The sequence below is a fragment of the Adhaeribacter rhizoryzae genome (assembly GCF_008629685.1).
GTDB classification, from domain to species: Bacteria; Bacteroidota; Bacteroidia; order Cytophagales; family Hymenobacteraceae; genus Adhaeribacter; species Adhaeribacter rhizoryzae.
This window is the reverse complement of record NZ_VWSF01000032.1, coordinates 1-57,671: the sequence shown is the minus strand read 5'-3', so window position 1 is coordinate 57,671 and position 57,671 is coordinate 1. Positions and strand designations below refer to the sequence as shown.

53 protein-coding genes and 1 pseudogene (1 of these 54 running past the window's edge) are annotated in these 57,671 nt (G+C 44.0%); 38 read left to right on the top strand and 16 right to left on the bottom strand.

The features are described 5' to 3' along the window. Together F0145_RS24460 and F0145_RS24455 are read right to left on the bottom strand one after the other, a co-directional pair. A protein-coding gene (locus F0145_RS24460) for a M56 family metallopeptidase (RefSeq protein WP_150093010.1) crosses the window boundary here: on the bottom strand, positions 1–229 show its 5' end (the start). 1,760 nt of this gene lie to the left of the window's left edge; 229 of the gene's 1,989 nt are visible here — the first part of the coding sequence; it begins with the start codon at positions 227–229; its stop codon lies off the left edge, out of view. After that, complete coding sequence (locus F0145_RS24455; protein WP_150093008.1) at positions 226–615, bottom strand: BlaI/MecI/CopY family transcriptional regulator; 390 nt, start codon at positions 613–615, stop codon at positions 226–228. Before F0145_RS24455 ends, F0145_RS24460 begins: the two co-directional genes overlap by 4 nt. Before the next feature lie 909 nt (positions 616–1,524). Here F0145_RS24455 and F0145_RS24450 point away from each other — a divergent pair. Continuing rightward, positions 1,525–2,151 carry a DUF2939 domain-containing protein gene (locus F0145_RS24450; protein ID WP_150093006.1) on the top strand — a complete coding sequence of 209 codons (627 nt, stop codon included), beginning with the start codon at positions 1,525–1,527 and terminating at the stop codon, positions 2,149–2,151. A 51-nt stretch (positions 2,152–2,202) separates the two neighbouring features. Here F0145_RS24450 and F0145_RS24445 read toward each other — a convergent pair whose 3' ends face one another. Further along, a complete protein-coding gene (locus F0145_RS24445) occupies positions 2,203–2,703 on the bottom strand; it encodes a DUF4112 domain-containing protein (RefSeq protein WP_150093004.1) in 501 nt (166 codons plus the stop codon). Between the two features lie 113 nt (positions 2,704–2,816). Between F0145_RS24445 and F0145_RS24440 the strand changes: the two genes are divergently transcribed. Further along, positions 2,817–3,776: a lipid A deacylase LpxR family protein gene (locus tag F0145_RS24440; protein WP_190277634.1), complete on the top strand. Its 960-nt coding sequence runs from the start codon at positions 2,817–2,819 to the stop codon at positions 3,774–3,776. A 201-nt stretch (positions 3,777–3,977) separates the two neighbouring features. Next, positions 3,978–4,916 (top strand): non-homologous end-joining DNA ligase, encoded by a 939-nt coding sequence (ligD, locus tag F0145_RS24435; RefSeq protein WP_150093000.1) that lies wholly within the window; start codon positions 3,978–3,980, stop codon positions 4,914–4,916. Positions 4,917–5,103: 187 nt separating this feature from the next. On the opposite strand, the gene galU is transcribed toward ligD, so the two are convergent. Continuing rightward, positions 5,104–5,988 carry a UTP--glucose-1-phosphate uridylyltransferase GalU gene (galU, locus tag F0145_RS24430; RefSeq protein ID WP_150092998.1) on the bottom strand — a complete coding sequence of 295 codons (885 nt, stop codon included), beginning with the start codon at positions 5,986–5,988 and terminating at the stop codon, positions 5,104–5,106. Positions 5,989–6,080: 92 nt separating this feature from the next. After that, complete coding sequence (locus tag F0145_RS24425) at positions 6,081–7,076, bottom strand: mevalonate kinase family protein (protein WP_150092996.1); 996 nt, start codon at positions 7,074–7,076, stop codon at positions 6,081–6,083. A gap of 1,233 nt (positions 7,077–8,309) precedes the next feature. On the opposite strand from F0145_RS24425, the gene F0145_RS24420 reads away from it, so the two are divergent. After that, entirely contained in the window at positions 8,310–10,967 is a 2,658-nt protein-coding gene (locus F0145_RS24420; protein ID WP_150092994.1) for a T9SS type A sorting domain-containing protein, read from the top strand. A 259-nt stretch (positions 10,968–11,226) separates the two neighbouring features. On the opposite strand, the gene F0145_RS24415 is transcribed toward F0145_RS24420, so the two are convergent. Then, positions 11,227–12,066 carry a DUF2490 domain-containing protein gene (locus tag F0145_RS24415; protein ID WP_150092992.1) on the bottom strand — a complete coding sequence of 280 codons (840 nt, stop codon included), beginning with the start codon at positions 12,064–12,066 and terminating at the stop codon, positions 11,227–11,229. 257 nt (positions 12,067–12,323) lie between these two features. On the opposite strand from F0145_RS24415, the gene F0145_RS24410 reads away from it, so the two are divergent. The 18 genes from F0145_RS24410 (at position 12,324) to F0145_RS24325 (ending at position 28,843) form a co-directional block, all read left to right on the top strand. Then, on the top strand, positions 12,324–13,643 hold the full coding sequence (locus F0145_RS24410) for a porin (protein WP_150092990.1): 1,320 nt from the start codon (positions 12,324–12,326) through the stop codon (positions 13,641–13,643). 38 nt (positions 13,644–13,681) lie between these two features. Next, on the top strand, positions 13,682–14,572 hold the full coding sequence (locus F0145_RS24405; protein WP_150092988.1) for a phosphate ABC transporter substrate-binding protein: 891 nt from the start codon (positions 13,682–13,684) through the stop codon (positions 14,570–14,572). Positions 14,573–14,608: 36 nt separating this feature from the next. Next, a complete protein-coding gene (gene pstC / locus F0145_RS24400; RefSeq protein WP_150092986.1) occupies positions 14,609–15,814 on the top strand; it encodes a phosphate ABC transporter permease subunit PstC in 1,206 nt (401 codons plus the stop codon). Positions 15,815–15,819: 5 nt separating this feature from the next. Next, positions 15,820–16,704, top strand: coding sequence for a phosphate ABC transporter permease PstA (pstA, locus tag F0145_RS24395; RefSeq protein ID WP_150092984.1), 885 nt, complete (start codon positions 15,820–15,822; stop codon positions 16,702–16,704). A 53-nt stretch (positions 16,705–16,757) separates the two neighbouring features. Continuing rightward, a complete protein-coding gene (gene pstB, locus F0145_RS24390) occupies positions 16,758–17,537 on the top strand; it encodes a phosphate ABC transporter ATP-binding protein PstB (protein WP_150092982.1) in 780 nt (259 codons plus the stop codon). Positions 17,538–17,748: 211 nt separating this feature from the next. Beyond that, entirely contained in the window at positions 17,749–18,432 is a 684-nt protein-coding gene (phoU, locus tag F0145_RS24385) for a phosphate signaling complex protein PhoU (RefSeq protein WP_150092980.1), read from the top strand. A 342-nt stretch (positions 18,433–18,774) separates the two neighbouring features. Next, positions 18,775–19,416 carry a heme exporter protein CcmB gene (locus F0145_RS24380; protein WP_150092978.1) on the top strand — a complete coding sequence of 214 codons (642 nt, stop codon included), beginning with the start codon at positions 18,775–18,777 and terminating at the stop codon, positions 19,414–19,416. A 173-nt stretch (positions 19,417–19,589) separates the two neighbouring features. Then, on the top strand, positions 19,590–20,261 hold the full coding sequence (gene ccsA / locus F0145_RS24375) for a cytochrome c biogenesis protein CcsA (protein WP_150092976.1): 672 nt from the start codon (positions 19,590–19,592) through the stop codon (positions 20,259–20,261). After that, positions 20,248–20,526: a CcmD family protein gene (locus F0145_RS24370; protein ID WP_150092974.1), complete on the top strand. Its 279-nt coding sequence runs from the start codon at positions 20,248–20,250 to the stop codon at positions 20,524–20,526. The genes ccsA (F0145_RS24375) and F0145_RS24370 overlap by 14 nt, the downstream gene beginning before the upstream one ends. Before the next feature lie 102 nt (positions 20,527–20,628). After that, positions 20,629–21,054 (top strand): cytochrome c maturation protein CcmE domain-containing protein, encoded by a 426-nt coding sequence (locus tag F0145_RS24365; protein WP_150092972.1) that lies wholly within the window; start codon positions 20,629–20,631, stop codon positions 21,052–21,054. Positions 21,055–21,263: 209 nt separating this feature from the next. Next, on the top strand, positions 21,264–23,870 hold the full coding sequence (gene ccsA / locus F0145_RS24360; protein ID WP_150092970.1) for a cytochrome c biogenesis protein CcsA: 2,607 nt from the start codon (positions 21,264–21,266) through the stop codon (positions 23,868–23,870). A 97-nt stretch (positions 23,871–23,967) separates the two neighbouring features. Continuing rightward, positions 23,968–24,771: a Rossmann-like and DUF2520 domain-containing protein gene (locus F0145_RS24355; RefSeq protein ID WP_150092968.1), complete on the top strand. Its 804-nt coding sequence runs from the start codon at positions 23,968–23,970 to the stop codon at positions 24,769–24,771. A gap of 132 nt (positions 24,772–24,903) precedes the next feature. Further along, positions 24,904–25,233, top strand: a complete 330-nt coding sequence (locus tag F0145_RS24350; protein WP_150092966.1) for a 2Fe-2S iron-sulfur cluster-binding protein — start codon at positions 24,904–24,906, stop codon at positions 25,231–25,233. A 115-nt stretch (positions 25,234–25,348) separates the two neighbouring features. Beyond that, positions 25,349–25,588: a Fe-S cluster assembly protein IscX gene (gene iscX, locus F0145_RS24345; RefSeq protein WP_150092964.1), complete on the top strand. Its 240-nt coding sequence runs from the start codon at positions 25,349–25,351 to the stop codon at positions 25,586–25,588. 148 nt (positions 25,589–25,736) lie between these two features. After that, positions 25,737–26,237: a KdsC family phosphatase gene (locus tag F0145_RS24340; RefSeq protein ID WP_150092962.1), complete on the top strand. Its 501-nt coding sequence runs from the start codon at positions 25,737–25,739 to the stop codon at positions 26,235–26,237. 115 nt (positions 26,238–26,352) lie between these two features. Then, positions 26,353–26,547: a cold-shock protein gene (locus tag F0145_RS24335; RefSeq protein ID WP_146899093.1), complete on the top strand. Its 195-nt coding sequence runs from the start codon at positions 26,353–26,355 to the stop codon at positions 26,545–26,547. A 138-nt stretch (positions 26,548–26,685) separates the two neighbouring features. Next, positions 26,686–27,534 carry a geranylgeranylglycerol-phosphate geranylgeranyltransferase gene (locus tag F0145_RS24330; protein ID WP_150092960.1) on the top strand — a complete coding sequence of 283 codons (849 nt, stop codon included), beginning with the start codon at positions 26,686–26,688 and terminating at the stop codon, positions 27,532–27,534. A gap of 193 nt (positions 27,535–27,727) precedes the next feature. Continuing rightward, positions 27,728–28,843, top strand: a complete 1,116-nt coding sequence (locus F0145_RS24325; protein WP_150092958.1) for a BamA/TamA family outer membrane protein — start codon at positions 27,728–27,730, stop codon at positions 28,841–28,843. 389 nt (positions 28,844–29,232) lie between these two features. Here F0145_RS24325 and F0145_RS24320 read toward each other — a convergent pair whose 3' ends face one another. After that, positions 29,233–30,483, bottom strand: coding sequence for a DUF2264 domain-containing protein (locus F0145_RS24320; protein WP_150092956.1), 1,251 nt, complete (start codon positions 30,481–30,483; stop codon positions 29,233–29,235). A 351-nt stretch (positions 30,484–30,834) separates the two neighbouring features. On the opposite strand from F0145_RS24320, the gene F0145_RS24315 reads away from it, so the two are divergent. The 8 genes from F0145_RS24315 to rodA all read left to right on the top strand — a co-directional run bounded on the left by F0145_RS24315 (position 30,835) and on the right by rodA (position 40,908). Beyond that, positions 30,835–32,373 (top strand): CehA/McbA family metallohydrolase, encoded by a 1,539-nt coding sequence (locus tag F0145_RS24315; protein ID WP_150092954.1) that lies wholly within the window; start codon positions 30,835–30,837, stop codon positions 32,371–32,373. A gap of 208 nt (positions 32,374–32,581) precedes the next feature. After that, on the top strand, positions 32,582–33,160 hold the full coding sequence (gene purN / locus F0145_RS24310; RefSeq protein WP_150092952.1) for a phosphoribosylglycinamide formyltransferase: 579 nt from the start codon (positions 32,582–32,584) through the stop codon (positions 33,158–33,160). A 123-nt stretch (positions 33,161–33,283) separates the two neighbouring features. After that, the gene (purH, locus tag F0145_RS24305) at positions 33,284–34,801 is read left to right on the top strand and encodes a bifunctional phosphoribosylaminoimidazolecarboxamide formyltransferase/IMP cyclohydrolase (protein WP_150092950.1); all 1,518 of its coding nucleotides are present in this window, start codon (positions 33,284–33,286) and stop codon (positions 34,799–34,801) included. A gap of 390 nt (positions 34,802–35,191) precedes the next feature. Then, positions 35,192–36,217, top strand: a complete 1,026-nt coding sequence (locus F0145_RS24300; RefSeq protein ID WP_150092948.1) for a rod shape-determining protein — start codon at positions 35,192–35,194, stop codon at positions 36,215–36,217. Positions 36,218–36,226: 9 nt separating this feature from the next. Then, entirely contained in the window at positions 36,227–37,126 is a 900-nt protein-coding gene (gene mreC, locus F0145_RS24295) for a rod shape-determining protein MreC (RefSeq protein WP_150092945.1), read from the top strand. Continuing rightward, complete coding sequence (locus F0145_RS24290) at positions 37,119–37,640, top strand: hypothetical protein (protein WP_150092943.1); 522 nt, start codon at positions 37,119–37,121, stop codon at positions 37,638–37,640. The genes mreC and F0145_RS24290 overlap by 8 nt, the downstream gene beginning before the upstream one ends. Before the next feature lie 151 nt (positions 37,641–37,791). Further along, complete coding sequence (gene mrdA, locus F0145_RS24285; protein ID WP_150092941.1) at positions 37,792–39,630, top strand: penicillin-binding protein 2; 1,839 nt, start codon at positions 37,792–37,794, stop codon at positions 39,628–39,630. Between the two features lie 6 nt (positions 39,631–39,636). Beyond that, entirely contained in the window at positions 39,637–40,908 is a 1,272-nt protein-coding gene (rodA, locus tag F0145_RS24280; protein WP_150092938.1) for a rod shape-determining protein RodA, read from the top strand. A 598-nt stretch (positions 40,909–41,506) separates the two neighbouring features. Here the strand turns inward: rodA and F0145_RS24275 are convergent. Next, positions 41,507–42,589: a hypothetical protein gene (locus F0145_RS24275; protein WP_150092936.1), complete on the bottom strand. Its 1,083-nt coding sequence runs from the start codon at positions 42,587–42,589 to the stop codon at positions 41,507–41,509. A 33-nt stretch (positions 42,590–42,622) separates the two neighbouring features. Between F0145_RS24275 and F0145_RS24270 the strand changes: the two genes are divergently transcribed. The 4 genes from F0145_RS24270 to recO all read left to right on the top strand — a co-directional run bounded on the left by F0145_RS24270 (position 42,623) and on the right by recO (position 45,415). Continuing rightward, complete coding sequence (locus F0145_RS24270; protein WP_150092934.1) at positions 42,623–42,943, top strand: 2Fe-2S iron-sulfur cluster-binding protein; 321 nt, start codon at positions 42,623–42,625, stop codon at positions 42,941–42,943. A gap of 113 nt (positions 42,944–43,056) precedes the next feature. Next, positions 43,057–43,650 carry a thymidine kinase gene (locus F0145_RS24265; protein WP_150092932.1) on the top strand — a complete coding sequence of 198 codons (594 nt, stop codon included), beginning with the start codon at positions 43,057–43,059 and terminating at the stop codon, positions 43,648–43,650. A 228-nt stretch (positions 43,651–43,878) separates the two neighbouring features. Continuing rightward, positions 43,879–44,619 (top strand): type IX secretion system anionic LPS delivery protein PorZ, encoded by a 741-nt coding sequence (gene porZ, locus F0145_RS24260; RefSeq protein ID WP_150092930.1) that lies wholly within the window; start codon positions 43,879–43,881, stop codon positions 44,617–44,619. Between the two features lie 82 nt (positions 44,620–44,701). Next, on the top strand, positions 44,702–45,415 hold the full coding sequence (gene recO / locus F0145_RS24255; protein ID WP_150092928.1) for a DNA repair protein RecO: 714 nt from the start codon (positions 44,702–44,704) through the stop codon (positions 45,413–45,415). 46 nt (positions 45,416–45,461) lie between these two features. Here recO and F0145_RS24250 read toward each other — a convergent pair whose 3' ends face one another. The 5 genes from F0145_RS24250 to F0145_RS24230 are packed head-to-tail and all read right to left on the bottom strand — an operon-like array spanning position 45,462 to position 48,967. Next, positions 45,462–45,890, bottom strand: coding sequence for an FKBP-type peptidyl-prolyl cis-trans isomerase (locus tag F0145_RS24250; protein ID WP_150092926.1), 429 nt, complete (start codon positions 45,888–45,890; stop codon positions 45,462–45,464). A 6-nt stretch (positions 45,891–45,896) separates the two neighbouring features. Continuing rightward, a complete protein-coding gene (locus F0145_RS24245; protein ID WP_150092924.1) occupies positions 45,897–46,382 on the bottom strand; it encodes an FKBP-type peptidyl-prolyl cis-trans isomerase in 486 nt (161 codons plus the stop codon). A gap of 10 nt (positions 46,383–46,392) precedes the next feature. After that, a complete protein-coding gene (locus F0145_RS24240) occupies positions 46,393–46,947 on the bottom strand; it encodes an FKBP-type peptidyl-prolyl cis-trans isomerase (RefSeq protein WP_150092922.1) in 555 nt (184 codons plus the stop codon). A gap of 18 nt (positions 46,948–46,965) precedes the next feature. After that, the gene (locus tag F0145_RS24235; RefSeq protein ID WP_150092920.1) at positions 46,966–47,934 is read right to left on the bottom strand and encodes an FKBP-type peptidyl-prolyl cis-trans isomerase; all 969 of its coding nucleotides are present in this window, start codon (positions 47,932–47,934) and stop codon (positions 46,966–46,968) included. Positions 47,935–47,953: 19 nt separating this feature from the next. Beyond that, positions 47,954–48,967, bottom strand: coding sequence for a DHH family phosphoesterase (locus tag F0145_RS24230; protein WP_150092918.1), 1,014 nt, complete (start codon positions 48,965–48,967; stop codon positions 47,954–47,956). A 319-nt stretch (positions 48,968–49,286) separates the two neighbouring features. Between F0145_RS24230 and F0145_RS24225 the strand changes: the two genes are divergently transcribed. Both F0145_RS24225 and F0145_RS24220 read left to right on the top strand, forming a co-directional pair. Then, positions 49,287–49,706, top strand: coding sequence for a nucleoside-diphosphate kinase (locus tag F0145_RS24225; protein WP_150092916.1), 420 nt, complete (start codon positions 49,287–49,289; stop codon positions 49,704–49,706). 105 nt (positions 49,707–49,811) lie between these two features. Next, positions 49,812–51,665 (top strand): DUF885 domain-containing protein, encoded by a 1,854-nt coding sequence (locus tag F0145_RS24220; RefSeq protein WP_190277633.1) that lies wholly within the window; start codon positions 49,812–49,814, stop codon positions 51,663–51,665. A 376-nt stretch (positions 51,666–52,041) separates the two neighbouring features. On the opposite strand, the gene F0145_RS24215 is transcribed toward F0145_RS24220, so the two are convergent. Further along, positions 52,042–53,124: a lysylphosphatidylglycerol synthase transmembrane domain-containing protein gene (locus F0145_RS24215; RefSeq protein WP_150092914.1), complete on the bottom strand. Its 1,083-nt coding sequence runs from the start codon at positions 53,122–53,124 to the stop codon at positions 52,042–52,044. Beyond that, entirely contained in the window at positions 53,125–53,874 is a 750-nt protein-coding gene (locus F0145_RS24210; RefSeq protein WP_150092912.1) for a segregation and condensation protein A, read from the bottom strand. Positions 53,875–54,287: 413 nt separating this feature from the next. Between F0145_RS24210 and dxs the strand changes: the two genes are divergently transcribed. Together dxs and F0145_RS24200 are read left to right on the top strand one after the other, a co-directional pair. Next, positions 54,288–56,204: a 1-deoxy-D-xylulose-5-phosphate synthase gene (gene dxs / locus F0145_RS24205; protein ID WP_150092910.1), complete on the top strand. Its 1,917-nt coding sequence runs from the start codon at positions 54,288–54,290 to the stop codon at positions 56,202–56,204. A gap of 88 nt (positions 56,205–56,292) precedes the next feature. Then, positions 56,293–57,078: an alpha/beta fold hydrolase gene (locus F0145_RS24200; RefSeq protein WP_150092908.1), complete on the top strand. Its 786-nt coding sequence runs from the start codon at positions 56,293–56,295 to the stop codon at positions 57,076–57,078. A 254-nt stretch (positions 57,079–57,332) separates the two neighbouring features. Here F0145_RS24200 and F0145_RS26375 read toward each other — a convergent pair. Further along, positions 57,333–57,671 (bottom strand): annotated as a pseudogene (locus F0145_RS26375) (IS4-like element ISSysp3 family transposase); the annotation flags it as partial.

Here is a 57,671-nt window from a genome sequence, read left to right as displayed (position 1 = left end):
CCGGATTGCTCTGATAATAATAACTAAAAGTAATGAAGGCTGCGGCCAGGTTCAGGAATAAAGCCCCAATGGCTACCCGGTAACGCAAACGCGAACTTTGCCGGTGCAGCAAGAGCATGGCTACGCTTAACAGTACTGCAATTAAGATACTTTGCCACATAGAGTGCAAAATTGTCCAGCCCAGGGCTTTGGTGAGAGCCGGAGCCAGGAATTCGGGTAGGTAATTCATTTGGTGCCTCCTTCCAGTTTATTTAAAAGATCACGTATTTGGTTTAGTTCTTCGGGAGTGGTTTGGTGGTTGCCCAGGGCTTGCATCACCAGCCGGGAAGCGGAGCCCCGGAAAGCCGAATCTAAAAACTTATCCAGCAAGTGCTTTTGCGTAGCTTCTTCTTTTAACAAGGGTTCGTACACGTGCGAGCGGTTACTTTCATCGCGCCGAACCATATTCTTTTCCGTCATGAGCTGCATAATTTTAAGGGTGGTGGTGTAGCCCACTTCTTTGGTTTTATTTAGTTCGTCGTTTACAAACCGTACGGTAGAAGGGCCATTTTGCCAGAGCACCTGGAGTACTTCCAGTTCGGCATCGGTGGGTTTTAAAGGTTGTGCATCAGCCATATAAAAAGATATTTACCAGTTTAAGATAAATATATACGAAATATTTCGTAGTTGCAAATTTAATTACGAATATTTTCGTAGTTAGTTTTTTAAATGCTGGCTAAAGTGGCAAATATGGTTGAGGTGGCAATATTTTGGCGGGCCGACAGGAAAATAAAAAGGTATTAAAGGTTAAGGAAAGCGGCGCCCAAAACCATTAATACCAGCAAAAGCAATAAACTAAAAAAGAATATTATAAAGTATTTATTCTGCTGTTTGGAAATAGTTGAACCTAAAGGTTTTAAACCGACGAAAAAAGAAGTAACAGCAGCCAAATAAGGCTAATTCCAGCAGGGTTCCTAACAGAATGGTAATTACAACAGCTAACATAATGTATTTAAATTTTTATTAGAGTTAATTTTAGAACTAAGCTTGTGATTTAAGTTGAGGTAAACGGTTAGTGGCAGCGGCAAATATTTAAAGGGCAAGCGCGCTTGTAACCGTTCGTGGGTGCAGGATAAAATTGGGTGCTTTTATTAGGTTCGGGAGGCTGGCGGGTAATAGCTGCTTTAAAGCTGGCATTGGGTAAGTATTTAAATCGGGCATTTTCATAGTTTAATATTTTATGCGGGTTAACCTAGGTATTCTTTTTAATTCAATTGCTGTGCCATAAAGCTAAATAGCTAAATTGCAGCATTTTATGTGTTAAACATGGCCTGTTTCTATGTAAGAAAGTGTCCGGTTTCAGAACACCTTGTCCAGGTTTGTTACACTTGGTTTTTCTATAAGAGCAGATGCGAGGCCAAAGGGTTGCCTCGGCCAGAAAAAATATTTTAGAAGCCCGGTTTTGTAACCGCCAGCCGCCTATTGCAAAAAAGAAGGCGTTAGGTTAGTTTTGTCTGAAAAGAATAAATTAAGTAAGCTACGTGCATGAAAAAAGTTTTAATTATTGTGGTATTATTGGCGTTGGTGGGTGGTTTTTTGTACTACCGCAGTTTTGTGCAGAGTCCTAAATATTCGTTGTTGCAGGCGCACGAAGCTTTGCAAGATCATGATATGGCGGAGTTCGAAAAATTTGTGAACATAGAGCGGGTAACCGGCAGTTTGGTAGACCAACTGGCGGCGCACCAAAGTTTATTAAGTGCGCTTAATCCCGGCAGTTTAGTTACCAAACAAGTGCTCCGGTTTATGAAACCCCAACTGGCCCAGGTAGCAGGCAACGAAATTCAGAAATACGTAGAAACCGGCGATTTTAAAAAAGACCCGAATGCACCCCGCAAAAAAGTTGATATTTCCTTGTCGGGGTTGTGGCACAAAGTGGTAAGCGACAGCGCTGCTTTTAAAGGCGTAAAATACGTGAACGAACAAGGCGAAATTGCTTTAGTAGGTTTAGAGTTTACCCAACCCCGCTACGATACTACGTTGGTGCTGGAAGTTAAAATGGAAGATAAAGGCGATTACTGGCAAGTAACGGAACTTGCCAATACCGGCGAATTGCTGAAACATACTTCCCGGCTCCAAAAGCAACGGCTCGCCAGCAAGCTCCATTTACGCTAAACCAGAAAACAAAATAAAAGGCTCTCGGGAGCCTTTTATTTGATTATTTATTTACCATACCAGCCCAATTAGGTACTGCATTAACTGCCAGGTGCCGTAAATAATAAGGACTAACAATAAAAATAACACAATAATTATAGTAGCCAGTAAGCCACTGCCGCTGCCCTGGTACTTGCCTGCCTGGTAATGTTTGCGCAACAGCGATACGTTGCGCTGGTTAGCTTTGTACACAAAGTCGAATAAAGTACCAATAACCGGAATACTGCCAATTAAGGCATCCAGCACCAGGTTACCCAGCATCATAATTAAAACTTTGCGGCTTACTCCGTATTTAAACATGGTAACCAATAAACCGGCCGAAACAGCAAAACTGGCCGCACTGCCGCCAAAAGGTATAAAGCTCAGGATAGGATCGAGGCCAAACCGGAAATTTGTGCCCGGCAACCGGAACTGGCTATCCATAAACCGCGACACCATTTCTATCCAGCGCAATCTTTCGTCCTGAACTACCTGGTGACCCGGATGTATATAATGTTGATTATTCTGGAACATAATAAAATATAGGTTTATAGTTGCTATACGATAAATAATTCCGGAACGTCGTATAACTTGCCTCGGCTTACCATTTAACTTTTAATTTGATACCGCTTTTAAGATTTGTTTTCTTGTTCGCTTGTTTTTTGCTGACTACGTTGGTAAAAGCCGCCATTTTTACTGCCCCCGATAGTACCCGCAGCCACGATAAAATAATTGCCGGTATTTTCGCCAACGATGCCACTTTCCGGACCGATTATTATTTTACCCAGGGCTTGGGCCTGAACCTGGTACACCCGGGTTTTGCAAAATCGCCGGTAAATAAAATATTGCTGCGCCAAGCCGGTGCTATGCGTTACCACGGCCTGCAAATTCGGTTCGATACCTTTACGCCTTTAAAAATATTAGACCCCAATATTCGCTACGGCGATCGGCCTTATGCCGGTTATATTTACGCGAACCAATATTTAATTTCTAATAACCCCATTAAAAAACAGCGGCTTACCGCCGGGTTGCAGATTGGGTTGTTAGGGCCGGCCGCCGGTGCCAAGCAGTTGCAAACCAAAGCCCACGAACTCCTCGATTCGCCGAAACCCCTGGGTTGGGATAACCAACTGCAAAACGATTTAATATTGGGCTACGAAGCTACCCTGGAAAAACAGTTGCTGGGTATTGGCCGGGTGCTGGAATTAATGGGCAACGCCGGCGCTTCGGTGGGTACTTTATATACCGGGGCTGCGGGCGGGTTATTGATGCGGGCCGGTAAAATGAATCCTTATTTTCAGAACCTGGGCATTACCTCCCGCGAAAACCGGCAGGGCCTGCAGAAGTTTCAGTTTTATGCCAAAGGCGGTGTAACCGGTAAACTGGTGGGCTACAATGCTACCTTGCAGGGTGGTTTACTTAACCAGCACAACCCGTATACCATGTCGGCCAATTTAATTTCGCGCGCGCTTTTACAGAAAACAGCCGGCTTAGTAGGTGCCTACGGCGGCATTAGTTTCGAAAGTTCTGTGGTTTGGCTAAGCCCCGAGTTTAAAGATGCCCGCAAGCACCAGTGGATGCATTTTGAACTGCGAATTGTGCTGTAAATATTAAGTTGCTAAATATTACGTTGCTTTTATTTTTTGAAACTCCGGAGAAATTAAAAGCATCAAACTATCTTGTAGGTTAGGGAAGGTAATATTTTGTTCTAAAGGCGTATTCAGGGTTTTTTCGAAAAATCAGCTTCAATAAATATTTTTCGTACAAATAACAAAGCCTAATATTTACCTTAAACCACAACTAAAACCGTGTCCGATAAAAACAAAATAGCAAGCCGCGATGAAGAACGGCTGTTAGCAGGGCAGCTCGTAAACCTGACCAACCTAAACAAGCTTTATTGGCCCGACGAAAATATTACCAAAGGCGATCTGATAGATTATTACCAAAGTATTGCCGGCTATATTTTGCCTTATTTAAAAGACCGGCCCCAATCGTTGCTGCGGCACCCAAACGGTATTAACGCGCCTGGTTTTTACCAAAAAGACGTAGGCGATAAAGTACCCGAATGGGTTGAAACCAAAAGCATTCACTCAGAATCTACGAAAGAAGAAGTTAACTATATTTTGTGCCAGAACCAAGCCACTTTGGCTTACCTGAATAATCTGGGCTGCATTCAGTTAAATCCTTGGAACTCGCGCATTAATGCCCTGGAAAACCCGGACTGGGCCGTAATAGATTTGGACCCCGGCGAAAATACTTATGACGAAGTAGTAGAAGTGGCTTTGGTGGTAAAAGAAATTGCCGATAAAATTGGGGCCGATTGTTACGTTAAAACGTCGGGAGCCACCGGTATGCACTTGTATTTTCCGTTACAAGCCAAATATTCTTTTGCGGAGGTAAAGCCATTTGCCCATTTGCTGGCGCAAAAAGTACACCAGCGTTTACCCGAACTCACCAGCCTGGAACGAATGCCCAAAGAACGGCGCTACCAGATATACCTCGATTTTCTGCAAAACGCCATTAGCCAAACCATTGCCGCTCCTTATTGCGTGCGGCCTAAACCTGGCGCTACCGTATCGGCACCGCTGGCGTGGCCCGAAGTGAAAAAAGGTTTGCACCCAACGCAGTTTACCATTAAAAATATGCCCGCCCGCTTAAAAGAAAAGGGCGATTTATTTAAAGGGGTATTGGGCAAAAATATTGATTTACCCAAGTGTTTACAGGCTTTAAAAGCGTTGCAGGATTAAATATTTATATTGGGCTTTCGCTAAAAAGTAAAAACCGCTGTTAAAATTATTAAACCTAAAGAACTAGCCGGTGAAAAAAGCGGACAGGGCGGCTGTTGCGTACTATTATAAATAAAAAATATTCGGCGGATAACTGCTAAGGTATGCTTAACCGTTTCCGCCGAATAATATTTAAAGCAATTACTTTTTAAGCTTTATCGCCGTTACTTTGGTGCGTAGCTACAATTTCCTGCAAAAACCGGAAGAACGGACTCGCAAATTCTTCGCGCCGCAAGGCAAATTCTACGGTGGTTTTTAAAAAATCGAGTTTATTGCCGATATCGTAGCGCTTGCCTTCTATGGTATGCGAATATATTTGCTCACGCTTTAATAAATTAAGCAAGGCATCCGTTAATTGCAACTCGTTGTTTTTGCCTTTGGGGGTGCTTTCGATGGCCTTAAAAATGCCCGGCGTTAAAATATAGCGGCCTGCAATCGCTAAATTAGAAGGCGCGGTTTCAATGGCTGGTTTCTCTATCAATTGGTTTAGTTGCAAAATAGAGTCGCTGAGTTTATGACCGCCCACAATGCCGTAACGGTTTACTTTATCGGCTGGTACGGTTTCTACCGCAATAATCGTAGATTGATATTGATCGTATAAATCGGCGAGTTGCTGGGTAACCGGAATGACCGAGGTCATAACCGTATCGCCGAGCAGAACGGCAAAAGGCTCGTCGCCGGTATGTTGGCGGGCGTAATAAATAGCATCGCCTAAGCCCACAATTTCTTTCTGCCGGATAAAATAAATATTGGCCATATCCGAAAGCCGGCGCATTTCCTGGTAAAGCGCTTCTTCTTTTTGCTGCAGGCGTTCTTCCAGCTCAAAATTCCGGTCGAAATGGTCTTCAATGGCCCGTTTGCCTTTACCCGAAATAATCAGAATATCCTCAATCCCCGAATCTACCGCTTCCTGTACCACATACTGAATGGTAGGCGTGTCGATAATTGGTAGCATTTCTTTGGGCTGAGCTTTGGTGGCCGGTAAAAAGCGGGTGCCCAATCCGGCGGCCGGTATTACGGCTTTTTTTATCATAGTTTATGTCTATAGTTCTGGGCGGGTGCCACAGAAATTAATTAATATTATTTTAAAGTAAGCGTAAGGAAATTAGCGCTAATCTCTAACATTTAAATAATCGTTGGTTTAATAACCCGGGCGTTTAGTTTTTTTAGTTCTACCATTAAATTATTCAGCATTTTATCGCCGTAGTATTGCCCGATAATGGAGCCGCCGGAGCCGGTAAAGGTGGCCGATGCACCGCAGGCCCGGGCCGTATTGACCAGTTCCATGTTGCTTTGGCTGATGTTCATAATTTTGCAACGCAGGTCGAAATTTTCGTTCATGAGGGCGTGCAGCGTTTGGTAATCTTTCTGTAACAAAGCTTCTTTGCCCTGTTCGGCCAGGTTGGCAATATTGGCTAGCGTATCTATCACAAATTTATCGCCCTGGTCGTAGCGCGTGCGCACATCGTTTAGTACTTTACCCGATACCTTGCTCAGTTCGGTTTTATAAGCAATAAATAAGTTTGGCAACAAAGCCGGGTCTAGTGGTTGATAACAGCCGTGGCCCTGGTTTTGGATTAATTCTTTATTAAAATCCATGTAAACCAGCCCTTCGTATACCTGAATTACCCGGTCTTGCAGGCCGGCGTTAATGCCTAATTCATCTACCTCCGCCGACATAGCCAGGCTGGGAAAAAGCGCCTGCGGAATTTCTACCCGGTAAAATTGCGAAAGCGCCCGCAGCGTAGCAATAATAATGGCGCTGGACCCGGCTAAACCTACCTGCCGCGGAATAGAAGAGCTGTACCGCACGGTAAAGTTTTTGTTGGGTAAGGTAATGCCTTGTTTCTGGCAGAATTCGCAAAACTTTTTAATGGCTGCTTTTACCAGCGGAATACCCCCATGATAACCCGTCAGGCTTATTTGTTCGCAGAGGTCGTGAATATTTTTATACTGGTGGCAATCTTGCTGTTGCGGAGCTATTTCCAGTTCGGGGGTTTGGTAAAGCTGAATCTGGGCGCCAAAATTTTTTACAATCAACGAAATGGTTTTACCAAAATAGCCATCAGATGGGTTGCCCAAAATAGCTGCTCTGGCATAAGCCCGGGTTTGAATTATCATAAAGTTCTGAAACTGTTAAAGGCTCTAATGTAGTACTCCCGGCTTAGATATTAAAATTATTTCAAGAATATTTTAAAAGTAATATATTTAATACTATTATCTGGTGCTTTTAAGGTAGTACTGGGGCTGGCGTAAATGCCCGAACAATTTTAAATACTAGGTGGCTTAACTTTTGTTTGTAAGTAAACAAGCCAGGCGCCGTATCGTATAGCTTAAACCCAACAGGTACGAGCAGATAAATTTAAATTATTCATTAAATAAATATTATTTATATTCTGATACTATAAATAATTTTACAATATCTTATAAAATACTCCTTTTTAGGTATTGCTTATTAATATTGTTTATGATATATTGCCATTCCTAATTTATCTTTTTTAAAGTAAAGCAATAAAATCATTTTTTATCTAAAATAATGGTATTGAAATGATTATAACACCAGCCTTTTTAAGCTAACATTATAAATATAGAATTTAAGTTATTTATTTAGGTAATATTAATTTTTAGCCGAGCCTTGCAAGAATTAAATGCGCTGAAAACTGCCTAATTAAAATATAATCAGGTAATTAAGTTGCCCGAAAGAAGACCCTTAATTAAAGCATAGTACCAGGACAAGGTTTTTTAAGGTTTATAAATATTCAGATTACTTATAATATTCTAATCTTTTTCTGAAACAGGATTTTTGACCGTTTTGCTGAAATAAAATTATTTAAAGCCAGGTATTTAATTCTAAGTTTAGCTTACTACTTACTGCATATAATATTCGATTGTAGTTTTATATAATTAAAACAGCTTGCCTGCATGGGCAAGTGCATCAATATTTTTACATTCAACCATATTTAATTAACGCTTGTTGCAGTTTATCAGGCGGTTAGTATTTTAATTGGTAGTAAACGCCTATAAGGCTTTACTAATGTTGGTATTAAATTACTTCCAATATTTATGGCAGGTTTATTATACAATTTTGCTATGCATTTTTTGTCTTGGCGACCAGTCTGGGTAGCCAGGGTTATTTTGTATAAAAGTTATCTCTAAGTTTTTCATTTTTTACAAACCCGGGTTTGCATCAGGTAGTTGGGGTTTGCATAGTGCTTGTAGCAATGCTGGTTGTTAGTAGGCTACTTATGCTCTTTTTGGGTAGTTAGCGAAATAATTTACTGTTTCTCAAAAGCAGATATACGATAGTACGCTTAATTATTTCTTTTTTCAAATTATAACTTAATCCTTAAAACTATGCACAAAAAACTACTTTATTGTGAAAAACAAGAATCTGATGCTTGTTTTAGCCCCGTCCATCACAGCCCCAGCGCACTACGCTTAAAAGCGCTTTATTCCTTTGCTATTGCGCTAACCCTTATGCTCTTTATTGGCGTATCTTCTGCTTCTGCTTCGCATTTTCGTTATGGCAACATCAGCTGGCGGGTAGTTGGTCCGCAGACAGTTGAGTTTAAGGTTTCCCAGGCTTTCCGGAGAAGTTACTTTTTTGGTGCCGGCCAGCCGGCAGTAGGATCAACCATGACGCCGGATGTTAACTTTTCTTTTGGCGATGGCACCGGCCGTACTATTCCGTTATTAGTTACTTCGGTAAATTTTGCCCAGGATTGGTTTTACGGTGAAGCAACATTTACCAAAACGTATGCGGCTAATGGCAATTATACTGCCTTTTTTGAGAGCTGCTGCCGGATAAGTGAATTGCGTAATAATGCTGGTGATAATTATCGCGTAGAAACGTTGGTACAGGTAGGAAGTGGTAATAATTCGCCGGTGGTGGCATTGCCGCCCATCAGAACCTTACCCAACGACCTCACCAATGCTACTTTTCCTATACCCGCTACCGATTTTGAAGGTGATGCACTGAGCTACCGTTTAGCTACTGCTGCCGAAATGGGTGGCGGTACCAATCCGGCTGGTTTAACTATTAATGCAACTACCGGATTTATTACCTGGACTACCCTGGGCCGACCTGGTGGTTTATACAATGTAGCGGTTGCTATAACCGATGCCCGAGGTGCCAAAACCGTGGTCGATTTTTTAATATCGGTACAAGTAGTTCCACCACCGGCTCCTGTATTCGATTTTACGGTTACACCTTCTCCTGCGTCAGCCATAGAAGCCCAGGTTGGGCAGCCGGTTACATTTAATATTCGGGCCACCGACCAGCCGGCCAGCAGTTCTGTAACTATATTTGCCTTGGGTATGCCCGCAGGCGCTACTTTAACGCCGGCAGCACCTAATGGTAACCCGGTTCAGACCAGTTTTTCCTGGACACCAAATAATACCGGCTCTTTTGTAATAACTTTTGTAGCCGAAGATATTCAAGGCAACCAAACTACTACCTCAGTTACCATAAATGTATCGGGAGCTGCGTGTAATTTGGTCTTATCGTCCACAACCACTAATGTAACCACAGCAGGCGGTAACAACGGCGCCATAGATTTGAGCGTAACCGGCGGCACTGCTCCGTATAGTTATAACTGGACTATGGGTGGTTCTACGGTAGGAACAACCCAAGATATTTCGGGACTAATGGCCGGTACTTATACCGTAACCGTAGTAGATGCGGCCCAGTGCCGCCAGGTAGCTACCTATACTGTTGCTGAAGATGTGGCTACTCCTTGTAATTTGGTGCTATCGGCTATGACTACCAATGTAACCATGGCCGGCGGTAGCGACGGCGCTATAGATTTGAGCGTAACTGGTGGTACACCGCCTTTAACTTACCTCTGGACGATGGGCACTACTACAGTTGGTACTACGCAAGACCTTACCGGATTAATGGCGGGTACTTATATGGTAATGGTAACCGATGCCAGCGGTACTTGCCAAAAAATGGCTTCTTATACCATCACCGGACCAACTACTCCTCCGCCAACCGGCTGCTCATTAGCCTTAACCACCAAGGTCACGCAAGCGGAGCCCTGGTACGGCATGTGGGGTGCTTTCAACGGCGCTGGTATGATTGACTTAAGCGTGAGCGGCGGCACGGCCCCTTACACTTACCGCTGGAACGCCGGCGCTGCTACCCAGGATTTAGGCTTAGCTTCGCCGGGCACTTACTCGGTGCTGGTGACGGATGCTACGGGCTGCACCGGCTGGACCACTGTGCAAGTAGGCCGCAAGAACGACTTTTTACGCGTACTTTCTTCCCACCAGGATGTATCCAGTGCCGGAGCGAGCGATGGTTCCATTGACTTAACCGTGGTGGGCGGCGTAGTACCGGCTACTTACTTGTGGAGCAACGGGGCTACTACCGAAGATTTAACCGGCTTAGCCGCGGGTACTTACTCGGTCATCGTCACCGATGCCTTTGGCCGCAAAACCATGACCAGCGTAGTGGTAGGCACAAAGGGTGCTCCCCTGGCTTTGTCAGTAGCCCACCAGAATGTTTCCGCGGCGGGCAAACAAGATGGCTCCGTGGATTTAAGCGTAACCGGTGGCATGGGCCCTTATACGTACCTGTGGAACACGGGTGCCCGCACCGAAGACTTGCACTACGCTGTTCCGGGTGATTACATGGTGACCGTAACCGATGCCATGGGTGCGACCGCTACTACGATGGTACAAGTAGGCGTAGGCCGGGCACCTATCATGCTGGCGCGTAAAGCCGGCAGCGATGATTTATTCAGCAGCACGGCCGGTTTAACCGCTTACCCCAACCCGGCTATTGAACAAGCTACTATTAACTTTAGCTTGCCACAAGCCGGTAAATATTCCTTAGAACTCTACGACCTCAGGGGAGCGAAAGTGAAAACCCTGGCTAGTGGCACCGCTAAAGCCAACCAGAACCTGGAGATAGCTGTGAACGTGGCCAGCTATGCCAAAGGCGTGTACCTGCTCAAGTTAGTCACGGATAAACAAGTAGCTGCTAAACGTTTGCTCGTGGGTAGATAAACCTGAACAAGCTTTACTGGGTTAACGTTACTTGTTAAACTTGTAAAAAAGCAGCACCCCGGCTGAATGTAGCCGGGGTGCTGCTTTTTTTAGGAAAAGGCGTTCATTGGAAACTACTTGCTCTCTGAAACCTTTACGCTGCAATGACCTTAATTTAATTTTAGGCCGGCGCAAGTGTTTGCTTAATATTTGCTGCGGCTTTCAGGTTGCGCCGCTAAATTATATTAGTGGGGTAAAGCTATCTGAACTTTTACTTCGGTTATTTTTCTTTGCGGGAAAATAATTCGCTGAAGTTCTCGAAGTAAAGAAAGGCATGAATTAAATTATTATTATCGACGTTGTTGGCGGTGGCATTATTGAGCCGGAAAGCCAGGTGTTTTAAATAGCCCGCCTCTACGCGAACAAATTTACTAAAACGATAGCCTACCCCCGCATAGGTCCGGTTCTGGTCGAATAAATGATTACTCGGAACATTTTTGCCGGTGTTAAGCATGGCTTCGTTAAAAGCAGCTACATAAAAAGTGCCATCCGCCATTTCGGGAGTATTAATAGGCACTTCGGCTTTTAGCATGTAGCGCATGCGGCCACGCCGACGGCTTTTATCGAAGGTATACGCCTCCTCCAAATCAGTTTCACCATCTACGTGGTCGCGGCCAATAAACCGGAATTCGTACCGGAAACGGTGTTGAATAATTACCCGGCCAATGGGTTGCCGGAGTGTAATTTGCGGGGTAATCCGGAACTCCGGAAAAAAAACACTTTCGCCATCTTCCGGCAACCGCCAGTGGCCCAACCAGGCTAATGGGGCAAAAGAAAACCGTACGGCCGGGTTATATTGGTAATGTAGCCAGGGCCGGATAGTTTGTAACATGGGGTGCTTAACCGGATTATGATGGTGGTCTGGTAAGTTTTCGGGGATGGCTTGCCGGCGGTGCTGGTAATCGAGCTGGTAGCCGAATTTTCCTTTAATGTTGCCAATAATATTTACCTCAGACCAAAACATATTATTATCATGGTACTCGCGTTGCTGGGCCGCAACCGGAGAAAAAATAAATATTAAAAAGCCGGAAAGTAAAAGGGAAAGATTAATATTTCTCATTTAAACAACACATTTTAATGATTACGATCCGCAAAAATAGACTATTGCCTTAATATTTAGGTAATAACCGCCGGCAAAACTTAACAATAAAGTAACATACCGCGCTTTTGCCTTAACATTAGGCTAACATGCCAATGCTAGTTTTGTTCCGCAATCAATAATAGCCTGACTACCTGTTAATGATGCACGTTGCCAAAGATTAATCTTAAAAAATTAACCAGGCAACACAAGTTATTGTACTGGAAAATATAGCGTTTATGTTCTCACCCATAAACAAAAGTATAAATTATTATACTTTTAAAATTAGCCTTATTGGCGCTTTAATACTTGGTATTCAAACAGCAAAAGCTCAGCTATTAAATCCGGCTGCTCAGGATTCAGTAACAAACACCAGTAACCCGGTCGCCGGGCACGAAAATGTTTCTGTTTTGCCTAAGCCAGTTAATGTAAAGCCTGATAAGGCTAAAAAAAATTGGTACGAAAAAATTGGACTAAGAGGTTATGTACAGGTACGGTATAACCGCTTACTCGAAACCAACCCAAGCTTAAAATCCGAACACGATAAATCTATTGGCGATAAAACTGGTTTCTTAATCCGCCGGGCCCGCTTGGTTTTTAGCGGCAACGTACACGAGCGGGTATTTATTTATATCCAGCCCGATTTAGCTTCCACGCCATCTGGTAGTTCTACCATTCATTTTGCCCAATTGCGCGATGCTTATTTCGATTTATCTTTAGATAAAAAGAAAGAATTTCGGTTGCGGGTAGGCCAGAGTAAAGTGCCTTATGGTTTCGAAAACATGCAATCGAGCCAGAACCGCTTAACCCTGGACCGGAACGATGCCCTGAACAGTGCCGTGCCGAATGAACGCGATTTAGGCGTGTTCTTTTACTGGGCACCCGATAAAATCCGGAAGCGGTTTAGCTATTTGGTGAGCAACGGCTTAAAAGGCAGCGGCGATTACGGTGTGTTTGGCTTGGGTATATACAACGGCCAAACCGCTAATAAACCCGAAGCCAATAACAACCAGCACGTAGTAGCCCGTTTCTCGTATCCGCTGGCTCTCAAAAGTGGGCAAATTATTGAACCGGGCATTCAGGCCTATAATGGTTCTTATACGGTTACCCCAGACCAATTAAGCAGTAATAAAATATTTGGCGGCACCTTCAACGACCGGCGGGTAGCGGGTAGTTTGGTGGTATATCCGCAGCCTTTTGGTTTCCAAACCGAATATAATATTGGCAAAGGACCCCAGTATGATCCCGAAACGCTCAGTATTCAGCTTAAAACCTTAAAAGGCGGGTATGCGCAAGCCATGTACTTGCTGAAAGTAAAAGACCAAATATTAATTCCGTTTGTAAAAGCCCAATATTACGAAGGCGGCAAAAAGACCGAGTTAGATGCCCGTTACAGCAAAACCTACGAAACCGAAATAGGGGTAGAGTGGCAGCCGATACCCGCTTTTGAGTTAGCTACCCAATATACCATCACCAACCGGACTACTAAAGATGGTCGGGCGCTAAATAACCACCAGTTTGGCAATCTGCTCCGCTTGCAGGCCCAGTTTAATTTTTAATTCTCTTTCCCGACTACTCAAATATTTAGAGCACTATTATGAAAAAAACTAAAGTAAAAATATTTAGCCTCCAGGCGGCTGGGTTATTGCTGATAACCGCACTTCTGGGTGCCTGCGGCAGCGGCGATACTACAAAAGAAAATACCGAAGCAGGTAAATCGGCTGCTACTACGGTTACCATTAAAGGCAGCGATACCGTTTTACCTTTGGCCCAGCAGGAAGCCGAAAAATATATGCAGAAAAACGCGGGCGCGGCTATAACGGTAGTAGGCGGCGGTACCGGGGTTGGTATATCTGCCATGCAGGAAGGTACCACCGATTTAGCCATGGCTTCGCGGGCGCTGAAGACCGAAGAAAAGTTAAAACTAAGAGGCGCGCAGAAAGATGTAAAAGAAGTTTTAATTGCTTACGATGCGTTATCGGTGGTAGTACACCCAAGTAATAAAGTAAGCCAGCTTACCCGCGAGCAACTCGAAGGAATATTTACCGGCAAAATTGCCAACTGGCAAGCCGTAGGCGGCAACAACGAAAAAATTGTGGCTTATTCCCGCGAAACCAGTTCGGGTACCTACGAGTTTTTTAAAGAACACGTGCTCGATAAAAAGAATTACGCATCGGGTATTCTCATGATGCCGGCTACGGGTTCTATTGTGCAATCGGTGAGCCAAACCCCGGGCGCTATTGGTTACATTGGTTTGGCTTACGAAACAAAAGAAGTAAAAGCTTTGTCGGTTTCTTACGACCAGGGTAAAACCTTTGTGGCCCCAGGGGTAGAGGCTGCTAAAAACAAGACTTATCCTATTTCCCGGCCTTTATACTTTTTCTACGATGCCGCAGTAGATGGTAAGGTTAAGCCTTTTGTAGATTTCGTGCTTTCGGCCGAAGGTCAGAAAATTGTGCAGGAAACAGGTTACGTTCCTTTAAGTTAATATGGGTAAACAATTCTCCATTCTAACAGCTTCTGCGTGAAAAGGTACTTCCATAACTTAGGCGAAAAAATAATTGTAGCGCTACTGGCCTTAAGCGGTACGGTTACCAGTTTAACGGTGCTGCTCATTGTTTTCTTTTTGTTTAAAGAAGGCCTCGGCATTTTTAGCCTATCGCCGGTAAGCGAAGGCACCGTAATTGCGGTTAACAGCCAAAACCCGGTTAAAGAATTATCGGCCCACCAATTAAAAGAAATTTCGGACCAGAATATTACTAACTGGCAGGAAGTAGGTGGCCCAAACGCGCCCATTAAACTTTTCCGAATTGATGATTTAACCGAATATTTCTCCGAAGAACAACTCGGGAAAGATTTTGAATTTGTACCGCAGCGCATTAACGAGGTTATTGCCAAAGAGCCTAATATGCTGGCTTTTTTCCCGGACGAATATTTAGCCAAAAGTTTTCAGGGGCGGCAGCTACAACTCGATAATATTTCGGTTCCCGATTTTTTAGGCGGCACCGAATGGTACCCAACTATTACGCCGGCGGTGCAAATGGGTGTGCTGCCATTAATATTAGGTACGCTGTGGGTAAGTTTTGGGGCTATTTTACTGGCTTTACCGTTGGGTTTAGCTACCGCTATTTACATGGCCGAAATTGCCAATAGCCGCGTCCGGAATATTCTGAAACCGGTTATTGAGTTGCTGGCGGGTATACCATCGGTGGTGTATGGTTTCTTTGGCCTGGTAGTAGTGGTGCCGCTTATTCAGGATATTTTTGGCTTGCCCGTCGGCGAAACCGCTTTGGCCGGCAGTATTATTTTGGGCATTATGGCTTTGCCTACCATTATTTCGGTTTCTGAAGATGCCATGCGCACTACGCCCCGCGCCATGAAAGAAGCCAGTTTGGCTTTGGGAGCCAGCAAGTGGCAAACTATTTACAAGGTAATCATTCCGTATTCTATTTCGGGTATTTCTACGGCGGCAATATTGGGGATTGGGCGGGCCATTGGCGAAACCATGGCGGTACTGATGGTAACTGGTAATGCCTCGGTTATACCAAATACTTTCTTAGAACCTGTTCGTACCATTCCGGCTACTATTGCTGCTGAGTTAGGCGAAGCGCCCCAAGGCGGCATTCATTACAAAGCTTTGTTTGCGTTGGGCTGTATTTTATTCCTGCTTACCTTAATCATCAACCTTACCGTCGATTTTGTATCGGCTAAAAAGAAAGAGAACCGCTAAATAATATGAGTTTCCACGACGGTAAATCTATTAATAAATCTAAACGGCTGGCCCAAAATGCTGCGTTTGTCATATTCCGCGGCCTTAGTTTTGCGGTAGTAGCCATTCTGGTTATTATTCTGGCCTTTATTATTTTCCGGGGAATATCGGTTATTAGCTGGGAGTTCCTCACCGAGATGCCCCGCGATGGCATGACCGCCGGCGGTATATTTCCGGCTATTGTGGGTACTTTCTGCCTCGTAGTCGGCAGTATGCTATTTGCTTTTCCGGTGGGCGTAATGTCGGGCATTTACATGAACGAATATTTAAAGGATGGCTGGTTTAAACGTTTTATTAAACTCATGACCAACAACCTGGCCGGCGTGCCGTCTATTGTGTTTGGCTTATTCGGGATGGCGCTTTTTGTAAACCGTTTTGGCTTCGGCGATTCTATTCTGGCGGGTTCGCTTACCTTGGGTTTACTGGCCTTGCCGGTAGTTATCCGCACCACCGAAGAATCTTTAAAAGCCATAGATGATTCTTTCCGGGTAGGCAGTTTGGCTTTGGGAGCTACCAAATGGCAAACTACCAGCCGCGTTATTTTACCCATTGCTTTCCCCAATATTATTACGGGCCTTATTTTATCGGTGGGACGGGTTTCCGGCGAAACAGCCCCAATATTATTTACCGTAGCTGCCTACTTTTTGCCCCGGCTGCCCAATAGCATTTTCGACCAGGTAATGGCCTTGCCGTACCATTTGTACGTGATATCAACCAGCGGTACCAACATAGAAGCCTCGCGGGCAATGGCTTACGGCACAGCTTTTATCTTAATTTTAATTATTCTGATAGTTAATTTATTAGCCAACTGGCTCCGGAAATATTTTGCCAAAAGAGTAAAAATGAATTAATGCCTGCTGGTTCTAAAATATACCGGTAGCTTTTATAAAGGTATTCATCCTCCATGTACAATACAGATTCCAAAGAAAAAGAATATAGCATCCAGACGAAAGACGTTCACTTGCACTACGGCGATTTCCACGCGCTGAAAGGCATTAATATTGCCATGCGGAAAAACCAGGTAACGGCTTTTATTGGTCCTTCGGGTTGCGGTAAATCTACGTTTTTGCGTTGCTTTAACCGGATGAACGACCTGATTGACAATGTGCGCATCGAAGGCGATATTTTCATTGATGACGTGGATATTTATAAAACCAATATTCAGGTAGATGATTTGCGCAAGCACGTGGGCATGGTATTTCAGAAGCCAAACCCATTCCCGAAATCAATTTTTGAAAACGTGGCTTATGGCTTGCGGGTAAACGGCACTTCCGATAAAAACTTTGTGCAGGAACGGGTAGAGCGTTCGTTGCGGCAGGCAGCCTTGTGGGACGAAGTAAAAGACAAACTTAAAAAATCGGCTTTCGAGCTTTCGGGTGGGCAACAGCAACGCCTGTGCATTGCCCGCGCGCTGGCCATTGAACCCTCGGTAGTACTAATGGATGAACCGGCTTCGGCCCTGGACCCGATTTCTACAGCCAAAATTGAAGAGCTGATTTACGAGCTGAAAAAAGATTATACCATTGTGATTGTAACCCATAATATGCAGCAGGCCGGCCGGGTAAGCGATTCTACGGCTTTCTTTTATTTAGGCGAACTGGTAGAATTTGCCAAAACCAAAACCTTGTTTACCAGTCCCCGCGACCAACGCACCCAAAATTATATTACCGGCCGGTTTGGTTGAGCCATACATTATTTTGCGTAATAATAAGTGATGTTGCGCAAAATGTTCTTCTAAATAGTTTATTGGTATAAAGAGCCCATTGCTGTCATTCAGGAGGAACCTATTTAGCAATTAACCAAATAGGTTCCTCCTGAATGACAGAAGTGGATTGCTTAAAACCTAATGTTCTTAACATTTGCATCTTAAAAATTTCAGCATCAGATAATTCTTTATGAATCAATTAGAAAAGGAGTTGCTCCGGATAAAAGAGAAAGTAAACGAAATGTGGGACCTGGTTACGTTTCAGGTGAACGGGGGCAAAGCTGCGCTGGTGCATGCCGATAAAGAACTGGCCAGAAAAATAATTAAAAGAGGTAAAAAGGTGAACGACTACGATGTAAAAATCGATAGGATGTGCGAAAACCTTTTTGCTTTGTTTAACCCGGTAGCCGTAGATTTACGTTGGGTGCTGGCGGTTCTAAAAATAAATGCCAACCTGGAGCGGATAGGAGATACAGCCGAGGGCATTGCCCGTTTGGTAAAAGAAGTTGACACCGCTTTTGATGCCGAATTATTGCAAATAACCCAGGTGCTGGAAATGTACGATGCCGCCGAAGCCATGCTGACCGATGTACGGACCGCCCTGGCCGAAGAAAATACCGAATTGGCTAAGGCACTCATTAAAAGAGACAAGGTGCTGGATAAAATTAATGCCAAAGCCGATAAAGCCTTGGTTAGTTACATGCAAGCACACCCCGAAAATATTGCCCAGGCTTTAAAAGTATCAAACATTATCCGGAAGCTGGAGCGGATTGGCGACCAGATTACCAATATTGCGGAAGAGGTAGTATTTTACGTAGATGCCAAAGTGGTAAAGCACCGGCAAAAGGGGAAGAGAGACAAGAACAAGGATTAGTATTAGTTATAATGCGCTTAAAACCACAAAGCCGAAGCTACATCCGCTTCGGCTTTGTGGTTTTATTAAACCAGAGACTAATATTACGCGCTAAATTGGTAAATACTGGAAAGTAAAGTACAAGGACGTGGTGCCTATTTATTTTATGAATAAGAAAAATGTGCATGCATAACTTATGAATAAAAAGCCGGCATTTATAAATTTTTAAACCTAAAGTATATTCGTCAGCACTGCCGTACCGAGCACTGGCCAGATACCTGCCTATTTATTACCATTCTAATTATTTGTGTTGTACCTTTGCGGCAAACTACGAAAGTGCTGCTGCGAGAAGTTCTATACCTGATGCAAAAAGATTTTGTGCTTGAATGGAGGCAGAAATATGCTTTCAATGGCATGCTTTTGTATGTGGGCAGCACCGTATTTATTTGTTACCTGAGCTTTGGTTTGCGCGGCGGCACGTTGGGCGTACCCGTCTGGAATGCTTTGTTCTGGATAATTTTGCTTTTTACGTCGGTAAATGCCATTGCCAAAAGCTTTATGCAGGAAAACAAAGGCCGCTTGTTGTATTTATATACGCTGGTAAGCCCGCAAGGCGTTATACTGGCAAAAATAGCTTACAATACCTGCCTCATGCTAATTTTGGCGTTGCTGTGTTATTTGTTTTACGCGGTGGTAATTGGTAACCCGGTGCAAGACGATGCTATGTTTCTGGCAACTATTCTGCTCGGAGCCGTGGGCTTTTCTACTTCGTTAACCATGATTTCGGGGATTGCAGCTAAAGCCTCCAACAGCAGCACCTTAATGGCAATTCTGAGCTTTCCGGTAATAATTCCCATGCTGCTGATGCTCATGAAAATGTCGAAGAATGCGATTGATGGGCTGGATCGCGCCGCGAGTACCGATGAACTTACGACCTTGCTGGCTATTAATGCCATTGTGGTAACAGTTTCTTATATTTTGTTTCCTTATCTCTGGCGGAATTAAACCCGAATTAATGTGGTTAGAATGAAAGCGATACGAACGAAAGTAAATAAAATAAGCGTAGATATTTAAAGCGCTAAATATTAAATTAGAGGAGTAAAATTGCCGGATAATCCGGGTAAGATAAAACCATAGATGCAGGCTTTTTAGCCGAAGCCGCAGTTATAAATAAAGATATGCAAAAAAACTGGTGGAAAGTGGTAACGGTGCTATTGCTGGTTTATATAATAGTAGCCGGTTTCCTGAACGACGTGCCCCGGCTAGCCATTCTGAACGAGAGTATCCGCAACACGTATTTTCACGTGCCCATGTGGTTCGGTATGATTTTGTTGTTGCTCATTTCGGTGGTTTACGCCATTAAATATTTAAAAACGCCAACGCTGCGCAACGATATTATTTCTACGGAAGCGGCCCGGATAGGCCTATTATTTGGGGTACTGGGCATTATTACCGGTATGGGCTGGGCACGCGTTACCTGGGGCGAATTCTGGAGCAACGATCCCAAGCAGAATGCTTCGGCCATTGGCCTGCTTATGTACTTTGCCTATTTTGTATTGCGCGGTTCTTTTGCCGAACAGCAGCAGCGAGCCCGTATTAGCGCGGTTTACAATATTTTTGCCTACGCGGCACTTATTCCGTTGTTGTTTATCTTGCCCCGCCTCACCGATTCGCTGCACCCCGGCAACGGCGGTAACCCTGGCTTTGGCACTTACGACATGGATAGCAAAATGCGAATGGTCTTTTACCCGGCCGTAATCGCCTGGACTTTATTAGGGGTCTGGATATTAAACGTGAAATCACGCTTCGAAATTCTGAAACAAAAAATGTATGAACATGCGCATGCTTAAAAACTGGGTGCTGCTTTTGCTGCTGGCGCTCACTTTATTTATAAATAATAATGCCGTAGCCCAAACTGCTCCGGCCGCCGATGAAACCGTGATGGTAGAAGCCAACAGTTCTACCGCTAATGTAGAAATGGCTGACCAGCTTCGGCGCGACGGCAAAATATACATTGTAGTAGGTTGTGTGCTGGTGGTGCTGGCCGGTGTGCTGTTTTACCTGGTTTCTATCGATCGTAAAGTTGGTCGTTTAGAAAAGCAATTCAGAAATTGATTATTATCAGCTTCCGGACTGATAATAATTTTGCAATTCCCGGATTTTTATGGCCTACTTGCATGTTACGTAAATGCTGCGAGTTTTTAGACTTTAATTAAAATGAAAAAAACACACATTATTGGTATTGCGGTTATTGCCATAGCCATCGCCATTATTATAACCACTGCCGGCGATGCCAGCAGTTATGTATCGTTTAAAGAAGCCCGCGAACTGGCAGAAGAGGGTAATACCACCCCGGTGCACGTAGTGGGCCGTCTTAAAAAAGATGCCAACAACCACATCTTGGGTATGCAGTACGACCCGCGGATTGATCCGAATTACTTTACTTTTACCTTAGTAGATACTAACCGGTTTGAGCAACAAGTAATTTATTTCAACAGCAAGCCCCAGGATTTTGAGCGGTCGGAGCAGGTGGTAATTATTGGCAAGATGCAGAAAGACAAATTTGTAGCCGATAAAATATTGCTCAAGTGTCCGTCTAAGTACGTCGAGAACGAAATTAAAACTGAATCGGCTGGATTATAATAGAGTTAAAAGTTTAAAGTTATGAGTTAAAAATCTTTACTCATAATTACTAAACTTCAGCTCATTCTATATTTTGGATTTTTTGTCAGAGTTAAATCTGGCTACTTTTTATTTTAAATTACATTTAAGTAATAGATAAAAGTGAAAGAGTTGCTATCCTGATTTTTTCAACTCATAACTTTTACCTTTTAACTCTTAACTAAATAAACGTGATAAATACATTAGTAGGAGACCTGGGGCACTTTAGCGTAATCCTGGCATTTGTGGCGGCGGTGGTAGCGGCCCTTTCGTATTTTATGGCCTCCTGGAAACAACCGTTGGGGCTGGAAGAAGCGAATTGGAAAAAACTGGGTCGAATTGCTTTTTATGTACATACGGTGGCGGTGCTGGGTATTATTATCGCGCTGTTTAATATTATTCAGAACCATCGCTACGAATATCATTATGCCTGGAGCCACTCCAGTAATCACTTGCCCACCCATTTCATGATTTCGTGTTTCTGGGAAGGCCAGGAAGGTAGTTTCCTGCTTTGGATATTCTGGCACACGCTGCTGGGTTTAGGTATTATTTGGTTTAATAAAAAATGGGAAGCGCCTACTATGGCGGTTTTTGCCTTTGTGCAGTTCTTCCTGACTTCCATGATTTTGGGTGTGGTAATCGGTAACCTGAAAATTGGTTCTTCGCCATTTATTTTGCTGCGCGATTTTATGCCCGATGCCCCGGTATTTAAGCTTAACCCTAATTTTATTCCGAAAGACGGTACCGGCCTGAATCCACTGTTGCAGAACTACTGGATGGTTATTCACCCGCCTACGTTGTTTTTAGGTTTTGCCGCTACTTTGGTACCTTTTGCGTTTGCTATTGCTGGTTTGTGGAAAGGCGAATTTACCAAATGGGTGAAACCAGCTTTGCCTTGGGCCTTATTTGCCGGCTTAGTGCTGGGTATTGGTACCATGATGGGAGCCTACTGGGCTTACGAAACCCTGAACTTTGGTGGTTACTGGAACTGGGACCCCGTAGAAAATGCGGTGTATATTCCGTGGTTGGTGCTGGTGGCGGCTATTCATACGTTGGTAATTTTCCGACGGAGCAAGGCAGGTTTACATACCTCGTTTGTGCTGGTAATTGTTTCTTTCCTGCTGATATTATACGCTACCTTCTTAACCCGCAGCGGTATTCTGGGTAATGCTTCGGTACACTCCTTCACCGACTTAGGTTTATCTGGGCAGTTATTTACCTACATGGCGGCTTTTATAGTGTTAGCTACTGGCTTATTGGTGTGGCGCTGGAAAAAGATTCCGGCTACTGAGAAAGAACTTACTACTTACAACAGCGAATTCTGGGTATTTATTGGTGCGGTAGTATTGTGTTTAGGTGCCTTCCAGGTATTATTTACAACTTCTATTCCGGTGTATAATGCATTTATGGGCTTCATCGGTATTAAAACCAACCTGGCTTTACCCGCCGACCAGATTGCCCACTACACCAAGTTCCAGTTGTGGTTAGGTGTAGGTATTGCCATTCTATCGGGCCTGGCGCAGTTAATGTGGTGGCAGAAAAACGACAAAGCCCGCTTGGGTAATGCCTTGGCCGTGCCGGGTATTCTTACTTTATTATTTGTGAGTTTAGTGCTGGTGCTGGGTCGTTTGGGGGTTGGGCCTAAAGTAGATAACCCGGTTTACATTGTGTTGCTGCTGGCGGCTTTCTTTGCGGTATTTGCCAACCTGGGCATGATATTAACACTGATAAAACGCAAAGCTGTTTTAACTGGTGGCGCAGTAGCGCACGTTGGGGTGGCCTTGATGCTGATTGGTATCTTGTATTCTTCCGGCTATTCTACCATTGTTTCCCAGAATACTTCCGGCTTGCTTTATTCCCGCGATTTCCCCGAAGATATTAACCGCGATAATGTGTTGCTGTTCCGGAACAACCCCATAGAAATGGGCAAATATAAGTTAACGTACGGCGGGCAATACATGGAAGTAATTGATTTTCCGGAGTACGTAAACAAAGAGTCGCTTTTTAGATTGCCCATGGATGAGCACCGCGCTTTAGCCCGGACCGATTTAAAATACAAAGACAAAGTAGTTTACAAAACCGGCGATACGGTTTCTATTACGCCCGAAAATACCTATTACAAAATAGAATACCAGGAAAAAGGCACCAATAATACTTTTACGCTTTATCCGCGGGCACAGATTAACCAGGAAATGGGCTTTTTGGCCTCACCCGATATTAAGAATGGCTTAACCAGTGATTTATATACCCACGTTTCGGCGGTAATGAACAACGAAGAAGAGCGGGATTGGAGCGAGCTGAAAGAGCATAACGTAGCTATTGGCGATACCTTATTCCTGAACGATTACATTGCTATCCTGAAAGGAATAGAACCGGTGCGGAAAGTAGAAAGTATTGAACTGGGCGAGAAAGATGTAGCGGTACAAGCCGATTTAAAAATATTCGGGGAGAACAAAGAGTACCACGGCCACCCCTTGTTTGTAATTAAAGACAACATGGTGGGCCGCATTCCCGATGAGATCGAAGATTTAGGCTTACGCTTAACTTTCATGAGCATCGATACGGAAAATAACCGGTTTACTATTGGCGTAAATACCACCCAGAAAGATTACGTAATCTTAAAAGCCATGGAAAAACCAATTATTAACCTGCTTTGGATTGGTACTTTGGTAATGAGCCTGGGCTTTGTAATGGCTATCTTCCGCCGTTCCGGCGAAGGCAAAACCGAAAATATTACCTCGGGTAAAGGCGCCAACCAACAACGGACAAGCGAAAAGAGAAAAGTAGCAAAAGTTTAATCTTAATTAGCCCTGGCTAACCAGAAAAGCTCCCTTACCTGAGGGAGCTTTTTTATTTTTGCCAGAGAAGTTTAATCAACCAAATAATATATTAATTATGTCCGTCGCTAATCTTCCGCAATCGTTACGAATTACCTTGGTTGGTTCCGGACAGGTTGCTACCCATTTAGGGCTGGCCTTTGCGCAGGCCGGGCACCAGGTAGTAGGTGTTTATTCCAGGCAATTAGCGCACGCCATTGTATTAGCCAATCAATTGCCCCCGGCCATTGCCACCAATAATCTCGATTTCCGGAACCAACCAGCGTGCGATATTTACCTAGTTAGTGTGTCGGATGCAGCGGTAGCCAGCGTAATAGCAGAAGCGCAATTTCCGTTAGGCAGTTACGTGGTACATACTTCCGGGAGTTTACCGGTAACGGTTTTAGCCCGGCCGGATTTAGAATTGCGAACCGGTGTTTTTTATCCTATTCAAACGTTCTCCCGCAACCAGCCGGTTAATTTAGCTACTACACCCATTGCCTTGGAAGCAGCAGAACCCGCATTAACTACCTTGTTGCAGCAATTAGCGGCTAGTATCAGCCAGCAGGTAATATTTATGGCAGGGCCAGACCGCAAGAAATTGCATTTGGCAGCGGTTTTTGCCTGTAATTTTACCAACCATTTATTAGGCATCAGCCGCGAGATTCTGCTTAAAAATAATTTGGAGCCAGGTCTGCTAAACCCACTTATTAGAGCTACCCTGGAAAAAAGTTTTTCAGCCGATCCATTTACCGTACAAACCGGCCCAGCAATGCGCGGCGACGCTAATATTTTGCAGGAACATTTACAAATGCTGGCCCCAGAACCGCTTTACCAGCAAGTGTATGGCGTGCTTTCAGAGAGCATTCAGGCGAAAAAATAAAGTAAAAATTGCGTTTTAATCCCTAATAATGGTAAACTTCGTAGAAGTAAGCCATGCAATATAACAGGTAGCCTTTGTTTCGGCGAATTGTTTCGTAATTTTGCAGGCTAAATTAAAAGGAGTTTCATTCCCATGAAGGTTATAAATATTACATTTAAGTTCGCCGATGGCCAACCGGACCAAACCCATATTGCGGCTGAAGGTGAATCGGTATTGGATGTTGCGCTTAACAACGATATAAAATTACAACATAACTGTGGCGGTGTGTGCGGATGCAGCACCTGCCATATTTACGTAGAAGCAGGCATGGACGATTTGCCGGAGATTTCGGATAAAGAAGAAGACTTTATTGACCGGGCAGTTGACCCGCGCCTTAACTCGCGTTTGGCTTGCCAGTGCGTAGTGCAGGGTAATGAAGATGTAGTAGTTACTATACCGGAACAAGATTTCCTGGGGCACTAAACAGCAATCTACTAGCAATAAAGCTTATCTGATTAATATTTAAGAAACTTAAAAAGTACAGATTAAGCAGGTAACACAGCATAAATTAGCATAATTAACAAGAAATACAACAGAAATGAGGAACAGTTATGAGCCCCCTATGCACTGGAACGACCATGAAGATATTGCCATGGCCTTGTACGAAAAATTCGGGGATGAATTTGATGAGTCGAAAATTTACCGCATCCGGTTTACCGATTTGCTGGAATGGGTGTTGTCTTTAGATAATTTTGAAGGAAAACGCGAACAAGCCAACGAAGGCCACTTAGAGCAGATTCAGGCCAAATGGGTGTACGAGTGGCGCGACAACCAATAGTTAGTATTTCATTCCTGATTAAAACTTAGATTATAATATTTGTATTTACTTTCCTGGTTCCGGTTACCTGTTTTGCCGGAACCAGGAAAGTAAATTAATTCTTCACGGCTAGGGTTTTCTTACCATATAAAACTAACTAATCGCAACCATGCAGCACCATCCTTCGCTGGATTTAACCCAGGTAAAAGCTTTTATTTTTGATGTAGATGGCGTACTAACCGATGGGAGTTTACTGGCCTTGGCTTCCGGGGAGCAGGTGCGCAGTTTTAATATTAAAGATGGCTTTGGCATTCGGCATGCTATTCAGAAAGGGTACCGGGTGGGTATAATTTCGGCCCGTCAGGAAGAAGGCGTGCGTAAGCGGTTGCTGTCGTTAGATGTGGAAGATATTTATTTGGGCGTAAACAACAAGCAGGAAGCTTTTACCTCTTTTTTGCAGCAGTACAATTTACAACCATCGGATATTGCTTATATGGGCGATGATATTCCGGATTTAGCGGTGATGCAACAATGCGGCGTAGCGGCCTGCCCCGAAGATGCCGCGCCGGATGTAATTTGGGTAGCCAATTATATTTCGAGTAAGGCTGGGGGTAAAGGCGCTGTGCGCGAATTAATTGAAGCAGTACTAAAAATGCAGGGAACCTGGTAAAAGTATATAAAACAAGCTATTTTTTAAAAAGTTCAAAAATATCTTGAAAAAGTTGCTTCAGAATAAAATACTCCTATATTTACAGGATATTTTAATTTCAAATTTTTTAATTTTTATGAAAACAGGAACAGTAAAATTCTTTAATGAATCAAAAGGCTACGGATTTATTACAGACGACATCAGCAAAGAAGACTTTTTTGTACATGTTACGGGTTTAAACGGCATCCAAATCCAACAGAACGATAAAGTTGAATTTGATACCCAAGAGGGTAAAAAAGGCATTAATGCCGTTAACGTAAAAAAAGTTTAAGGCCCATCCTCATTTACATCCCTTCCAAATTAAAAGAAAAGCTCCATCCCCGGAGCTTTTTTTATGTAGTTAATTACAGCCCTTTGCTCTAAATTTGTTATCCGAATACGTTGGGCCCAATTCCGTTCGTACATCTCCTTGAAAAAAGTTTTTAGCTTAATAAGGTTACCTAATCTGGTAATTATTGCCTTTTGTCAGGTACTGGTGCAGGTATGCTTATTGCAGCCGCAGGTGCCCTTGTTAACAACGTTGCAAGACCAGCATTTCTATTTGTTGTTGTTGGCTACTTTTTGCGTAGCCGCAGCCGGCTATATTATTAACGATTATTACGACATTAAAATAGATGCCATAAACAAACCCAAACGCCTGGTGGTAGGCAAAGGCGTTAACCGCCGGCAGGCCATGGTAGCGCACCTGCTGTTGTCGGCTATTGGGGTAATCGTGGGTTTTACTTTGTCGTGGGCGGTAGGTTTTATAAATATTGGCGCGGTGTTGTTGCTGTGGGGGTATTCGGCGCAGCTTAAAAAAATGCTGTTGCTGGGCAATATTACCATTGCTTTTTTATCGGCTACCATGTTGCTGGTAGTATCGGTAAACGTGGGCACCGATAACAAAGCCATTTGGGCTTATGCCCTGTTTTCTTTTATTATTTCGCTGATACGTGAAATAATAAAAGACATGGAAGACGTAAAAGGCGATGCTACTTTTGGCTGCCGCACCTTGCCCATTGTAGCCGGTATACCCGGTACTAAATGGGTGCTTTACGGGCTAATGCTGGTATTTTTTGCCACTGTTGTTTCGGCTATTATTTACCGGAACCACGATTTATTTTTTGGCTTGTATATGGTGGTGCTGGTGCTGGTGCCGGCTTTATTTTTCCTGAAATATATAATTAGAGCCGATCGTAAAAAAGATTTTGCCCGCTTAAGCAACTGGTGCAAAGGCATTATGCTGCTGGGAATATTGTCTATGCTTTTTTTCCGGTAAATGACTTTATTAAGAAAAGCTTCAACCTAAAAAAAATAAGTTTAGGTATATTTTTGAATTTAAATATTTAGTATATTGATAATTATTGAGCAGCCGATTTTTAGCTATATTATTAAGTTTGCCTAATTATAATCTAAATTAATTCTGCCGCTTTTCTTTTCTTTCCTCCGGAAGCTTCTTCAAACCAAATTCTATGAAATATTTATGGGCAGTGTGCGGTTTTCTGTTGCTGATGCAGGTAACTGGTAAGGCCGCGGTACCAGCCGATAGTTTGCAGCAACGTAAAAAGCTTAGTTTAACGCCTTTCCCGGCTTTATTCTCTTCGCCCGAAACCGGCTTAGGTTACGGCGCTTTGGTGGTACCGGTCTATAATTTTGGCAACGATTCTTTAACCCGCCGTTCCAACGGGCAGTTGCTGGCTTACCGGACCCAGAAAAAGCAATCTTCGGTGCAGCTTACCTATAATATTTATACCAACCACGAAAAGTTTATTATTCTGGGCAATGCCAATTATTTCAATTTCCCGATTCAATATTACGGTATTGGTAACCAGAATAATAATGTAGATGATTATACCATTGTAGATTACAAGCTACTATATTTTCAGAACCGGGTTTTGCGGCAGGTAAAGCGTTATTTTTTTGCCGGCGGGTTGTACCACGTAAATAAAGTTTACAATATTAAATCTGAAGATGCGCAGAGTAAAATCTACGAGCAACCCGCGAATGAACTCGATGGCATAATTACTTCTGGCTTAGGGCCGGCTCTGCTTTACGACAGCCGCGACAATCCGCTGAATAGCCGAACTGGTATTTATGTTGCTTACAGCACCATGTTTAGTACCAAAAACTTGGGCAGTGAGTTTAATTTTACCCGCCATTCTTTTGATGTTCGCAAATTTATTCCGCTACGATCAAGTCAGGTGCTGGCTTTTCAAGGATTAGGGAAATTCCATTCGGGGCAAGTACCGTTCCGGGAGTTAGCCCTAATGGGCGGCGGTGGTGGCGGTGCCGAAATTGGGGGCATGCGGGGCTTTTACGAAGGCCGCTACCGCGATCGGCAAATGGTGGCCCTGCAGGCCGAGTTCCGGCAACAGGTATTCTCGCGGGTAGGTTTTGCGGTGTTTGCCGGCGCCGGTGAAGTAAATAATAAACTAAGTAATTTTAATACCCGCAACCTGCGTAGCGCCGCCGGGGGCGGCATCCGGCTAATGCTAAACAAAAAGGAAAGATTAAATATTCGGATAGATTACGCCGTAGGCTCGCACGGGGCCAGTGGTTTGTATTTTGATATTGGCGAAGATTTTTAAGCGTACTTCTTCAATTATTATTCTGCGCAACTGCTGTTACATAAATATTAAAAAGGGTCTAAGAAACCCACAACTGTCATTCAGGAGGAACCTATGTAGCAGGCAGCCAAATAGTTTCCTCCTGAATGACAGAATTTGACTCATTATTAGAGTAAACTGTTAACAATAAAATTTTGCTCAATAACAGTGCATAAAGCTAACCTTAAACATTTGCCTAAAAAAGTCAGCATCATAATTAAACTGTCAGCAAGCTATTCCGGCAATATTTGTAATAGCCTCGTTTGTTTAGTCAAAGCAAATATTCGATTTCCTGAACTATTAATATTGCCTATTAAATCAATTTAGCAGAACTGACCGGTAAAGTTTATACCAAATAAATTTAGCGTTGCTTAGGTTAATCCGGAAAGGGCGTGGTCGGTTTTTACATCTATGCCGCTCCAGGCTTTTTTCGCCGTCCAGGCTTCGGCAGGGGCCGTCCAGAAAGTATCGGTAGCCGGTAAGCCCAACGGCAATAAGCCGGTAGTGCACAAGTACAGACTGCCGGTAGAAATATATGTTTCGCCAATGCTGGGCTGGTGGCCGCTGAAACCAATGGTAAGCCAGTTGTTTTTATCGAAAGTATTGGGCGCAGCCATGGTGCGTTTAATAACGGCGGTAAGCGCACTTCTGACCTGCGCCGGCGAAATTTCTGCGGGCAATTGTTTTTGCAGCGCTACCTGCGCCAGCAACTGGAAAGCCCCAAAGCGGTACGCCAGCGAGCGGCCAATGGGCGGAAAAGTGCCTTCCGGTGAAATTAATCTTTCCTGAATAGCCGCATAGCGTTGGGCTCGTTTCAGAACAGTTTGGTAAAAATTCTGCTGCGATTTCTGCACCTGGCTTAATACCTGCGTAATATCCAGCAACATGGGTTGTATTACATAGCTGTTGTAATAATCAAAATGAAATTCCGGTCCATCGCCGTAAACGCCATCGCCTTTGTACCAATTTTGGTGCGATTTCAGCGCATAATCTACCCGCATATTATCCCACGGCGCCCCCAGTTTAAATAAGGCCATTTCTACCATCGCACTAAACAAAAGCCAGTTGTTGTAGCCGGGCGTTATTACCCGCGTTGCTTGCAAGGCCTTAATCAGGTGAGTACGGGTGGTGCTGTCTATCCTGCCCAAAAATTCTTTAGGCGCCCGTAACAAAGCATGACTCAAAAAGGCTGCATCTACTACCGGCTGCCCACCGGAATTAAAATTCATGAAGTCCGGTGAATTGGGATCAACAGCAGCGGCCAAGGCTTGCTGCGCCAGCTTAATATATTTGCCCCGGAGTTTACCTTCGGGTGTAGTATCTTCGCCCAATTCAAGCCAGGGAGCCATACCCGCCATTAAGCGGCCAAAAGCTTCGAGGTAAGTATAATTCCGGCGGTCCTGTTCCCGGCCGGCTACCGACTCTACGGGCATATTTTTCTTTAACTCGCCTTTGCTTAAGTTAGTTAATACCGGATCGGCAATTTTTATGAGGTTATCCAGCCACACCTGGCGGTCGGTGGGGGCTTTGGCGGCGGCTACCGAGGCTAATGCGTTTTCGGGGGTAAAAGCACCGGCTATACTTAGGCCAGCGGTTGTTTTAATAAAATCTCTCCTGAACATTAATATGTTTAGCTTAAATCAAAATCAGCTTAAGTTCTAAATATGGAAAGAATTGGCAAATTATCCACTTAAAATATTCCGGTTAAAACTTAAGTGAGGCATTTTATTACCAAAAATATTACTTACCAATAGTTTGCCTTGGTGTAGGGGTGTCTGTAACAGGCATTGGTATAGGTATTAATGGCAAATTCGGCTTAACCTATAAAACTTTAGACCGATTTAAATTAATAAATTTATTTCAGCGGAAAGAATTAAATTAATACCTAAAATAGCCTTATGTTCCTGGTAAAAATACCTTTCTGGTTTAGGCGATTAATATTTGTATGGTTCGCTTATCTGTTGCCGGGGGGCATGGCTTTGGCACAAGGTTTAGTTACCAGCGGGTTAGTAGTAAAGGTGATGGATGCCGCTACTGGCCGCGATACACCCGTTAGGGTGCGCCTGACGCAGAACGGTTTTGCGGTAAAAACGCTACCGAAAGCAGCCGTAGCCGTTATGTACGGGGTGTGGGATCATGCTGATGGCTATGGCTACCAACCCGACAGTTCTTTTTATGTGCATAGTAGATTTCGTTTAGATTTAGCGCCGGGAACTTACCAAATAGCGCTTTCCAAAGGACCGGAATATATTGACCAGCACCACGAACTTCAAATCCGGGCCGGACAGGTGTACGAAGGAAATTACACCCTGGCCCGCTGGGTAAATATGCCCGCTAAAAAGTGGTATTCAGCCGACGATCATATTCATATCCGGCGTTCGCCGCGCGAAGATTCGCTGCTTTTAACCTGGACCCAAGCCGAAGATATTCATGTGGGTGTAATGCTGCGGATGGGGGATTTTTGGGAAACGTATTACCAGCAATATGCCTGGGGCGAAAAGGGCGTTTACCAGAAAGAAAATTATTTACTGACTACCGGTCAGGAAGATCCGCGCACCCCTGAGTTGGGCCACGTGGTGGGCATCGGGGCCTCAGCTTCTGTTCGGTATAAAAATGAATATTACCTCTACGACAAAGTATTTGATCGCCTGCGGGAATTAGGCGGCTTAGGCGGTTATGCCCACCAGGCCGAAACCTTCCACGGGTACCGCGGCCTGGTGCTGGATGGGTTGCGGGGTAAAGTTGATGTGCTGGAACTGCTGCAATTTTGTGCTTCTGATAACCCGTTAATTGTGGATCATTATTATCATCTGCTGGATTTAGGTATTCCGGTTACGGCTGTAGCGGGTTCCGATTTTCCGTGGTGCGGCAAAGACCACGATAAAGGCCGACCGGAACGTTCGGCCCGAATAGGAAATGCCCGTTTTTACACCTTCGTACCCGATTCTTTAAACTATAACAACTGGAAAGCCGGTTTAGCGGCGGGGCACACCTATGTTTCGAGCGGGCCGCAATTATTATTTGAAGTAAACCAAAAGCTGCCCGGCGATAAACTGGAAGTAAGTATAGGCACGGCCTTGAAAATAACCGCCCGCGCTTTGGGCCACGCTACCCAGGTACCCTTACAAACGCTGGAAATTATAGGTCACGGACAGGTGTTGGGGCGGGTTACGGCCAATGCGGCGGGGCAGTCGCCGGAGCAATTATCTTTAGAGCTGAATTTACCCGCCGAAAAAGGTATTTGGCTGGCGGCCCGGGCTTATGGCGGTAAACAGCAGGCGGCGCATACCACCCCCGTATATGTTTATGTAGATGGTAAAGGTTTTCATAACCCCGTTACGGCACCGCAATATTTAAAGCTCAGCCAAAAATACCTGCAGGAGTTAAAAAAGGATATAAAACATAAAAGCAACGATCCGCAAATGCGGGCCTGGCACTACCGTGCTGGCCTGAAAAGACGGATTGCCGAAACCAGCCAAGTAGTAAAAGACCTAAAAAAGAAACTGCAATAAAATTTAATTATTCTTCAATTTTTTTGTAGGCAGTTGCTGTAAAATATTAATTCCAAATGTTTTAGCCCGATACGTTCTCCTTATTTCCAGTCGACTAATAATACGGTTTTTGCAAAGGTATACGCCGGTGTGGGTAATATTTTGATTGCGCAGGGCAGTAAATCTTTGGTTTTATGTTCTATATTTGCGCTTCTTTTAACCGGGTTCTATGTCTGATACCTTGTATAAACGCGTTGTAATATTTGCCTCCGGCTCCGGGAGCAATGCGCAGCGCCTGATGGAGCACTTTCAAAATCATCCGCAGATTAGGGTAGTGGCTTTATTCTCGAATAACCCAACGGCTTACGCCTTGCAACGAGCTGAAAATTTTAACCTGCCGGCCCACGTTTTTAACCGCGAGCAATTTAAAGATGGTACCGTGCTGGAACAGGTTAAAGCGTACCAACCCGATTTAATTGTGCTGGCCGGTTTTTTATGGCTGGTGCCGGTGCCTTTTATCCAGGCTTTCCCGCAAAAGATAATAAATATTCATCCGGGAATATTACCCAAATACGGCGGCAAAGGCATGCACGGGCAACACGTACACCAAGCCGTGCTCGACAATAAAGAAACCGAAACGGGCATTACCATTCATTACGTAAACGAATTTTACGACCAGGGAGCCACTATTTACCAGGAACTTTGCCCGGTGCAGGAAAACGACACCGCCGAAATATTGGCTAACCGCGTGCTGCAACTGGAACACGAGCATTTCCCAAGGATTGTAGAAAAAATATTAATCGGCTAAAAAATGTTTTGTTTCCGGTTGCTGAAGAAAATATTAACAAATCACTTACTTAGAAAGCCTTATAACCTTTAATATATTTTATTAACCGGGCTATCCCAAATTAGCTAAAGGACTTATCGAACCATGAAAAAAATTCAATCTGCTTTAATATCGGTTTATTATAAAGATAACCTGGAACCGCTGGTAGAACTGTTAAAAGAACAAGGCGTAACCATTTATTCCACGGGTGGTACCCAAAGTTTTCTGGAAGGCTTAGGCGCCCAGGTAACCGCTGTGGAAGACCTCACCCAATATCCGGCCATATTTGGTGGTCGCGTAAAAACCCTGCACCCCAAAGTTTTTGGTGGCATCCTGCACCGCCGCGACCACGAAACCGATAAAGCCGAAGTACAGACTTACGAAATTCCGCCTATTGATTTGGTAATCGTAGATTTATATCCTTTTGAAGAAACGGTAAAATCAGGCGCGCCGGAAGAAGACGTAATTGAAAAAATTGATATTGGCGGCATTTCTTTAATCCGGGCGGCGGCTAAAAACTTTAACGATGTGCTGGTGGTATCGTCGCAGGAGCAATATACCGAAGTAGTGGAATTGCTGCGCCAAAACCAGGGTGGTACCGAACTAGCCGACCGCAAGCGCTTTGCTGCCAAAGCTTTCGATATTTCTTCGCATTACGATACCCATATTTTTAATTACCTGAACGGGGGCGAAGGCCAATATTTTAAACACAGTCTTCGCGAGAGCACCCCGCTGCGTTACGGCGAGAACCCGCACCAGCAAGGCGTTTTCTACGGCAACCTAAACGATTTATTCGACCAGATTCATGGCAAACAGTTGTCTTACAATAATTTAGTTGATGTAGATGCGGCCGTGGCCCTGATAGATGAGTTCCAGGACGAACCGGCCGTAGCTATTTTAAAACATACCAATGCTTGCGGGGTAGCTGTTGCGCCAACTTTGCACGAAGCTTATCTTACCGCGCTGGCCTGCGATCCGGTATCGGCTTTTGGTGGGGTTATCATCAGCAATAAACCCGTTGATAAAGCTACTGCCGAAGAACTGCACAAATTATTTTTCGAAGTTTTAATAGCGCCGGAATTTGCGGCGGATGCTTTAGAAATATTGCAAGCTAAAAAGAACCGGATTTTGCTCCGCCGCAAACCAGTGGCGCTGCCCGAAAAATTATTTAAAACTTTGCTTAACGGCGTAATTGAACAAGACAAAGACCTGAAAACCGAAACCGAAGCTGATTTTAGAGGCGTTACGGCGCGAGCCACCACGCCCGAAGAAAATAAAGCATTGGTATTTGCCGCCAAAGTTTGCAAACACACCAAATCCAATACCATTGTGCTGGCCACTGAAAATCGCTTAATTTCCAGTGGGGTGGGCCAGACCTCGCGGGTAGATGCCCTAAACCAAGCTATCGAAAAAGCCCGTAATTTCGGGTTTGAACTACAAGGCGCTGTTATGGCCTCCGATGCTTTCTTCCCATTCCCGGATTGCGTAGAAATTGCGCATCAGGCCGGCATTACCGCGGTGGTTCAGCCTGGTGGCTCTATAAAAGACCAGGATTCTGTTGATCTTTGCAACCAGTATAATATGGGTATGGTGTTTACAGGTGTGCGCCACTTTAAGCACTAATATTTATTATTTCTGCCTTTAAAAGCCCGGTCTGCTAAAGAATATAAAGCAGCCGGGCTTTTGTTTTAACCGGTTGCGTTACTTACTTAAAAAAGTAAAACAAGTACAGGCAAGTGGGTTACAGATTGTTTGAGGCATGCGTAAACAAGCTTTGCCGGTAACTTTATGATTATCAGTAATTATTAAAAAATATTTATTGCCTGATACCTGGTTGGCGTAAATGCTGTAAACCAATTTGGGCGAAACAGCATGTATAGAAGCTTACATTTTTTGTATTAAGTAGTTAGTATAAAATTTAAAGTAAAATACGTAGTTTTGCAGCGAAATATTTAAATCAAATTGGTTTAAGTAAAAATATTTAAATCCAAGGGCCGCAGGGCTGAGAACAGAATGGGATTATTTAGTTTTTTAACGAGCGATATAGCCATTGATTTGGGTACGGCCAATACCCTGATAATTCATAACGACAAAATAGTAGTAGACGAACCTTCCATTATTGCCGTTGACCGCACCAGTAATAAGGTAATTGCTGTGGGCCGGAGTGCCATGCAGATGCACGAAAAAACCCACGACAATATTAAAACCATTCGCCCTTTAAAAGACGGTGTAATTGCCGATTTCTACGCTGCCGAACAAATGATTCGGGGTTTAATTAAAATGATTGATACCGGCAGCCGCTTGTTTCAGCCCTCACACCGCATGGTTATCTGTATTCCATCGGGTATTACCGAAGTAGAAAAGCGGGCCGTACGCGACTCGGCGGAGCACGCCGGCGCCAAAGAAGTTTGGATGATTCAGGAGCCGATGGCCGCCGCTATTGGTATTGGCATAGACGTAGAGCAGCCCATTGGCTCTATGATTGTAGATATTGGCGGTGGTACTACCGAAATTGCCGTTATTGCTTTATCGGGTATTGTGTGCGACCAATCTATAAAAGTGGCCGGCGATGTATTTAACCAGGATATTCTGGATTATATGCGCCGCCAGCATAATTTACTTATTGGTGAGCGCTCCGCCGAAAAAATTAAAATAGAAGTGGGCGCGGCTTTATCGGAGCTGGAAAATCCGCCGGCTGATTACGAAATCCGGGGTCGCGACTTAATGACCGGAATTCCGAAAGTGATTAAAGTAACTTACACCGAAATTGCTGCCGCTATTGATAAATCGGTTTCTAAAATAGAAGAAGCGGTACTGAAAGCCTTGGAAATTTCGCCGCCGGAACTTTCGGCCGATATTTATGTAAACGGTATTCACCTGACCGGGGGGGGCGCTTTGCTGCGGGGCTTGGATAAACGTTTGGCCGTTAAAACAAAATTACCCATTCACATCGCCGAAGATCCGCTCCGCGCGGTAGTAAGAGGCACGGGTGCCGCTATCAAAAATATTGAAGGCTTCCGGAATGTATTGCTTTCTTAAAAGCGTTCGATGCGCAATTTATTTGCCTTTATATACCGTTATCGGGGCTTCCTCGTTTTTCTGCTACTGGAGATTCTGTGCGCTTACCTGATAATTAAGAACAACAGTTACCAGGGCGCTGCTTTCTATAATTCGGCCAATGCTTACGCCGGTCGGGTACTGGAATTCCAGCGCGAAGTAGCCGATTATTTCCGGTTGGTAGAGGTAAACCAAGCCTTAGTAGCCGAAAACAAAGCTTTACAAGAATCACTCACCAATATTATGCTGTCCGATAAACTGGATAGCATTCCGTCCGCACCGGATTCGAGTTATCGCGTTAAACCCGACAGCCTCACCCTGGCCCGGCAAAAACTGGATACCACGGGTATTACACGTACTTTTAAATTTGTGCCGGGTAAAGTCATTAAAAATTCCGTACGCTTGGTAAATAACCACTTGTTGCTGAATATTGGCCGGGCGCAGGGCGTGGAACCAGGCATGGGGGTGGTATCGGGCTCCGGAGTAATTGGTCGCGTAAAAGCGGTTTCGCAAAATTATTCCACTATTTATTCGTTGTTGCATTCCCAAATGTTGGTATCGGCTAAAGTCAGGCGAACCAATACGGCTGGTACCATCCGTTGGGAAGGGGATAATTACCGGGTAGCCACCCTCGATTATATTCCGCGGCATATAAAATTAGTTAAAGGCGATACTGTGGTTACCTCGGGCTATAATGCCGTTTTTCCGGAAGGCATTATGATTGGCCGTGTACTATCGACTCAGCAAGAGCCAGATAAAATGTTTCTGACGGTAAGGGTGCGGCTGTCCGTTGATTTTGATAACCTGACGTATGTTTACGTAATTAATAATACGCGCCGGGCCGAGCGGGATTCATTAGAAGCCAGAAGCGGGATAAAAGAAAATGACTAGACGCACATTTGTCCATATTTTTCAGTTCTTCATTTTTATGGCTGTGCAAATATTGCTGGTCCGGAATGTGGTGCTGTTTAATACGGCTTTTTGCTACATCTACATTGCTTTTTTGCTGTTTTTGCCCATTCAAATGCCCCGGGTTAGCTTGCTGTTGCTGGCTTTTCTGTCGGGTATTACCGTCGATATTTTTTACGATACAGTGGGTATTAATGCGGCGGCTTGTGTGTTGCTGGCTTTCCTGCGGCCTTACGTGTTGCTGGTGCTTACCCCCCGCGACGATTACGAAAAAAACGACACCATTAACCTGCACGTAATGGGTTGGCGCTGGTTTACGGTTTATGCGCTGTTTCTGGTTTTTATGCACCACTTTGCCTTGTTCTTCCTGGAGCTGGGTAGTTTTCGGGCCGTAGGTTTTACGCTGGCCAAAGTAGTATTAAGTACCTTGCTCACCTACCTGGTTTTAATTATTATTCAACTCCTCTTTTTCTCAGTCCGGCGCTCCGGACGGTAGTTTACTGCCCCGGAAAACATAATTTGTAAAGCGCTGATTTTCTTCATCGTAAAATTAAAAGTAACTTTGTGGGCGAAAGAATAAATATCATTTTGAACTAGGCCTGATTGGTGTTAGTTTATTTATTAAAATCGCGTATTCTTTATCAGATTTGAAATATTTAGAGAGTCGTAAATACGTTGTGCAAACCATATTTTTTGTGGTAGCCGCTGTATTTGCCATAAAGTTGTTTTTTATTCAGGTACTAAACACGGAGTATAAACATGCTGCCGATGCTAATACCATTAAGCGCGTGGTAGAATACCCGTTTCGGGGCCTTATTTACGACCGCGAAGGTAAATTACTGGTGCAGAATATGCCGGTTTACGATCTGATGGTGGTACCTAAGGAAATTAAAAATATTGACACCCTGCGCTTTTGCCAGCTTTTTAATATTCCGCTGGACGAATTCCGGTTGAAAATTAAAACAGCCAAGGCGTATTCGTACGTTAAGCCATCGCCTTTTTTGCAGAAGTTAAGCCCCGAAGAATTTGCGGCTTTGCAGGATAACCTGGTAGAGTTTCCGGGGTTTTACATTAATGCCCGTAACGTAAGAGGCTATCCGCACCAGAGTTTAGCCCACGCGCTCGGTTATATTGGCGAAGTAAGTCCGCAGAAATTAGAACAACCCGAATACGCGGCCTATGCCGCCGGCGATTACTTGGGTGTGAGTGGCATTGAACATGAGTACGAAAAGATTCTGATGGGCAAAAAGGGCGTGAAATACCGCATGGTAAACGTGCGCGGCATCGACAAAGGTCCTTTTAAAGAAGGGCAGTACGATACCACAGCAGTAGCCGGCCAGGATTTAGTTTCTTCTATTGATCTGGAATTGCAGCAGTACGGCGAACGCATGCTGAAAGGAAAGCGCGGCAGTATTGTGGCCATTGAACCCAATACCGGCGAAATATTGGCTTTTATTTCTGCGCCTTTTTATGATCCTAATTTATTAACCGGTAAAGAGTTAGGAAAAAACTATCTCTCTTTACTACGTGATCCGGAAAAACCTTTATATAACCGGCCCATTAAAGCTACGTATCCGCCGGGTTCAGTATTTAAGTTGGTGCAGGCTTTAATTGCCTTGGAAGAAGGGGTTATTACGCCCCAAACCGGTTATCCCTGCAACCAATCGCTGGTAAAATGTGCCCACGGACATCCGTACCCGTCTAATCTTAAAATTGCCATCGAGAACTCCTGTAACCCTTATTTTTACCAGGTTTTCCGGGCGGTGGTTAACCAGGGACGATCGCGCAATATTTACCAGGATACGCACTTAGGGTTAGATAAATGGCGCGACCATGTGCTGAGCTTTGGTTTTGCCGATAATTTGGGGGTTGACTTACCCTACGAGAATATGGGTATTATTGCATCCTCCAGGTATTACGATAAGCTTTACGGCAAAACCGGCTGGAAATACCCAACTTTTTACTCGATGAGTATTGGGCAAGGCGAAACCGGTGTAACTCCTTTACAAATGGCTAATTTAATGGCTACCATTGCCAACCGCGGATATTATATTACGCCGCATTTAATAAGAGGAATAGGCCCGCAGCAACAACCTTTACCAGATTACCAGAAAAAAAACTTTACCTCTGTAGCTTCCCGGCACTACGAGCCGGTAATTGAAGGCATGGCCGAAGTAGTAGCTTCGCGCCGGGGTACTGGTTGGTGGGCCAATTTAAGCCATTTGGGTATTGATATTTGCGGTAAAACCGGCACCGTGCAGAATCCGCACGGCAAAGACCACGCCGTATTTGCGGCTTTTGCGCCGCGGGTAAATCCTAAAATTGCGATTGCGGTTTACATCGAAAATGCAGGTTTTGGTTCAATTTCATCGGCGCCGCTGGCCAGTTTAATGATCGAAAAATACCTGACTGGCACTATTTCTAAACCGCGGCAACGCTGGGAAGGCTGGATTGAGAACGGCGAATTTTACAAAAGCAAGCACTAACGCATCATGGAACGGGCACCTAAAATATCGCGCAATATAGATTGGATTACCGTAGCCATTTATGCCGCTATGTTGTTGCTGGGTTGGATTAACGTGTACGCCGCCGTTTACAGCCCCGATCTGAAACAAAGTATTTTTGATTTTAGCATTAATTCTGGTAAGCAGTTAATCTGGATTGGCACGGCCGTAATTATTATTATTGTGTTGCTGGTAATCGATTATAAAGCTTACGAGTCGCTGGCGTATGTGGTGTATGGGTTTATTATTCTGCTGCTCATTTTTACGCTAATATTTGCCCGGCCTATTGCGGGTTCGCGGTCGTGGCTGGAGTTTGGCGCCATCCGGATACAGCCCGCCGAGTTTGCTAAATTTGCAACGGCACTGGCGGTTTCTAAGTTTATGAGTACCATAAATTTAAGGCAGCAAAACTGGAAGGAACACGCTATTCTGGCCGGCATTACGCTCTTGCCGCCTTTTCTTATTTTGCTTTCGAACGAAACGGGCTCGGCTTTGGTATTCGGGGCTTTTTTGCTGGCTTTCTTTCGCGAAGGCATGTCGCCGCTGATTCTAATTCTGGGGTCAATATTTGTGGCAATATTTATTTTGACTTTGCTGGTACCTAAGCTTTACTTTGTAATTGCTATTACCCTGCTGTTTGGCTTGGCTATCTGGTCTAACAGGCGGTTGTTGCGCAAAATTACCTCCGTTGTACTTATTTATGCAGCGGTAGTGGGTATGGTTTTCAGCGTCGATTTTTTTGTAAACAATATTTTGCAGCAACACCAGCAAAACCGGATTAAAGCCTTAATTAACCCGGAAGCCGACCCATTGGGTTTTGGCTGGAACGTAACGCAGTCTAAAATTGCGATTGGCTCGGGCGGGCTTTACGGCAAAGGTTTTCTGGAAGGTACCCAAACCAAGTTCGACTTTGTGCCCGAGCAAAGCACCGACTTTATATTTTGCACCATTGGCGAAGAACACGGCTGGATAGGCAGTCTGGTTTTAATTGGGTTGTTTATGGCTTTGCTGTCGCGGATAATATTTATTGCCGAGCGGCAAAAAACGGTTTTTGGGCGGTCGTACGGCTACTGCGTGGCTTCTATCATATTCTTCCACTTTCTCGTAAATATTGGCATGACCATTGGGTTAGCGCCGGTGGTAGGTATTCCGCTGCCGTTTTTTAGCTACGGCGGTTCTTCGCTCTGGTCGTTTACCATCTTGCTATTTATTTTACTGGCTTTAGATACCCACCGCAAACAAGATTTAACCCGGGCTTAAAAAGAGATAAGTCGTAAGTAATAAGTTTTAAGTTGTTATCAGCAACCTAAATAAATATTTATCTAAGTTGGGAGAAACCATCAAGGCTATATTAAATTCTAAGACTTTGAAAAGTCATTTATTAATAGTATTCCTGATAATGTTTCTGATTTGTTCAGTTTTATATATTCTAATTCCTTTACTTTATTGGTTCGCATTCGGAGAAGGAGCCATGGCAGACCGGATAGAAGGTTTACCAATGAATAGTTTTATATTAAATTGGGGAGCATTGAGTATTACTCTAATACTTTGTTTAATTAGAACAATAAAAAAGGCGAATAATCAAGAGCTAAGTGTAGCAAAATCTTATTTCTTAACTGGAATAATGATTATAGTATCTTATACTTTCAGATTAGAGATAGGAAATATTCTAATAGGTATATTTCAGTAAGTTTAATATAGTTCCTTTAATAATGCCTTTATGGCAGTAGGAATATATGTATTGATCAAAATAATTTTTGTTTTAGTTAATCACAGGCTGACAATACAAGATTGCCAAGCTGTGACGAACTGTTATCAACGAACTAAAAACTTATTACTTAAAACTTACTACTCAGGCTCAGGCGAATTTGCGCTCTATCAGCCGCAGCAGTTTATTTACGTGTTCTTCTTTCTTCGACCAGTCGTAGCGGCTAGCCAGATCTTTTGTTACATAATTTTTTGCCAAATCCGCATCTTTAAATTCATCCAGTACCTTAATGGCATTGTAATATTGGAGATTTTCGCCGTTAAATAATTCGTTTATAAAGCCAAAGCGCTGGTTAATAGAAATAGAATCTTTTAACGACTCTATTTTTTTACCCATTTGGTTGTCGATAAGGGTAGGTGCGGATTTTGGCGCTAACCGATCGTTTAAGGTAGAAGTTTCGGCTTTAAATTTATTATTTAGGCTGTTTTCAGCACTAATTGGTTTATGCAAAGGCTCTGCACTAACGGCTGTGCGGGGCGGAACCGATGGCGCAAAGGTGGCCGGCGTTGGTTGGGGTGCTTTCGGGGTTACTGGTGCTGCCGGTGCAGGCTGCTGGTCAAATAAATCGGATTGCTGAATGGGCAATAACCGATTAAATTCCTCTAGTATTTGCGCTACCGTAGTCCATTCGGCTTTCCGGGAGGCCAGGTAAGTACCAAAATCATTGCGTACAGCTGTTTGGTTTAAAGCACCTTCACTTAAATGATCGAGAAAATCCTGAATTAATTCTTTGTTTAAGGTAATATATTTCAGGTTGCTTTGCAGTTTAGCAACCGTGAGTGCATCCTGGTTCTGCAATAATTTTTCTTCGAAAGCAGCTACTGGTTCTAACACCCACTTAAAGGTATCGGTAATGGCTTTAGCCAGCAGCGGCTCAAAGTGCGGGCGTTTAATTAATATTTTCCGCGACAACACATTCATAAACTGAATGAGGGCCTCTTTTACCTCCTCGTTTTCAAAATCAAAAAACGGACTCTTCAGGTTAGCCATTTCCTGGTTCCAGCGCAGCAGCAATTCTTTAATCATAAAAAGATTAACCTGCTTAACCGGCGTAAAACCGATGAGTTGCTGCCCATTAACGGTAGGCGCAATGGCGAAATATCGGTCGCATAAAAGTTTAGCGAGGTTGTTGCTGTACCGCTCCAGGTTTAATTGATTATATTTGTGTTCCATTACTAAAAGATCTCTTTGTAAAGGTAGTAAAATATGCCGAAACTAGTCCTGCAAAACCTTTATCAGAAAGAGGTTTTAGTAATGCCGGCGCAAAAAATATTAACGGCCATTGGTGCAGCCGGCGTAGATTGGATGCACGCCTGCGGTGGTAAAGGGCGTTGTACCACCTGCCGCATTATTATTTTAGCCGGAATGGAAGGCTTAGGGGAGTTAACGCCGCCGGAACTTAAATACCGGGAGCAAGGTCGGTTAAAAGCTAACGAACGGCTTACCTGCCAGTGTTTCTTGCTAGCGGATGCCTTAGGCCGGGTACCGGAGGAAACAAAATTTCCGCACCAAAGCTACTCCGGTTAAAGGCGCTGAACTAACATTAAGAGCATCGGCCGCAATAATATTGGCTACAAACATTAAGCTGCCAACTGGTTTATAACTTATAAGTGGTAGCCCGATAATTAGGAGAATTAAAAGTGTTTATTGAACCAAGGGTAGGAAATAAAAATTACGCATCGCGCCGTGGTTGGATTGAAGTTATCTGCGGTTCTATGTTTTCAGGTAAAACCGAGGAGTTGATACGGCGGCTAAACCGGGCCAAAATTGCAAAACAGCGGGTAGAAATATTTAAGCCCGCCATTGATACCCGTTACCACGAAGCCGATGTAGTATCGCACAACGCCAATGCCATCCGATCTACGCCCATTCAGTTTGTCAGCGATATGTTGCTGCTGGCCAGCGGCTGCGATGTGGTAGGCATCGACGAAGCCCAGTTCTTCGACGAAGGCCTGACCGATGTGTGCATGAGTTTGGCCAACAGCGGCTCGCGGGTAATTGTAGCTGGTCTGGATATGGACTACCAGGCAAAACCTTTTGGCTCCATGCCTGCTTTAATGGCCGTAGCCGAATACGTAACCAAGGTGCACGCGGTTTGTATGAACTGCGGCGATATTGCCTCTTATTCGTTCCGGAAAGCGGCCTCTGCCCAAAAAATATTGCTCGGCGAAACCGATACCTACGAAGCCCGTTGCCGCCATTGTTTTCTGGAAGGTATGAAGCACCAGAAATAAAAACCTTTGTTATAATAGTTAAGAAGAATAACCTGAAAACCTTGCTGCAGAAGCAACCGCTTAGCTACACTGTTTTAAGGAGGAGCTTAAAATAATTCTCAATATTTATTCCAGTAAAAAGCGTCACCTTCTCTAATCAGAATAAATAAACGCTTATCTTGATTACAGATTTTAAGTAACCGCACCAGCCGCTAACCGCCTCAATTTTTAGTTCTGAAGCTTTCAAAGATGGTAATCAGAGTAGCTTTAACGTTGCTTTTAGTTTTGCTCCTTTGGTTAAACGGAGCATTCTTGCCAGGCTCGGATGTTTATGCGCTGGTAAAAGACAAAAGTGGTGCTATCTGGGCCGGCACTGATAAAGGCATAGCCGTTTTCTACGAGCCCGAGAATATTTTTACATCAAACACCATTGCGGCTACTATTCCTAATCTAAACCGCCGTCCTTTATTAGAAAACGAGTTGGTGCGCACGATTGCCGTAGATGGCGGCAATCGCAAGTGGGTGGGCACCGATAATGGCTTGTGGTTATTTTCGGAAGAAGGCGAAACCGCTGTAGCCCAATTCACCACCGAGAACAGTCCGTTACCGGCAAATAAAATTCAGGATATTGCCATTAACCAGAGCACCGGTGAAGTATTTGTGTCTACAGAATTAGGGTTAGTTTCTTTTCGGGGTACAGCCACCGAAACCATAGGAAAACCCGATTGTGCTGCGGTATTTCCTAATCCGGTGCGGCCGGGCTACACCGGCTTGGTGGGTATTTCAGGGTTAGCTAATAATGCGTTGGTTAAAATTACTGATGTAACCGGAAACCTGGTTTACCAGGCCCAGGCTACCGGTGGTACGCTGGCCTGGGATTTGCGCGACGCAAAGGGTAAAAGAGTAAAATCCGGCGTATATTTAGCTTTTAGTAGCACCCCCGATGACAAGCAAAGTTGCACGAGCAAAATTGCCGTAATTGGTCAATAATATTACTACGGCGCAAAATATCTTTCTTCAACCCGTAACGTTAAAACTATAATTACCAATATCAGCAAACCTGTTTCTGTTTATGTTAGTCAAAACCCGGGGCATTGTTTTAAACTTTATTAAATATCGGGAGACCTCTATTATTGCCCGGGTGTATACCGAAGAGTTGGGGTTGCAAACGTATATTGTAAACAGTGTGCGGCAAAAATCTACCACACCCCGCATTGCTTTGTTTCAGCCTTTTACCCTTTTAGATATGGTGGTGTATACCTCAGCCAAAGGTGGTATTACCCGTATATCAGAATACAAATGCAGCTACCCGTACACTTCTATACCTTTTGATATCCGGAAGAGCAGCATGTTGCTGTTTTTGTCTGAGGTGGTTTCGCATACCATAAAAGAAGAAGAAGAAAACCGGCCTTTATTCGATTATATGTACCAGGCCATGGTATATTTTGATCAGCAAACCGAAGGATTCGAGAATTTTCATTTAATATTTCTGCTACAGCTTTCTTTTTATCTGGGGTTTGGGCCTACTTCGGGCACTGATATTACTTCACAAGTGGCTTTTGCCGGCAATCAGCAACTTATAAACGGCCGGCCCGGCATTATTCATTTTCAGTTATTCGAAGGCCATTTTGATAATTTGCTGCACCAGCCGGAGCAAGCGCAAAACCTAAATGGCAAAGTGCGGCGCGAATTACTGCATATTTTGCTTAAATATTACCAGTTACACGTCGAGAAGCTCGGGGAAATCCGGTCGTTGAATGTTCTGTCGGAAGTACTGGCCGAATAACAAAAAAGCCTCCTTGTAGCAAGGAGGCTCTTTTGTTAATAGGTATTTATTTTTTTATTTCTACCAGTTCCATCTCGAAAATTAAATCAGAACCTGGCGGTACTTTATAGCCGTCTTCATCCGAAAGCAAACCTTTATCGCCGTAACCCAATTGGGCGGGTACCACCATTACTAGTTTGGTGCCGGTTTGCATCAGCGGCAATATTTCTTCCCAGGCCGGAATAATTTCGCCACGGCCCAAGCGTACTTTAATGGGCTTTTTATCTAGCGCCGAGGTATCAAAAATATGACCGTCTTTAAATTTGCCGGTAAAATTTACCCTTACCTGCGCATTTTTAGTTGGGTGAGCGCCAGAACCCGGCGCCAATATTACATATTTTAGCCCCGAAGCAGTTACGGTAGTATCGGATTGGGCATAAACAGAACTTGCCGCTAAAAACAGAAAGAAAAATATACCCGTAAAATACTGCCGCATAGCGTGTTATTTTACTTCCAGTACTGTTATGTCGTATACCATTACGTTGCCAAGCTGGCCATAATAGCTGGTAGCACCTAAATTAGACGGAACAATAATAGTTGCTTTTTCGCCATCTTTTAAAAGTAGCAGCCCTTCGTTGAAGCCCTCGGTTAAGCCATTGTTGCGGCCCGGGTTGGCTACCACCGTTAGCGGTTGCCCGCTGTCGTAAGTAGATTCAACTTTTTGTCCGTTTAAGTACCGGCCTATGTAATGAATCTTAATGGTGCTGCCTCGCTGTATTTGCGCGCCGGTTCCGGCGGTTTGGGGTACATAATAAATGCCGGAAGGCTGCTTCTGCGCATTCTGGATTTTATAATAAGTTAAATATTCCTGAATCGAAGCTTCGTCCCGCTCTTTCTGGTCTTTAATCCGCTCGGTATATTCATCTTTGCACGACGAAAAAAATATGCCGAACAGCACTAAAAGCAGAAAATATTTTACACTGTTCATAACAAAAATATTACTGAGCGGCGAGTAACTCAATTTCAAATATCAGAATAGTATTGGGCGCAATACCAGGAGGGCTGCCGGTAGTACCGTAAGCCAAACCCGATGGCAAGTAAAAAGTGCTTTTGCCACCTACTTTGAGTAAAGAAACCGCTTGCTGGTAGCCAAAAATAGGGCTGCCCGGCGTACCTAACTGAAATTGGTAAGGCGATTTACCATAAGAGGTATCTAACTGTTTGCCGGTTAAATCGGTTAACCGGTAATTGGTGCTTACAATATTACCAACCTTGGCCTGCACACCAGTACCCACGGTTTGTTCTACATAAAATAAACCCGAAGGCATTCTTTTGGCAGTAGTAATATTATTAGTAGCCAAATGTTGTTTAATGGCTAGCGTATCGGTGGCTAATTGCCGGTAATAAGCTTCTTCCTGCTCTTTAGACAGTTCATCCAGGTTGCTGTCGTCTTTTAAACAGCTCGAAAGAAAAAATGAAGAAAATGCCAGCAGCAACCCTGTTAAAAACAAGGTGCTGCCGCGGTAGATTTTAGAATTAAAAGAATTAAGCATAGTATAATATTTAAAAATTTATTGCGGCTGTACCGGGAATTGCGGCGCTTGTTGTTGCTGAGCCGGCATATCCTTTACATCTACTAATTCCACATCGAAGCGCAGTACCGAGTTAGCCGGAATTTCCGGGCTTTCTTGTGGGCCGTAAGCCATGGTAGACGGAATTAAGAAAGTAGCTTTACTGCCTTTATTTAACAAAGCAATTCCTTCGTCCCAACCCCGGATAACGGCCTGCTGCCCTAAGGGGAATTCTATGGGTTTGCCTTGTTTTTTAGACGAGTCAAATTCTTTTCCGTCGAGGGTAGTGCCGGTATAATTTACCGCTACCATTTTACCCGGCTCGGCTTTTGGGCCATTGCCTTCTTGGGTTACAACGTAGTATAGACCCGAATTAGTCTTCTGAGGTTGCAAGCCTTTTTCTTTTATATATTTTTGAATAACAGCTTCGTCGGTTTTATTTTGTTTTTCCATGAAAGCCATCATCGAGGTTTGCTGGTCCATCATGGCTTCTTGCTGGCTCATTACTTTCTCAGATTTAATAAAGAAAGTTAAAGTAGAACCTTTCTCGATGAACTTAGGCAAAGGCTGCTGGAAAGTTTTGGCAAAAAGCGAATCGGCATTAACTTTAAAAACGCCGCTGTCGCCGGGCGTTAAAGCAGCAAAAGCTTCTTCTAAACCGCCTTTAAACGAAGGTTTCATTACTGGAATCCAGAACGGCATGCCTTTTTCGCGCGAATCGAGCAATACCGAATCTTTAGCGGTAATGTATTTCATGTGCAGGCGTACAATCTGGCCTTCTTTGTTTAGTTTGGTTGAATCTTTTAAGTTCGGGAACTCTTTAGCTTCGTATTTACCGTCTTTGGTTTGCGAAAACAGCTTATATTCTAAACCAGATTCCGATTTTTTAAAGCTACCGCCTTTATCGCAAGCCTGAAAAGCGAATAAGCCAGCCAGCACCGGCAATATAAATTTACTTTTTGTGAACATTGGGTTTTATTATTAGTTATTAGTTTTCTAAAAGTTGATCTTTGTATTCCGGCAATAAACTGATGAATTTACGTACCGTATCATCGAGCGGGGCATACGAAATACCACCGGCCGCATTCCGGTGACCACCGCCGTCGAAATGCTGGCGCGCAAAATCGTTTACCGAAAAATTACCCACCGACCGGAAAGATATTTTTACTGCATTGCCCCGGTCTATAATAACTGCGGCAAAAACCACTCCTTCCATTGATAAAGCAAAATTTACGAGACCTTCGGTATCACCGGTTTTCGAGTCGTATTCTTTTAACTCGGCGCCCGAAATAGCAATGTACGCCGTCCGGAATTCCCGTAGTACCGTTAGTTTATCTTTCAAAACGTAACCTAAAAAGCGTAAACGCGATTCGGTGTGGCTATCGTATATCAGGCGGTGAATATTAGAGGTATTTACCCCAATATGAAGCAGTTCCGCAATAATCAGGTGCACATTGCGCGAGGTGCTAGGGTGCCGGAACGAGCCGGTATCGGTCATGATGCCGGCGTACAAACATTCGCCTATTTTTACATCAATTAATTCCTGGTCGCCCATATCCCGGATTACTTCAAATACCAGCTCGGCGGTAGCCGCCGCCGAAGTATCGGAAAAAGCAATTTCGGCAAAATCTTCGGGTTGCAGGTGGTGGTCGATGAGGACTTTGGTAGCTTTGGCCTGGCGGATGTACTCGCCCATTTCGTTAATGCGGCTCAATGCCGAAAAATCGAGGCAAAAGATAACATCTACCTGGTTAATAATTTTCTGCACCAAAGCATCGCTCTCCGGCGAGTAAATAATAACATCTTCGTTGCCAGCCATCCAGTTTAAAAAGTCCGGATAGTCAGAGGGCGTAATTACGGTTACCTGGTGGCCTCTCTTTTTTAGATAACCAGCTAAACCAAGGGAAGAACCTAAAGCGTCGGCATCGGGTTTATGATGCGTGGTAATCAGGATTTGTTTCGGATTCTTAAGTAGCTCGGTAAGAGCAGCAATATTATGCATTTTTCGCTTAAAAAGTGCCTGTTTTATATCAGGTACAAGACACAAAATTCTGCATTATAAACTTCTAAAACAAAAAAATAATTCAATTCCGCTTTTGGGCTGCCGGTAGCGGCTTACAATTTTGCCTTACGCAAAGGATATTATGAAAAGAATATTACTTTTGCACCGCGATTTACCGTACACCGGATATTTGCCTTTCGGCTCTTTATAATGGCTGGATTGCCCGGACATAAAAAATAAACCTTTCGCAAAAACCACCGGTAAAAACAGCACCTTAAATTTAACCGATAAATAAACTTAACTTATAGCAGAACCTAAGATGGCAGCGAACAAAACATTTACCATGATTAAGCCTGACGCCGTGCAGGATAACTACATTGGCGGCATTACCCAAATGATAGAAGAAGGTGGTTTCCGGGTAGTAGCCCTAAAAAAAACCCGCTTAACCCCCGAAAGAGCCGGCAAATTTTATGAAGTGCACAAAGAGCGTCCGTTTTACAACGACCTGGTGAACTACATGAGTTCCGGCCCGATTGTGGCTATGATTCTGGAAAAAGATAATGCCGTAGCCGATTTCCGCAAATTAATTGGCGCTACCAACCCAGCCCAAGCCGAAGAAGGTACCATCCGGAAAAAATACGCCAAATCGGTAGAAGCTAACGCCGTGCACGGTTCTGACTCCGACGAAAATGCCCAAATAGAAGGCGATTTCTTCTTCGGCGAAGACGAGCGTTTCTAAAAATAGCTATTATAATAAATAGCATGAGCCCTTTGGTTTAAATACCAAAGGGCTTTTTTGTTCAGTAACTTCTGATTAAGTATATTAATTAAAATTTAGAGAAAAATGCTAATTAGAAATATTGCGCTATCTATTGCCCTAACAGGTTGTTTGGCATTGTTATTAATTGCCTGCAACCAACAAAAAACCAAGGTTTACTCCGCCACCGAAAAAGCCTCCGAAACTAAACAACTGAACGATTTTTTTGAGCGTAATTTTCAGGAAATGCTGGCCCGGAACCCGGAGTACGAATCGTTTGTGGGAGGCAAGAAAAATTATGACCAGTGGACCGACCGCTCGGATGAACACGCCCGCCAGGAATTGGAAATTACCAAAGCTAACCTGGCTGCCATGCGCAATAATTTCGATTATGCTGCGCTGGATGCGCAAGGCCAGCTCAGTTATAAAATGTATGAATACCAGGCCGAAGAAGAAATAAATAACTTTAAATATCGCTTTCACAATTACCTCGAAAACCAAATGTCGGGGTTGCATTCAGACTTACCGGCTTTTTTAATAAATATTCACCAGGTAGCAGATGTTAAAGATGCCCGGGCTTATATCGCGCGGTTAGCTAAAGTAGATAGTTTGTTTCAGCAGCATCTGGAGAGTTTAAAAATTAGGGAAGATAAAGGAATTATACCGCCCAAATTTGTTTTCCCAATGATGCTGGAAGATTGCCGGAACCTGCTGAAAGGGCAGCCTTTTAGTAATTCGGAATTGAAAAGCCCACTGCTGGATGATTTTACCGGAAAAATTAATAAGTTAAATATTGCTGCCAGCACCAAAGACAGCCTGCTAACGGCGGCCAATCAAGCACTGCTTACATCGGTAAAGCCCGCTTACGAAAAATTAATAACTTACTTCACAACTTTGGAGAAGAAAGCGCCGCAGGAAGGCGGAGCCTGGCAATTTCCGGAAGCCGCCGATTTTTACAAAACCGCATTGCGCGCCACAACTACCACCGATTTAACCGCCGACCAGATTCACGAAATTGGTTTGCAGGAAGTAGCCCGGATTCAGAAAGAAATGCGAACCATTATGCGTAAAGTAAATTTCCGAAGCGACAGCCTGCCCGATTTTTACCAGTTTATGCGCACCGATAAGCAATTTTATTTCCCCAACACTGCTGCAGGTAAAAAAGCCTACATGGACCGCGCCAACCAGATTATTGATAATATGAAAAATAGGTTGGATGAATTATTTATTACGAAACCAGTGGCAGATATTGAGGTAAAAGCCGTGGAGCCTTTCCGGGAGAAATCGGCAGCGGGTGCTTTTTACGAACAGCCTTCTTTGGATGGCAAGCGCCCTGGCCGGTATTATATTAATTTATTTACCCTCGGCGACCAACCCATTTACCAGATGGAATCGCTGGCTTACCACGAAGGGATACCAGGCCACCACATGCAAATAGCCATTGCGCAGGAATTAAAAGGTATTCCTAAATTCCGGACTTTGGGCGGTAATACAGCTTATGTAGAAGGCTGGGCTTTGTATTCGGAACTGGTGCCGAAAGAAATAGGCTTGTACCAGGACCCTTACTCTGATTTTGGCCGCTTGGCCAACGAAATATTCCGGGCGTGCCGGCTGGTAATTGATACCGGTATTCATCATAAAAAATGGACAAAACAGCAAGCACTGGATTATTTTATCCGAAACTGCCCCAGCCCGGAGAACGATTTGCGGAAAGAAGTAGAACGCTATGTGGTGTGGCCATCGCAGGCCACCGGCTACAAAATAGGTATGTTAAAAATAGTAGAGCTTCGGGAGCAGGCAAAAAAACAACTCGGCGAAAAATTTGACCTCCGGGAGTTTCACGATGTAGTGCTCACGAATGGCGCCGTACCACTAAATATTCTGGCCGAAAACGTGAACAACTGGGTTAAACAAAAGCAAGCAGCAAAAGTAAAAGCCTGATATTTAGTACACTTAAAAATATAAACCAGCGGTTTGTAGCAGTACCGTTTACTGCTACAAACCGCTGGTTTATGGGTTATATTTATTGAGTTTGGCTTTTAAAGCGTATTTGTTCAGCTAAGGCAATATTTTAATATTATACCAAATCGTATAAACCTTCTGCCAAAATAAAAACCTCCTGGTTGTCATGCTGAAAGCATCTATTGGTTAGAAAATCAAGTAGGCAATATACCCTTTAGAGGTAGTTGCCTGTAAGAACATCTACACAATAGATTTTTCCAAAATGACAGAGAGCGTGTTTATGCCAGATATCCAATTCTATTTGGTAAAAATAGGCTAAACCGCCTTAATATTTATTAAAATAAACCTTCCTTATTTATTGTTGTACGGTGCTTACAACCTCTACGTCTTCGCCTTTTTTAGTCCGGAAAACCCGGGCAATCCAGCGGGGCAGGAAGATAGAACCCAGCACCAGGTACAAATAATAAGTAACAATGCGGTAGAATAATAATATTAATACCAGCAGCGATGGGCCAATAAAATCCTGGAAGAAAACCTTAAAAGTAGCTTCTACAATACCAGCGCCGCCGGGCGTAACGGCCACCAGTAAAACCACTTTCCAGACAAAGTTACGGGCAAAAATTAGCAGGTGCTCGTTAAATGATAAAGGAATAAACGCTGCAATAATACAGCTTACCACGTAGTAACGGGCCGTCCAGACGAAAGCCGTAGACACCGCGGCATGAAACCAGTATTTCCAGGATTTACCTTTTATTTGCCGCGAAGCCCATACCAGTTCGTTGCCGTGCTTAAACGCCGATTGCCGCCACCGCCGTAAAAACGGCATAGACGTAATCCGGAGTAACAACCGTTTAACCGATTGGGGCTTAAAGAACAAGGCGTATATCATGACAAAGGCGTAAACCGCCATTAAGGCATAACTAATAATAAATACCACTTCCAGACTGGAGCTTACCGAAAAACTAAGTCCGGCTACGTCCGGGAAAATGGCGCCTTGCGTAGCCAGTAACACAATAGGGGCTGCTATCAGGAAATAAATATTATCGAGCATGGCCGTAACCATTACATAGGCCAGCGACTTACCCAGCGGAATGCCTTCTTTGTTTATAATAAAAGTAGCTACCGTAGAGCCACCCACCACCGATGGCATAACGCACGAAGCAAATTCCCACAGCATAATTACATCAATGCTCTGGCGCCACGATAATGCTTTTTCGGTAATATGCCGGATGCGGTACATATAACCGGCATCGCGCACAATTAAAACCAGCACCGTTATAACCAACCAATGTATTTTGGCATCTAAAAAGGCACTTAGGTTAGATGCGGCCGGGTCGCGGTATAGCATATAACCCACCACCGATAACCCGATGACCACGGGTATCATAATGCGGCGGGTAGAAAAGTTCTCTAGTAGTTTTTTGCGGTTCTGATCCATTTAAGCGGCTTGGTTCTCCTCAAATGGAGTAATACGAAAATTATTGAATCCGTCGCTAATCCGGATGCTAATAATATTTAACTGTAGCATATCCAGAATAGCCAGAAAATTAAAAATCAGCCCTATTTTGTCCGGAAAGGCCTGCACAATCTGCAGAAAATCTACTTCTTTTTCGGTGGTAACCTTCTTTAAAATAAAGCTTTTCTGGTCTTCGATGGTGTAGGGGTACGTATAAACCGTATGCTTGGGTCGGTTTTGCTCTTCTTCAAAGCGGTTCATGGCTTTTTCGTACACCCGCATTAGTTTATACAGGTTTAAATCCTGCAATTCATAATCCAGGTTGCTCCGTTTGGCAATTAGTTGCAGTTCATCCGGAATATTGCCGCGCGTTTCCATCATCAGCCTTCTGTCTTCGAGGCGGGCCAAATCGGTTAAAACATTTTTATATTTTTTGTATTCGAGCAGATGCTGCACCAGTTCTTTGCGCGGATCTATTTCATTGCCTTGGTCGTCTTTTTCGGCGCGGGGCAATAGCAACTTGGCCTTAATGCGCATGAGCGTGGCCGCAATTAAAATAAATTCGCTGGCTACCTCTATGTTTAACTGCTCCAGTTCGGTAATATAAGCCATGAAATCGTTCGTGATTTTAAAAATCGGAATATCATGGATATCTAATTCGTCCCGTTCAATAAAGAAAAGCAACAAATCAAAAGGTCCTTCAAAAAGCGGTAATTTAATCTCGAAACTCACAATAGCGGCTTTTAGGAGGCAATGCTCGGGTTAATCACTTCAAAATTAAAGAAAATCTGTGGCAATCCGGTAATTATTAATTTCCGGAACAACCAACACCAGGTAATAAGGTTAATTAATTTTAAAAAATATAATTCCTTCGGCTACCTATAACCAAACTCCCGAAAGGGCGTTTATCATATAATTTATAATTAATTTTAAAGAACAAAGTCCATTATTATCAGGCACTCCGTAAAGAATTAATAGCAGCAGGAACAGGAAAGGGCAGACTTTAAGCAACCGTACTGCAACGTTATGTAAATGGTTAAGGATTTTATTAGTACCTTTACGAGTTATTTTTTTATTACTTTTAATTGCATTTTTTGAACAAGTTGGCAAGATGCTTGTTCTTTTTGTAGAATAACTTTCTGCTCATGATTATACAACCCGGAGAGCTTTTAGCCGCCATCAATTCGCCCGCTGATCTGCGCAAATTAAACCAGGAGCAGTTGCTGCAGGTTAGCCAGGAACTTCGGCAATATATTATCGATAACGTTTCTATCTACGGCGGGCATTTTGGGGCTAGCCTGGGGGTGGTAGAATTAACGGTGGCCCTGCATTATATTTTTAATACGCCTTACGACCAACTGGTTTGGGATGTGGGCCACCAGGCTTACGGGCACAAAATATTAACCGGCCGCCGCGATCAGTTTCATACTAACCGCAAATACAAAGGTTTATCGGGTTTTCCGAAACGGAAAGAAAGCGAGTACGATACTTTTGGCGTGGGGCATTCTTCTACGTCTATATCGGCGGCTTTGGGTATGGCAGTGGCTTCGCAGTACAAAGGCGAGCAAGACCGGCAGCACATTGCGGTAATTGGCGATGGTGCCATGACGGGCGGTATGGCTTTTGAAGCCCTGAACCACGCCGGCGTTTCCAACGCCAATTTATTGGTGGTGCTCAACGATAATTGCATGAGCATCGACCCGAACGTGGGAGCTCTGAAAGAATATTTAACCGATATTACCACTTCCCGCACTTATAACAAGCTGCGCGACGAAGTTTGGAATGTATTAGGTAAAATCAGCAAGTTTGGACCTAATGCACAATTAATTGCTTCTAAAGTAGAAAGCGGTATTAAGTCTGCGTTGCTGAAACAAAGCAATTTATTCGAGTCATTAAAGTTCCGGTATTTTGGCCCCATCGATGGCCACGATATTAATCACCTGACTTCGGTTCTAAACGATTTAAAAGGCATACCAGGGCCTAAAATATTGCATTGCCTTACCGTAAAAGGTAAAGGTTTTGCCTTAGCCGAAAAAGACCAAACCAAATGGCATGCACCCGGCACCTTCGATAAAATAACCGGCGAAATTTACAAAGTACACCACGATACCCCACAGCCGCCCAAGTACCAGGATGTTTTTGGCCATACCATGGTAGAGCTGGCGCAGCAAAATAGTAAAATAATGGGCGTTACGCCGGCTATGCCGTCGGGTTGCTCCTTAAATATTATGATGGCCGCTATGCCCGACCGGGCTTTTGATGTGGGTATTGCCGAGCAGCACGCCGTTACTTTTTCGGCGGGTTTAGCTACCCAAGGCTTAATTCCGTTCTGCAATATTTATTCTACGTTTATGCAGCGCGGCTACGATCAGGTAATTCACGATGTATGTTTGCAGGATTTAAACGTGGTATTCTGCCTGGATAGAGCTGGTTTTGCCGGCGCCGATGGCCCGACGCACCACGGTAATTACGATATTGCCTTCATGCGCTGCATCCCCAACATGGTTGTGTCGGCACCTATGAACGAAGCGGAACTGCGGAATTTAATGTTTACGGCCAGCCAACCCGATATGGGTCCGTTTACTATTCGTTATCCGCGCGGTGAAGGCGTGATGCCCGAATGGCGTACCCCGCTGAAGCCGATTGCTGTGGGCACAGGCCGTATGGTGCAAGAAGGTGAAGAAGTAGCTATATTAAGTATCGGTCATATTGGTAACTACGCTGTAGAAGTCTGCAAAAACCTGAAAAAGGAAAATATTAAAATTGGCCACTACGACATGCGTTTTGCCAAACCTTTAGACGAAAAACTGCTGCACGAAATTTGCCAGAAGTACGATAAAATAATTACCCTGGAAGATGGCTGCTTGCCCGGCGGCTTTGGTAGTGCCGTTTTAGAGTTTATGGCCGATAACCAATATACCAATCCGGTTAAGCGTTTAGGTATTCCGGATGAAATATTTGAGCATGGTACCCAACTGGAGTTGCACCGCGAATGCGGCATCGACCCGGTTAGTATTGAACGCACCGTCCGGCAATGGATTATGCAGCCTGTTAGCGTGTAAGCACAACCTCAATTAAAAAGATAAAGTAAAAAGAGCCGGTAGTTACGCTAAACTACCGGCTCTTTTGTTTAAAACTACTATTAAGCGCATGGAAGATAGAATAAATGCCTCGACTATTATTGATTCGGGTGGCAATGGTAAGGTATTGGTATTTTTACACGGTTTTCTGGAAAGTAAAGAACTATGGCTGGAATATACGAAACCCTTGCAGCAAGATTACCGGGTAATATTATTGGATTTACCAGGCCACGGGAACAACACATATCAGCCGGAAAAATATTCGATGGATAATAATGCTGCTTTTGTGCGGGAAGCGCTGCAATCCTTAAATATTAACCAGTGTATTTTAATCGGGCACTCGATGGGCGGCTATACGGCTATGGCTTTTGCTGAAAAATATCCTGAATTACTATCAGGAGTGGTTATGTTTCATTCCAGTGCCTTACCCGATACCGACGAGAAAAAAGAAAACCGGGATAAAACCATCGATTTTATTCAAAAGCACGGCGCAGAAAAATTTATGGAGACCTTTGTGGCTCCTTTATTTTACGAAGGAAACCGGCAGAGCAAGCAGGCAACTATTCAGCAGCTAACCCAAACCGGTAAAAAAGTAGCCCCGGAAGCAATAATTGGTACTGTTAAAGCCATGCGCGACCGGCCAGATCGCACAAAAATACTTTCGGAAGTTAACTTTCCTTTCTTATTTATCGCGGGCAAACAAGATGCGGCCGTAACCCTGGAGCAAACGTTGCAGCAGTGCCACTTGCCCAAAACTTCTTATACCCTTTTCCTGGATCAGACCGGCCACATGGGTATGTTTGAACGCCCGCACGAAACATTAACGGCCATCAAAGGCTTTGTGGCGGCTGTATAACTTTGCATTTTTAATTAAAGAAGGAGAATTCAGTACAGAATTTCTGAATAACACCAATTCCTATAATCAATATTGCATAGGAAGGCTGAACAGGTATTATTTTAAGATAAAGGTTCTTTGTTGTCTATTATGGGTTCTTTGGTATGCTGTGGTATCTTTTTCGGCATTTTTAACTTTTGCCGGTGCGGCTTTTTTCATCTTGATGAGTTTAACCCTTCCGCCCTCCGGGCACCTTCCCTAAATTAGGGCTACGATTAGGACACAAATTTTTGGGCCAGGGTCCACCCGTGCAAGATATGCTGGAAGTAATTCCAACCGCGCAAAAGGGTAATCACCCCCGCCTGCTTTTCGTGGGGTTTCCACCCGCCTAATCGGGCTATTATCCAGTAGCACCATTGTAAAGAGTCTTGGGGGTAAGGATTCCGCTGCTTGGCTGTTTTTCCTTCATAACGTTTTTGTAAAGCCTGCAGACAAGCGACTTCTTGCCGGGTAAAGCTTTCTGCCAGCGGCACGGCTTCTTTCTGTTTAGAAGCCAGGTGCAAGAGCATTATCTTGCTAGCGGCAAACAAAGCCAGCAGCGTGAGTTGCACTAA

Coding starts and splice junctions, on each gene's coding strand:
- F0145_RS24425 (WP_150092996.1), bottom strand. CDS start 7,076: ATGATAATTCAAACCCGGGCTTATGCCAGAGCAGCTATTTTGGGCAAC.
- F0145_RS24410 (WP_150092990.1), top strand. CDS start 12,324: ATGTTCTCACCCATAAACAAAAGTATAAATTATTATACTTTTAAAATT.
- purH (WP_150092950.1), top strand. CDS start 33,284: ATGAAAAAAATTCAATCTGCTTTAATATCGGTTTATTATAAAGATAAC.
- F0145_RS24340 (WP_150092962.1), top strand. CDS start 25,737: ATGCAGCACCATCCTTCGCTGGATTTAACCCAGGTAAAAGCTTTTATT.
- F0145_RS24405 (WP_150092988.1), top strand. CDS start 13,682: ATGAAAAAAACTAAAGTAAAAATATTTAGCCTCCAGGCGGCTGGGTTA.
- F0145_RS24275 (WP_150092936.1), bottom strand. CDS start 42,589: ATGGAACACAAATATAATCAATTAAACCTGGAGCGGTACAGCAACAAC.
- F0145_RS24270 (WP_150092934.1), top strand. CDS start 42,623: ATGCCGAAACTAGTCCTGCAAAACCTTTATCAGAAAGAGGTTTTAGTA.
- F0145_RS24355 (WP_150092968.1), top strand. CDS start 23,968: ATGTCCGTCGCTAATCTTCCGCAATCGTTACGAATTACCTTGGTTGGT.
- F0145_RS24415 (WP_150092992.1), bottom strand. CDS start 12,066: ATGAGAAATATTAATCTTTCCCTTTTACTTTCCGGCTTTTTAATATTT.
- F0145_RS24225 (WP_150092916.1), top strand. CDS start 49,287: ATGGCAGCGAACAAAACATTTACCATGATTAAGCCTGACGCCGTGCAG.
- F0145_RS24445 (WP_150093004.1), bottom strand. CDS start 2,703: ATGTTCCAGAATAATCAACATTATATACATCCGGGTCACCAGGTAGTT.
- F0145_RS24370 (WP_150092974.1), top strand. CDS start 20,248: ATGCGCATGCTTAAAAACTGGGTGCTGCTTTTGCTGCTGGCGCTCACT.
- recO (WP_150092928.1), top strand. CDS start 44,702: ATGTTAGTCAAAACCCGGGGCATTGTTTTAAACTTTATTAAATATCGG.
- F0145_RS24230 (WP_150092918.1), bottom strand. CDS start 48,967: ATGCATAATATTGCTGCTCTTACCGAGCTACTTAAGAATCCGAAACAA.
- phoU (WP_150092980.1), top strand. CDS start 17,749: ATGAATCAATTAGAAAAGGAGTTGCTCCGGATAAAAGAGAAAGTAAAC.
- F0145_RS24300 (WP_150092948.1), top strand. CDS start 35,192: ATGGGATTATTTAGTTTTTTAACGAGCGATATAGCCATTGATTTGGGT.
- F0145_RS24380 (WP_150092978.1), top strand. CDS start 18,775: ATGCAAAAAGATTTTGTGCTTGAATGGAGGCAGAAATATGCTTTCAAT.
- pstA (WP_150092984.1), top strand. CDS start 15,820: ATGAGTTTCCACGACGGTAAATCTATTAATAAATCTAAACGGCTGGCC.
- F0145_RS24245 (WP_150092924.1), bottom strand. CDS start 46,382: ATGAACAGTGTAAAATATTTTCTGCTTTTAGTGCTGTTCGGCATATTT.
- F0145_RS24320 (WP_150092956.1), bottom strand. CDS start 30,483: ATGTTCAGGAGAGATTTTATTAAAACAACCGCTGGCCTAAGTATAGCC.
- F0145_RS24335 (WP_146899093.1), top strand. CDS start 26,353: ATGAAAACAGGAACAGTAAAATTCTTTAATGAATCAAAAGGCTACGGA.
- F0145_RS24365 (WP_150092972.1), top strand. CDS start 20,629: ATGAAAAAAACACACATTATTGGTATTGCGGTTATTGCCATAGCCATC.
- F0145_RS24250 (WP_150092926.1), bottom strand. CDS start 45,890: ATGCGGCAGTATTTTACGGGTATATTTTTCTTTCTGTTTTTAGCGGCA.
- F0145_RS24455 (WP_150093008.1), bottom strand. CDS start 615: ATGGCTGATGCACAACCTTTAAAACCCACCGATGCCGAACTGGAAGTA.
- F0145_RS24350 (WP_150092966.1), top strand. CDS start 24,904: ATGAAGGTTATAAATATTACATTTAAGTTCGCCGATGGCCAACCGGAC.
- F0145_RS24325 (WP_150092958.1), top strand. CDS start 27,728: ATGAAATATTTATGGGCAGTGTGCGGTTTTCTGTTGCTGATGCAGGTA.
- F0145_RS24200 (WP_150092908.1), top strand. CDS start 56,293: ATGGAAGATAGAATAAATGCCTCGACTATTATTGATTCGGGTGGCAAT.
- pstB (WP_150092982.1), top strand. CDS start 16,758: ATGTACAATACAGATTCCAAAGAAAAAGAATATAGCATCCAGACGAAA.
- dxs (WP_150092910.1), top strand. CDS start 54,288: ATGATTATACAACCCGGAGAGCTTTTAGCCGCCATCAATTCGCCCGCT.
- F0145_RS24215 (WP_150092914.1), bottom strand. CDS start 53,124: ATGGATCAGAACCGCAAAAAACTACTAGAGAACTTTTCTACCCGCCGC.
- F0145_RS24235 (WP_150092920.1), bottom strand. CDS start 47,934: ATGTTCACAAAAAGTAAATTTATATTGCCGGTGCTGGCTGGCTTATTC.
- ccsA (WP_150092976.1), top strand. CDS start 19,590: ATGCAAAAAAACTGGTGGAAAGTGGTAACGGTGCTATTGCTGGTTTAT.
- iscX (WP_150092964.1), top strand. CDS start 25,349: ATGAGGAACAGTTATGAGCCCCCTATGCACTGGAACGACCATGAAGAT.
- F0145_RS24420 (WP_150092994.1), top strand. CDS start 8,310: ATGCACAAAAAACTACTTTATTGTGAAAAACAAGAATCTGATGCTTGT.
- F0145_RS24290 (WP_150092943.1), top strand. CDS start 37,119: ATGACTAGACGCACATTTGTCCATATTTTTCAGTTCTTCATTTTTATG.
- F0145_RS24315 (WP_150092954.1), top strand. CDS start 30,835: ATGGCTTTGGCACAAGGTTTAGTTACCAGCGGGTTAGTAGTAAAGGTG.
- purN (WP_150092952.1), top strand. CDS start 32,582: ATGTCTGATACCTTGTATAAACGCGTTGTAATATTTGCCTCCGGCTCC.
- galU (WP_150092998.1), bottom strand. CDS start 5,988: ATGATAAAAAAAGCCGTAATACCGGCCGCCGGATTGGGCACCCGCTTT.
- F0145_RS24220 (WP_190277633.1), top strand. CDS start 49,812: ATGCTAATTAGAAATATTGCGCTATCTATTGCCCTAACAGGTTGTTTG.
- rodA (WP_150092938.1), top strand. CDS start 39,637: ATGGAACGGGCACCTAAAATATCGCGCAATATAGATTGGATTACCGTA.
- F0145_RS24450 (WP_150093006.1), top strand. CDS start 1,525: ATGAAAAAAGTTTTAATTATTGTGGTATTATTGGCGTTGGTGGGTGGT.
- porZ (WP_150092930.1), top strand. CDS start 43,879: ATGGTAATCAGAGTAGCTTTAACGTTGCTTTTAGTTTTGCTCCTTTGG.
- mreC (WP_150092945.1), top strand. CDS start 36,227: ATGCGCAATTTATTTGCCTTTATATACCGTTATCGGGGCTTCCTCGTT.
- F0145_RS24240 (WP_150092922.1), bottom strand. CDS start 46,947: ATGCTTAATTCTTTTAATTCTAAAATCTACCGCGGCAGCACCTTGTTT.